At 58.9% G+C, this 57,671-nt stretch carries 42 protein-coding genes, 6 tRNA genes and 3 rRNA genes (1 of these 51 cut by a window edge); 17 read left to right on the forward strand and 34 right to left on the reverse strand.

What is annotated here, in order from left to right; genetic code table 11:
- Positions 1-4: 4 nt before the first annotated feature.
- Positions 5-592 (reverse strand): flavodoxin reductase, encoded by a 588-nt coding sequence (locus tag IPP95_06095; GenBank protein QQS73789.1) that lies wholly within the window; start codon positions 590-592, stop codon positions 5-7.
- A gap of 2 nt (positions 593-594) precedes the next feature.
- On the opposite strand from IPP95_06095, the gene IPP95_06100 reads away from it, so the two are divergent.
- The 3 genes from IPP95_06100 (at position 595) to IPP95_06110 (ending at position 1,777) form a co-directional block, all read left to right on the forward strand.
- Entirely contained in the window at positions 595-768 is a 174-nt protein-coding gene (locus tag IPP95_06100; protein ID QQS73790.1) for a hypothetical protein, read from the forward strand.
- A gap of 110 nt (positions 769-878) precedes the next feature.
- Complete coding sequence (locus IPP95_06105; protein ID QQS73791.1) at positions 879-1,424, forward strand: IS3 family transposase; 546 nt, start codon at positions 879-881, stop codon at positions 1,422-1,424.
- Positions 1,361-1,777, forward strand: coding sequence for a transposase (locus IPP95_06110; GenBank protein ID QQS73792.1), 417 nt, complete (start codon positions 1,361-1,363; stop codon positions 1,775-1,777). Before IPP95_06105 ends, IPP95_06110 begins: the two co-directional genes overlap by 64 nt.
- Here the strand turns inward: IPP95_06110 and IPP95_06115 are convergent.
- The 8 genes from IPP95_06115 to IPP95_06150 all read right to left on the reverse strand — a co-directional run bounded on the left by IPP95_06115 (position 1,758) and on the right by IPP95_06150 (position 6,818).
- On the reverse strand, positions 1,758-1,943 hold the full coding sequence (locus tag IPP95_06115; protein ID QQS73793.1) for a hypothetical protein: 186 nt from the start codon (positions 1,941-1,943) through the stop codon (positions 1,758-1,760). The two genes, IPP95_06110 and IPP95_06115, sit on opposite strands and share 20 nt — an antisense overlap.
- A 94-nt stretch (positions 1,944-2,037) precedes the next feature.
- A complete protein-coding gene (locus tag IPP95_06120) occupies positions 2,038-2,529 on the reverse strand; it encodes a YajQ family cyclic di-GMP-binding protein (GenBank protein ID QQS73794.1) in 492 nt (163 codons plus the stop codon).
- A gap of 121 nt (positions 2,530-2,650) precedes the next feature.
- Complete coding sequence (locus tag IPP95_06125; GenBank protein ID QQS73795.1) at positions 2,651-2,812, reverse strand: hypothetical protein; 162 nt, start codon at positions 2,810-2,812, stop codon at positions 2,651-2,653.
- A gap of 172 nt (positions 2,813-2,984) precedes the next feature.
- Positions 2,985-4,760 (reverse strand): ABC transporter ATP-binding protein, encoded by a 1,776-nt coding sequence (locus IPP95_06130; GenBank protein ID QQS73796.1) that lies wholly within the window; start codon positions 4,758-4,760, stop codon positions 2,985-2,987.
- Positions 4,761-4,885: 125 nt separating this feature from the next.
- The gene (locus tag IPP95_06135) at positions 4,886-5,047 is read right to left on the reverse strand and encodes a hypothetical protein (protein ID QQS73797.1); all 162 of its coding nucleotides are present in this window, start codon (positions 5,045-5,047) and stop codon (positions 4,886-4,888) included.
- A gap of 152 nt (positions 5,048-5,199) precedes the next feature.
- Positions 5,200-5,853 carry a YdcF family protein gene (locus IPP95_06140; protein QQS73798.1) on the reverse strand — a complete coding sequence of 218 codons (654 nt, stop codon included), beginning with the start codon at positions 5,851-5,853 and terminating at the stop codon, positions 5,200-5,202.
- A 147-nt stretch (positions 5,854-6,000) separates the two neighbouring features.
- Complete coding sequence (locus IPP95_06145; GenBank protein ID QQS73799.1) at positions 6,001-6,402, reverse strand: hypothetical protein; 402 nt, start codon at positions 6,400-6,402, stop codon at positions 6,001-6,003.
- Between the two features lie 161 nt (positions 6,403-6,563).
- Positions 6,564-6,818 carry a Smr/MutS family protein gene (locus IPP95_06150; protein QQS73800.1) on the reverse strand — a complete coding sequence of 85 codons (255 nt, stop codon included), beginning with the start codon at positions 6,816-6,818 and terminating at the stop codon, positions 6,564-6,566.
- A 169-nt stretch (positions 6,819-6,987) separates the two neighbouring features.
- Here IPP95_06150 and IPP95_06155 point away from each other — a divergent pair, with 169 nt between their 5' ends.
- The 9 genes from IPP95_06155 (at position 6,988) to IPP95_06195 (ending at position 24,219) form a co-directional block, all read left to right on the forward strand.
- Positions 6,988-7,206, forward strand: coding sequence for a hypothetical protein (locus IPP95_06155; GenBank protein QQS74304.1), 219 nt, complete (start codon positions 6,988-6,990; stop codon positions 7,204-7,206).
- Positions 7,149-7,703 carry a transposase gene (locus IPP95_06160; protein QQS73801.1) on the forward strand — a complete coding sequence of 185 codons (555 nt, stop codon included), beginning with the start codon at positions 7,149-7,151 and terminating at the stop codon, positions 7,701-7,703. The genes IPP95_06155 and IPP95_06160 overlap by 58 nt, the downstream gene beginning before the upstream one ends.
- The gene (locus IPP95_06165) at positions 7,691-7,849 is read left to right on the forward strand and encodes a transposase (GenBank protein ID QQS73802.1); all 159 of its coding nucleotides are present in this window, start codon (positions 7,691-7,693) and stop codon (positions 7,847-7,849) included. The genes IPP95_06160 and IPP95_06165 overlap by 13 nt, the downstream gene beginning before the upstream one ends.
- Before the next feature lie 84 nt (positions 7,850-7,933).
- Complete coding sequence (locus tag IPP95_06170) at positions 7,934-8,200, forward strand: transposase (protein QQS73803.1); 267 nt, start codon at positions 7,934-7,936, stop codon at positions 8,198-8,200.
- A gap of 205 nt (positions 8,201-8,405) precedes the next feature.
- The gene (locus IPP95_06175) at positions 8,406-9,407 is read left to right on the forward strand and encodes a DUF4249 family protein (protein ID QQS73804.1); all 1,002 of its coding nucleotides are present in this window, start codon (positions 8,406-8,408) and stop codon (positions 9,405-9,407) included.
- Positions 9,408-9,589: 182 nt separating this feature from the next.
- Positions 9,590-11,500 (forward strand): molecular chaperone DnaK, encoded by a 1,911-nt coding sequence (gene dnaK / locus IPP95_06180; GenBank protein ID QQS73805.1) that lies wholly within the window; start codon positions 9,590-9,592, stop codon positions 11,498-11,500.
- A 537-nt stretch (positions 11,501-12,037) separates the two neighbouring features.
- Positions 12,038-23,014: a choice-of-anchor J domain-containing protein gene (locus IPP95_06185; GenBank protein ID QQS73806.1), complete on the forward strand. Its 10,977-nt coding sequence runs from the start codon at positions 12,038-12,040 to the stop codon at positions 23,012-23,014.
- Positions 22,974-23,549, forward strand: a complete 576-nt coding sequence (locus IPP95_06190) for a hypothetical protein (GenBank protein QQS73807.1) — start codon at positions 22,974-22,976, stop codon at positions 23,547-23,549. The genes IPP95_06185 and IPP95_06190 overlap by 41 nt, the downstream gene beginning before the upstream one ends.
- Before the next feature lie 43 nt (positions 23,550-23,592).
- Positions 23,593-24,219: a T9SS type A sorting domain-containing protein gene (locus tag IPP95_06195; protein ID QQS73808.1), complete on the forward strand. Its 627-nt coding sequence runs from the start codon at positions 23,593-23,595 to the stop codon at positions 24,217-24,219.
- A 588-nt stretch (positions 24,220-24,807) separates the two neighbouring features.
- Here the strand turns inward: IPP95_06195 and IPP95_06200 are convergent.
- From IPP95_06200 to IPP95_06240, 9 genes are all read right to left on the reverse strand, one after another.
- The gene (locus tag IPP95_06200; GenBank protein QQS73809.1) at positions 24,808-26,145 is read right to left on the reverse strand and encodes a TlpA family protein disulfide reductase; all 1,338 of its coding nucleotides are present in this window, start codon (positions 26,143-26,145) and stop codon (positions 24,808-24,810) included.
- A gap of 82 nt (positions 26,146-26,227) precedes the next feature.
- Positions 26,228-26,340: ribosomal RNA gene (gene rrf / locus IPP95_06205) — 5S ribosomal RNA — on the reverse strand.
- 79 nt (positions 26,341-26,419) lie between these two features.
- Positions 26,420-29,316 (reverse strand): 23S ribosomal RNA (locus IPP95_06210).
- Between the two features lie 124 nt (positions 29,317-29,440).
- Positions 29,441-29,514, reverse strand: a tRNA-Ala gene (locus IPP95_06215).
- Positions 29,515-29,526: 12 nt separating this feature from the next.
- Positions 29,527-29,603, reverse strand: a tRNA-Ile gene (locus IPP95_06220).
- Between the two features lie 105 nt (positions 29,604-29,708).
- Positions 29,709-31,230 (reverse strand): 16S ribosomal RNA (locus tag IPP95_06225).
- The 16S, 23S and 5S rRNA genes sit together here with 2 tRNA genes alongside, the layout of an rRNA operon.
- Positions 31,231-31,603: 373 nt before the next feature.
- Complete coding sequence (locus IPP95_06230; protein QQS73810.1) at positions 31,604-32,338, reverse strand: SDR family NAD(P)-dependent oxidoreductase; 735 nt, start codon at positions 32,336-32,338, stop codon at positions 31,604-31,606.
- Positions 32,339-32,390: 52 nt separating this feature from the next.
- Positions 32,391-33,113 (reverse strand): monofunctional biosynthetic peptidoglycan transglycosylase, encoded by a 723-nt coding sequence (gene mtgA / locus IPP95_06235; protein QQS73811.1) that lies wholly within the window; start codon positions 33,111-33,113, stop codon positions 32,391-32,393.
- A gap of 67 nt (positions 33,114-33,180) precedes the next feature.
- Positions 33,181-33,549, reverse strand: a complete 369-nt coding sequence (locus IPP95_06240; GenBank protein QQS73812.1) for a hypothetical protein — start codon at positions 33,547-33,549, stop codon at positions 33,181-33,183.
- Positions 33,550-33,716: 167 nt separating this feature from the next.
- On the opposite strand from IPP95_06240, the gene IPP95_06245 reads away from it, so the two are divergent.
- Positions 33,717-34,280 (forward strand): sigma-70 family RNA polymerase sigma factor, encoded by a 564-nt coding sequence (locus tag IPP95_06245; GenBank protein ID QQS73813.1) that lies wholly within the window; start codon positions 33,717-33,719, stop codon positions 34,278-34,280.
- Between the two features lie 77 nt (positions 34,281-34,357).
- Positions 34,358-34,651 carry a hypothetical protein gene (locus tag IPP95_06250; GenBank protein ID QQS73814.1) on the forward strand — a complete coding sequence of 98 codons (294 nt, stop codon included), beginning with the start codon at positions 34,358-34,360 and terminating at the stop codon, positions 34,649-34,651.
- Between the two features lie 138 nt (positions 34,652-34,789).
- On the opposite strand, the gene purL is transcribed toward IPP95_06250, so the two are convergent.
- Both purL and IPP95_06260 read right to left on the reverse strand, forming a co-directional pair.
- Complete coding sequence (gene purL / locus IPP95_06255) at positions 34,790-37,054, reverse strand: phosphoribosylformylglycinamidine synthase subunit PurL (protein QQS73815.1); 2,265 nt, start codon at positions 37,052-37,054, stop codon at positions 34,790-34,792.
- Positions 37,055-37,302: 248 nt separating this feature from the next.
- Positions 37,303-38,550, reverse strand: coding sequence for a DUF1343 domain-containing protein (locus IPP95_06260; GenBank protein ID QQS73816.1), 1,248 nt, complete (start codon positions 38,548-38,550; stop codon positions 37,303-37,305).
- Here IPP95_06260 and IPP95_06265 point away from each other — a divergent pair.
- From IPP95_06265 to IPP95_06275, 3 genes are all read left to right on the forward strand, one after another.
- The gene (locus tag IPP95_06265) at positions 38,519-40,051 is read left to right on the forward strand and encodes an ABC transporter permease (protein ID QQS73817.1); all 1,533 of its coding nucleotides are present in this window, start codon (positions 38,519-38,521) and stop codon (positions 40,049-40,051) included. The two genes, IPP95_06260 and IPP95_06265, sit on opposite strands and share 32 nt — an antisense overlap.
- 114 nt (positions 40,052-40,165) lie before the next feature.
- Positions 40,166-41,521 carry a pyridoxal-phosphate dependent enzyme gene (locus tag IPP95_06270; protein QQS73818.1) on the forward strand — a complete coding sequence of 452 codons (1,356 nt, stop codon included), beginning with the start codon at positions 40,166-40,168 and terminating at the stop codon, positions 41,519-41,521.
- A gap of 102 nt (positions 41,522-41,623) precedes the next feature.
- On the forward strand, positions 41,624-43,903 hold the full coding sequence (locus IPP95_06275) for a patatin-like phospholipase family protein (protein ID QQS73819.1): 2,280 nt from the start codon (positions 41,624-41,626) through the stop codon (positions 43,901-43,903).
- A 65-nt stretch (positions 43,904-43,968) separates the two neighbouring features.
- On the opposite strand, the gene IPP95_06280 is transcribed toward IPP95_06275, so the two are convergent.
- The 14 genes from IPP95_06280 to IPP95_06345 form a co-directional block, all read right to left on the reverse strand.
- Positions 43,969-44,289, reverse strand: coding sequence for a DUF3467 domain-containing protein (locus tag IPP95_06280; GenBank protein ID QQS73820.1), 321 nt, complete (start codon positions 44,287-44,289; stop codon positions 43,969-43,971).
- A gap of 92 nt (positions 44,290-44,381) precedes the next feature.
- Positions 44,382-48,680, reverse strand: a complete 4,299-nt coding sequence (rpoC, locus tag IPP95_06285) for a DNA-directed RNA polymerase subunit beta' (protein ID QQS74208.1) — start codon at positions 48,678-48,680, stop codon at positions 44,382-44,384.
- Positions 48,681-48,691: 11 nt separating this feature from the next.
- Positions 48,692-52,546, reverse strand: coding sequence for a DNA-directed RNA polymerase subunit beta (gene rpoB, locus IPP95_06290; protein QQS73821.1), 3,855 nt, complete (start codon positions 52,544-52,546; stop codon positions 48,692-48,694).
- A 170-nt stretch (positions 52,547-52,716) separates the two neighbouring features.
- Complete coding sequence (rplL, locus tag IPP95_06295; GenBank protein QQS73822.1) at positions 52,717-53,094, reverse strand: 50S ribosomal protein L7/L12; 378 nt, start codon at positions 53,092-53,094, stop codon at positions 52,717-52,719.
- A 116-nt stretch (positions 53,095-53,210) separates the two neighbouring features.
- Positions 53,211-53,744, reverse strand: coding sequence for a 50S ribosomal protein L10 (locus tag IPP95_06300; protein ID QQS73823.1), 534 nt, complete (start codon positions 53,742-53,744; stop codon positions 53,211-53,213).
- Between the two features lie 61 nt (positions 53,745-53,805).
- Entirely contained in the window at positions 53,806-54,498 is a 693-nt protein-coding gene (locus IPP95_06305; GenBank protein ID QQS73824.1) for a 50S ribosomal protein L1, read from the reverse strand.
- A 9-nt stretch (positions 54,499-54,507) separates the two neighbouring features.
- On the reverse strand, positions 54,508-54,951 hold the full coding sequence (gene rplK, locus IPP95_06310) for a 50S ribosomal protein L11 (GenBank protein QQS73825.1): 444 nt from the start codon (positions 54,949-54,951) through the stop codon (positions 54,508-54,510).
- A gap of 105 nt (positions 54,952-55,056) precedes the next feature.
- Positions 55,057-55,611 carry a transcription termination/antitermination factor NusG gene (gene nusG / locus IPP95_06315; GenBank protein ID QQS73826.1) on the reverse strand — a complete coding sequence of 185 codons (555 nt, stop codon included), beginning with the start codon at positions 55,609-55,611 and terminating at the stop codon, positions 55,057-55,059.
- A 1-nt stretch (position 55,612) separates the two neighbouring features.
- Positions 55,613-55,843: a preprotein translocase subunit SecE gene (secE, locus tag IPP95_06320; GenBank protein ID QQS73827.1), complete on the reverse strand. Its 231-nt coding sequence runs from the start codon at positions 55,841-55,843 to the stop codon at positions 55,613-55,615.
- Between the two features lie 51 nt (positions 55,844-55,894).
- Positions 55,895-55,970 (reverse strand) — tRNA-Trp (locus IPP95_06325).
- Positions 55,971-56,057: 87 nt separating this feature from the next.
- Positions 56,058-57,245: an elongation factor Tu gene (tuf, locus tag IPP95_06330; GenBank protein QQS73828.1), complete on the reverse strand. Its 1,188-nt coding sequence runs from the start codon at positions 57,243-57,245 to the stop codon at positions 56,058-56,060.
- A 109-nt stretch (positions 57,246-57,354) separates the two neighbouring features.
- Positions 57,355-57,429, reverse strand: a tRNA-Thr gene (locus IPP95_06335).
- Positions 57,430-57,478: 49 nt separating this feature from the next.
- Positions 57,479-57,551 (reverse strand) — tRNA-Gly (locus tag IPP95_06340).
- A 55-nt stretch (positions 57,552-57,606) separates the two neighbouring features.
- Positions 57,607-57,671, reverse strand: a tRNA-Tyr gene (locus IPP95_06345); it runs 18 nt beyond the window's last position.

A 57,671-nucleotide genomic window follows, 5' to 3' on the forward strand; every position in this document is an offset into this window, starting at 1 on the left:
CTGTTCAATGCTCGATCACGATCGACTCTGCCGAGGCCCCGAGACCGGAAAGTATCTCGCTCAGGTGTTTGACGAAATCCGCCGGACCGCAGATGTAGAAGTGCTGATCAAAGTCCTGCACCAATGCGACCATGGTATCCCTGTCGATACGCCGCTCTTGGAACCCGATGACATGTTGCCTGGTGAAGATGTTGAGGAATTTTTTCCCCAGCATCTTGGTCAGTTCATCATCCAAGATCACGTCCGAGGCCGTCTGGTTGGAGCAGACCAGCGTATTGACGCCGAGCTTCTTCTTTTTCTTCAGGTCCCGCAGGATGGCGATGAACGGTGTAACACCCGCCCCTCCGGCAAAGAAATAGCCGGGACCTTGATAACTGATCGCTCCGAAGGGTTCCCCTAGGAACAGTTCATCGCCTTTGCGTGCCAGCCCTATCTGATGGGTAACACCTTGTCGGTCATCATAGATCTTGATGATGAACTCCAAGGTCCGTGAAGTGGTCAGCGAGGTGAAGCTGAAGGGGCGTGGCTTCCCCTCCCAATGTAGTACTCCCCAAAAACTGGACAGGTAGCTAAGGTGGCTAAACTTGTCCAAGGATGACCCGCAAAAGCAGAAGGAAGTTCACTCCCGCATTCAAGGCGCAAGTTGCGCTTGAGGCCGTGAAGGAGAACCATACGATGGCAGAGCTGGCGATGCGCTTTGGAGATCGCACCAGCACAGATCGGCCAATGGAAGAAGCAGTTGGCGGAGAACGCCGCTGGGGTCTTTGAAGGGACCCCGACGGCGTCCTCCGCCATGCCAGGTGGTCACGACCCCGAAAAATTGTTCGCCGAGATCGGCAGGTTGAAAATGGAGAACGACTTGCTAAAAAAACGGTCCGATGAGCGTGGCACAAAAGCGGCATGCCATTGCCACCGTTCAGGAAGGCAGCATCATGGAGCGCTGCCGGGCGCTGGACCTTGCACGCAGCAGCTTCTACTATCAGCCCAAAGGAGAAAGCGCGTTGAACTTGGAATTGATGCGTTTGATGGATGAAGAGTACACCAAGCATTGCTTCCATGGAGTGATCGGCATGCGCGACTTTCTGAGGCTTGAAAAGGGCTATTGGGTGAACGAAAAGCGGGTGCGCAGGCTCCTTCGGCTAATGGGCTTGGAGGCCGTTGCGCCCAAGCCTGACCTGAGCAAACCCGCCAACGGGCATAGGGTCTATCCCTACTTGTTGAGAGGTGTGCAGATTGAAGCTCCGGGGCATGTTTGGAGCACCGACATCACCTACATCGCCATGGGCAAAGGGTTCCTGTATCTCACCGCCGTGATGGACTGGCACAGCCGCTACGTGCTCTCTTGGCGATCAGCAACACCTTGGACACCTCCTTCTGTCTGGAAGCTTTGCATGGTGCGCTGTTGCAATATCCTGCACCAATGATCTTCAATACCGACCAAGGCAGCCAATACACCAGCGACCTCTTTACCGGGGCGTTGATCCAGGAAGGCATCAAGGTGAGCATGGATGGCAAGGGCCGGGCTACGGACAATGCGTTCATCGAACGACTTTGGAGAAGCGTGAAGCAGCAATGCGTCTATCGCCATAGCCCCGCCGATGGGAATGAGCTGCGCAGCCTTCTGGCCGAGTACTTCGCCTATTACAACCACCAACGACCACACCAGCACCTGGATGGACTGACCCCGGCACACCTTTACTTTGGTCTGCCCGATACCCGGAACCGTACCCTGACACCAAACCTTGTTGAACCCCAATTCACACTAACAACCGCCTGAAACCTGTCCAGTAAATCGGGAGTACCTCACAAGCCTCCTTCTTCAAGGCGAGCATAGCGGCTTGGCCCGGGGTGAAGGAGTAGCCTTCCGGCCTTTCCACCTTGAAACGCTTCACATTGTGGGTGATGAACGCCGTATCCAAGATCTTAACGCTATGCTTCGACATCAGGGACTCTTACAATAGACGGAGGTAAAAGGGGAACAGGGGTCAACTCAAGGACCTCTACCGAGAGGCTTGGTCCTACGCACAAGCCTGTGGCTTAGCTTTTCATATTATCGAACTGGAGGGGCACATCGAATTCCTCCCCTTGAACACTGTTCATCACGCCCTGCAGGTCGTCGATCTTCTTTCCGGTCACCCGTACCATGTCGTCCATGATCTGGGCTTGCACCTTCAACCCGGTCTCCTTGATGAACTTGACGATCTTCTTGGCGGTTTCGCGATCGATCCCCTGCTTCACCTTCACGGTGCGGTAGAGCAGTTTCCCGCTGGGCATTGGCTGATCGGAAAGATCATAGCTCTTCACATCGACCTTCTGCTTGGTACTGCGCTCCAGCAGGATGCTCAGGATGGAGTCCAGCTTAAGGTGATCCTCCGTGGACAGCTTTATGGAAAGTGCTTTCTTGTCGAACTCCACATTGCTGTTGCTGCCCCGCAGGTCGTACCGGGTTTCCAGCTCCCGCTTCACAGTATTGATGGCATTGTCCAAGGTTTGGGGATCCACCTTTGAAAGGATGTCGAAACTGGGCATGGCGCTAGGTTTGTCCGGAGTTTTGTTGTTGCGGACAGGTCCAAAGATAGTCGGGACATGCCGCTTGGGCAGGGCGTTGGACCCATTGGGCCACTACCCGCCAACGACTCTGACGACCGGATTAACCGATCACTTCCGCCTTCGGATAACGCTCCTTCCAGAACGCCAACTTCTTCAGGTCGGACAGGGTAATGATCGTGCGCTGGTCCAGCCTGACCTTGATCGCTTTGATCCCTTTCCGGACCGGCTGGGTAAGGATGAGCTTCTTTTTCTTGCGTGCCATTGTTCCGTGTTTTGCCAGATACATACGGAATAGCGTGCCAAAAGGCTCGCTATTCCGCTTCATTGGGATTTACTAACAAAATGTCGGTCCGGGCAGGGGCCCCACCGTCAATTTGGCGCGGATCCGGGGGAATTCTGGACGAGGGCCCGCATGGAAAGGAACGTTCGATCGATCAGATCCGCGCTTGATAACGGTGCAGTTCACTATACCGCCCGTTCAATGCGAGGAGTGTCTCATGATCTCCGCGTTCCACGATCAGCCCGCGCTCCACCACCAGGATCTGCGTTGCCCCGCGGATGGTGCTCAACCGGTGCGCGATGACAAAGGTGGTGCGGTCCTTCACCAGCTCCCGCAGGCTTTTCTGCACCAAGGCCTCGCTTTCCGTGTCCAAGTTGGAAGTGGCCTCGTCGAGGATCAGTATCACCGGATCGGCCAGCATCGCTCGGGCGATGGCCACACGCTGCCGTTGGCCACCGCTCAACTTCACGCCGCGCTCGCCGATCACCGTTTCCAGCCCCAGCTCGAACCGGTCGGAAAATTCATCCACATAGGCCCCACGCACCGCACGTTCCAACTCCTCCACCGTTGCTCCCGGACGGGGATAGAGGATGTTCTCCCGGATCGTTCCCTCGAACAGGAAATCATCCTGCAGCACCACGCCTAAGCGGCTTCTGTAACTGGCCAATGAGACTTTGGACAGGTCCTTCCCATCGATCGTGACCATACCGGAAGTCGGGGTGAGAAAGCTGGCCGCCAAACCGGCGATAGTGGTCTTTCCCGAACCGGAGCTCCCCACCAATGCCGTTACCGAACCGGGCGGGGCATCGAAGCTGATGCCATGCAGAACGTCCTTCCCCTCTTCGTAGGCGAATCGGACCTCCTTGAAGCGGATGTGGCCTTGAACATCCTCCAGTCGGACCGGGCGCTTCATGGGGTCGTCCTCCTCCGCCATCCCCATGATCTCCTCGGTACGGTCCAGCCCGGCGAAGGCCTCGGTCAATTGACTGCCGATGTTGCTCATTTGCACGATGGGTGCGATCATGAACCCGAGATAGAGGGTGAAGGAGAGAAACTCACCCAAGGTCAGCGTATCCTGGATCATGAAATAACCACCGATCCCCATGATCCCCGCAGAGGCCAGGCCAAGCAACAGCGTGGAGGAGCTGGTGATGAGCGCGGTGGTGGTGAGGCTCTTCCGGACGTTCTCGAACAAACGCCGCACCCCTTCCTCAAAAACGGCATGTTCATGCCCTTCCGCATTGAACCCCTTGATGATGCGCACACCATTGAGCGATTCGGTGAGGCGGCCCGTCACCTCGGCATTGATCACCCCGCGGGTGCGGAAGATCGGGCGCATCCGCCCGAAGGCCTTTCTGGCGATCAACGCGAAGAGCCCCACGGGGATCAAGGTCCAGAGGGTCATCACCGGACTGATGCGGATCAACAGGAACAAGGATGCCACGGCGGTGACCGTACCCCCAACGAGCTGCACCAGCCCTGTGCCGACCAGGTTCCGCACGCCTTCCACATCGCTCATGATGCGGGAGACCAATGCCCCGCTCTTCGTGCTGTCGAAAAAGTCCACGGGCAGAGAAAGGACTTTGCGTTGCACTTCCGCACGCAGGTCGCTGATCATCCGTTGCGCTTCCACGCTCAGCAAGCGGGTCAATAGGAAGGAGGTGATGCTCTGCACGACGATGGCGCCCACCACGGCCGCGATCACTACGCGCAACATGGCCAAGTCCTTGTGCATCACCACATCATCGATGAGGTATTTGGTGGCTCCAGGCAACACCAAGCTCGCCCCCCTGCTGATCAGGATCAACAAAAGCCCTGTAAGCACTTGTTTTCGACGTGGCCAGATGAACTTGCCGAACGCTTTGCGCCAGCCCATGGAAGGGCGGGATGTTCCAGCGGAACCGTTGGCCCCACCTTCGCGTGGCCGCATGCCGCGGGTCCGCTCAACACGGCCCGCCCGAACAACGTTCCTAAACACGGGTTCCTGAAAAAACGGGGGTCATATCACAAACGTCTTCCTTGCTTGACGTCGGCACTTGTCCCGATGTCCGCCGCTCAATCTTTGATCACCTCCGCCTTCGGGTAGCGCTCTTTCCAAAAGGCCAATGCCTTGGGATTCTTTACCATGACGACCGTGCGGGAGTCCAAGCGCACCTTGATGGCCTTGCCTTCACGGACAGGGGGAGTGAGTATGAGGTGCTTTCTTCGAGTGGCCATGACTTGCTGCTTAGGTCGGAGGAACACACGAGAGGCTTAATTGCCGCGCAGTGCGCCGGTTTTTTCATTGACCGGCTTCCCCAATAGTCGTGCAAAATAGAGCAATTTTCAGTATTTCCAAGCCCTCCGGAAGAAACACGGTCCAATGCCCCTCAGATCCAGCCGTTCAACTTGTAATAGGCAAGGGCGGCATATTCCCGGAGGCAGGTGATCTCCAGCTTCAGCTGGTTCCAGAAGTTGTACCGCAGATCGAGGTTGCCGGAAACATCGGGCACGTAATTCCTTCCACCGATCTTCCCGTGTGCATATCGGAGGTCGTCGAAGAGGGCATGGTCGAAAGCCGGGCTACCGCATGCCAGTGAAAAACCGGCCTTCCGAAACGTGAGAAGCGTACGGTACATGTTCTCCGGTGCCGTGACCAGCGCGATCCGGAGCGGCACCAGCCCGGGCCCGGAACGCAGCAGGTCCAGCGCCTGCTCGCGCGTGTTTCGGCCATGAAGCACCAAGGTGATGCGCTCCGGGGGTATGCCCTTCAAGCCGAGTTCGTGTACCATGGCATCCGCCAAAGCGGTGTCGTTCGGTAAAAGCAGGACAACGGGAGCGGACACGGTCTTTCGGGCCAACGCGGCGGCGGCGTTGCAGCGCATGAGCTCCGGGCCGGAAGGCATGCCACTTCCACCCAGAAGTACGATGGCCGCAGGATCGCCCGTACACGATCCACCGGCGGTGCCCAACCAACGGTGCGCATCGAACGGCAAACGGGTAAAGGCCAGCACCAGCATGGCCCCGGCGACCACACCAAGCACTATGCACGATGTTCTACAAACCGACTTCACCCGGCTCCAAGACCGGGCGGCCCAAGTGTCTGAAGAGGTAAGGCTATTGAATTTTGGCATCCTATACACCTTGGCCTACCGGCATGGCAGGACGGAATAGTACGCTCAACTGACCACCTACCCTGGCAATGGGCTGCCAACAGGAACGGCGCAGTCATGTCCCGGCTCACCATGGGCGGGATTCAGCTTGCCCGAACCAGCCCCGGGGGAAGTAACCGGTGAAGCGACGGGACTGACGGCTGGCGGCATGGTCACCGTTGCGGGGGTGGGACCGCTACCGTCCAACGGTGCACCGACGGGGATCTCACAACGGTGCCCGGGATCGCCGTGCGCGGGGTTCAGTTGGGCGCCCAGTGGGGCTTGCGTCTCCGCGGCCACGTCATTCACAGGTGCCGGCATTTCCACTTCCGTAGTGAGGGGTGGAACAACCGACTGCGGCGCAGGGTCATTGGCACAAGCGGCCATGATCAGGGCAGTAACTATCGCAATGCCCGAGAGGGTGGATGTGGTCGTTGTCATGAACGGTCAAGTAGATGATCTCGCGGTGAAAAACCACGGCAAGTGTTGCAAAGATACCCTTCAGAGGCCCGGCGGACCGGGCCGAAACGCAACACCATGCAGCAAGGCCCTGAGTCCTTGTCCATGGCCTCTTTCCAATGATCGCAACTGCTCCTGCCCGGTCAGTGCTTGAAGCGCACGAACAACCTGCCGAAGTTGTCGCTGTCCTTGTCGATGCGATGGTACAGCTTCTTCACCCGGGGCTGCTGCAAATAGCGGATGACCTTCTTCTTCAATTGCCCGCTCCCTTTTCCCGGGATGATCTCCAGCAAGGGAATCCTCCTGTCCACACAGTATTCCATGGCCTCGTCCAGGGCTTGGTCGATCTCCTTGCCCTTGTTGAAGATGTCATGGAGATCGAGCTTATGCTTAGCCATTGAAGGTGGAATGAGCGGGTGATGATACGCATGCAGTCGAATTCCTTGCGGGTCCGATATGCATCGGACCACGCTCCATTCCCTTCTTTAAGCGGGGGAGCCAGTTCCGGGAGAGTATTCTGAAAAGTGTGTCAAGGATAGTTTGACAAACCATTCAGAAACTTGCCCCATGAAAAAGAGAAAAGTTGAAAAAGAGAAGGCGTTCGACTACGCCAAGTTCGAGCAAGAAGCCATCCAAGGATTGACAGAAGGCAAGGGCCCGATCGGAGAACACGGTGTGCCACACCGGCCGCCTGCTTTCCGCCGCCTTCGAAGGGGAGATGGACGCATTTGGACCAGGAGAAGAAGCGGAGCAATAGGCGCAACGGCTACACCGACAAGACCGTGAGAACGGCACTGGGTCCCGTTTCGGTCAGGCCTCCGCGAGACCGCAACGGCAGTTTTGAGCCGACGATCATCAAGAAGTGGGACCGGTCGCTGGCCCCCGAACTGGAGAACCAGATCCTGCATCTGTACGGCAAGGGCACCAGCTACGAGGACATTGGGGACCATCTAAAGAAGATGTACGGGGTGAGCTACTCCCCATCGTTCATCAGCTCGATCACCGACCGGGTGTTCGAGGAGACCGAGACATGGCGCAACCGCCCGCTGGAAGAGGTGTACGTGGTCATTTATCTCGATGCGGTCCACTACAAGGTCCGGGAGAATAGAAAGGTGTTGACCAAAGCCGTTTACTCGGTATACGGGGTGAGGATGGACGGGGAACGTGATGTTCTCGGCTTGTTCATCGGCGATGCGGAAGGAGCACGCCATTGGGCGCGCGTTCTGGAGAACATCAAGGACCGCGGGGTAAAGGACTGCTGTTCTTCAGCGTGGACGGCCTGAACGGCTTCAGCGAGGCGATCCAAGGCGTATTCACGCGAGCGGTCGTGCGCTGCATCGTCCATATGGTGCGCACCAGCTTGAAGTTCGTCTCTGGAAGGACTACAAGACAGTTTGCCAAGGACTGCGTTCGACTACCAGCAGGATAGTCCCGAAGCGGCCTGGGAAAAGCTCCAGGAGTTCAAGGGAATGGGTAGGGAGATATCCGGAGCGGCCAAGTGGGAGAAAGACTGGTGCGAGCTAGCCCGTTCTTCGATCATCCCGATGCCATACGCAGGGTGATCTACACCACGAACCCGGTGGAGGCCCTGCACCGCATTCTTCGCAAGGCCACCAAGACCAAGGGTGCGTTCATCAGCGAAAGTGCCTTGGAGAAGCAATTATATTTGACACTTAAGCACAACGAGAAAAGCTGGAAGAGAAAGGTCCGCAGCTGGCCGCAGATCCTTCAGTCGTTGAGCAACATGTACCCCGAAAGATTGGCCCATGTGCTGGTCTGAGGATCCGGCACGGAGACATTCTCCTTTGGCTTGGGGCCAGGAGAATGTCACCGTGCCTCAGTGCAGATTGACACACATTTCGGAATACTCCCGTTCCGGTAGCTGGTTGACTTTGACCGTTCCCATAGGCTTCCATACCTCTACCCTTCCTTGGCGTGTCCCCACGGCACCGCGTCTTATCTTCGCCGCCCATCTTCCCCCGAACATGTCCTTACGCCCCTTTCTCCTTGCCGGTATCGCGGTCGTTGTGCTGTCCTCCTGCAACCAGGACCTCGACATCACCGCACCTTACAAGGAGAACACCATCGTCTATGCCTTGTTGGACAAGGACAGCGCCATCCAGTACGTGAAGATCAACAAGGCATTCCTAGGGCCGGACAATGCGTTCATCTATGCCCAAGTGCCCGATTCCACGGAATACCAGGACGGCCAGCTTCAGGCGGAGATCCAGGAGGTGATGAACGGCACCGTGGTGAACACCTATGCGCTGCGTGACACGTTGCTGCCGCACGACCCCGGAACGTTTGCAGGCCCCATGCACAAGCTGTACTATTTCAATGCGGTGCTGGACGCCTCGGCCACCTATCGCCTTGAGGCCACGGCCAAGGGAAACCACGTCTCCGCCGAAACACCCATCGTTGGGGAGATCCAACCTTCGGGGACCATCATCAGCCCGGCACAGCCCTTAAACTTCCGCTCCGTGTTCAACACCTACGCCAACCAGACCATCAAATGGACCTCCTCGGTGAACGGCAAGCGCTACGAGATCTCCTACCGTTTCAATTGGGATGACGTTGTGGGCACGGATACGATCCCGCGCAGCTTCACCCGGTCCATCGGCACCTATGTGGCCAACGGCACCGGAGGCGGGGAGAACATGGAGGCCCCGTTCCAAGGAGAGTCCTTTTTCGAAACGGTGGGCCAGCTGACAGGCGATAACCCCGCTGCCACCAGCAGGATCTACAGGGGTGTGGACATCATCTGGGCCGTCGCCGGGCCTGACCTTCACCTCTACTTGCAACTGAACAGCCCCATCTCCGGCCTGGTGGAAGATCGCCCGTCCTACACCAATGTGGCCAATGGCTTCGGCCTCTTCACCACGCGGCGTTTCCGGGAGATACACAAAGCCTACCTCGGCTCCACCACCGTCCCCGAGCTGCTGGAGGGTCAATACACCGTAGGGCTGGGCTTCGTGTACGTGTACTGAGCCGTTGGCATCGCCAACAAATACGACATTCTGTCCTTTTGGCAGTGGCAAATCCGCCATGGAGCGACAGGAACTGCCGATCCGTGCGCCGATCCTTCCACTGGCATGATCGTTGAGCGCGGCGACGGCGAAACTGAAAAATACACGGGGCCGGACCAGAAGCCCCAAACGATAAACCAACAATGAGCAAGATCATCGGTATCGACCTGGGCACCACGAACAGTTGTGTTGCCGTGATGGAAGGCAGTGAACCTGTCGTCATCTCCAACAGCGAAGGCAAGCGCACCACCCCCAGCATTGTCGCCTTCGTTGAGAACGGCGAGCGGAAGGTGGGCGACCCGGCCAAGCGCCAGTCGATCACCAACCCGAAGAACACCATCTACTCCATCAAGCGCTTCATGGGCAACACCTATGAAGAGGATGCCAAGGAGATCGCCCGCGTGCCCTACGAAGTGGTGCGCGGCGACGGCGGCATGCCACGCGTGAAAGTGGGCGATCGCCAATACACCCCGCAGGAGATCAGCGCGATGGTGCTGCAGAAGATGAAGAAAACCGCCGAGGATTACCTCGGCACCACGGTAACCGAGGCGGTGATCACCGTGCCCGCCTACTTCAACGACGCACAGCGCCAAGCCACCAAGGAGGCCGGCGAGATCGCCGGCTTGAAAGTGCGCCGCATCATCAACGAGCCTACTGCTGCCGCATTGGCCTACGGTCTCGATAAGAAGCACAAAGACCAGAAGATCGTCGTGTTCGACTGCGGCGGCGGCACCCACGACGTGAGCGTACTGGAACTGGGTGACGGCGTGTTCGAGGTGAAGAGTACCGACGGCGATACGCACCTCGGCGGCGACGACTTCGACCATGTACTGATCGACTGGCTGGCCGACGAGTTCAAGAAGGACGAGAACATCGACCTGCGCAAGGACCCCATGGCACTGCAACGCCTGAAGGACGCCGCTGAGAAGGCAAAGATCGAGCTGAGCAGCACCACCAGCACGGAGATCAACCTGCCCTACATCATGCCGGTGGACGGCATCCCGAAGCACTTGGTGCGCACCCTCAGCCGTGCCAAGTTCGAGCAGCTCGTGGACCCTTTGATCAAGCGCACGATCGCACCCTGTACAAGCGCGTTGAAAAACGCGGGCCTGAAGGCGAGTGACATCGACGAGATCATCCTCGTTGGCGGAAGCACCCGCATCCCCGCCATTCAGGAGGCCGTGAAGAAATTCTTCGGCAAGGAGCCGAGCAAGGGCGTGAACCCCGATGAAGTGGTGGCCGTGGGCGCGGCGATCCAAGGCGGCGTGCTCACCGGCGAGGTGAAGGACGTGCTGCTGCTGGACGTCACCCCCCTCAGCCTCGGCATCGAGACCATGGGCGGCGTGATGACCAAGCTCATTGAGGCCAATACCACCATCCCCACCAAGAAGAGCGAGACTTTCAGCACCGCCAGCGACAACCAGCCCAGCGTGGAGATCCACGTGCTGCAAGGGGAACGGCCCATGGCGAGCGGCAACCGCACCATCGGACGCTTCCACTTGGACGGCCTCCCGCCTGCACGCCGCGGAACCCCGCAGATCGAGGTCACCTTCGACATTGATGCCAACGGGATCATGCACGCGAGCGCCAAGGACAAGGCCACGAGCAAGGAGCAGAGCATCCGCATCGAGGCCAGCAGCGGCCTGAGCAAGGAGGAGATCGAGAAGATGAAGAAAGAGGCTGAGGCCAACGCCGACTCCGACAATGCCGCCCGCGAAAAAGCCGACAAGCTCAACCAAGCGGACAGCCTGATCTTCCAGACCGAGAAGCAGCTCTCCGAATTCGGTGACAAACTGCCGGCCGACAAGAAAGGCCCGATCGAAGAGGCCGTGGCCAAACTGAAGAAGGCGCACGAGGCACAGGACATCCCGGCCATTGACACCGCGATGAACGAGCTCAACACCATCTTCTCCCAGGCCAGCGAGGAGATGTACAAGGCCGCTCAGGAAGCCCAGACGAACGGCACTACCGGTGGTGCCGCCGACCAAGGCGCGCCTGCCGATCAGGAAGTGACCGACGTGGACTTCGAGGAGGTAAAGGACGAGAAGAAGTAAGCGAACACCGCAAAATTAAAGCCGCCCCCGGTATTCCGGTCGGGCGGCTTTTTGCGTTGAAGCCTGGCCTGATACCAATTCGCATTCACTGGCGTTCGGAACAAGTGCGGCCAAACACTTTCGCGATCCCGTCCCGGCTCGGGGGCCGGGATGACCGCGCGGAATGACATTCGCTCATGGAGCTGGTGCTTGGCCTGAGCCACTTCACCGATGCTTGAAGATCGGCCACCGGACCACTTGGACCTTCACGAGGGATCGCCGACGGGCGCGTGGACGCACGGCCGGGTTATGGGTTGCCTCCTGTTGAAAACATTTTATTCCTTGGTTGCTGTTGAATTGTGTTATTCCTTAGACGCCGAAAACCCCGATGCAGGTTTTATTAACAGCATGCACGAGAGCTCCCTCATCCTGCACCTGATCATTACCGCTGCCAATGCACACCGGGCCTCCTCCTACATGAGAGAGGCTTGACCAAGAAACCCGTTGCCCAAGACGATCCATACCCACTATACCCCACGAACCCCAAACCCCGCTGCCATGACCTCTTTCAACACCGCCCCGACCGCCACGTCCCTCCGCACTTGGTGGCAAAAGTTCTTACTGTTGACCCTGCTGGTGGCAGGAGCCTTCGCCACAGGTGCGAGCGCGCAGACCGTGACCATCGGTTCGGGCACGAGCACTAGTAGTTACTTGCCGATGTACAACTACTACGGCTACAACTATACCCAGCAGATCTACACGGCGGCCCAGATCGGCCAAGCGGGCAAGATCGACAAGATCCGCTTCATGGTGAACGCGGGCGGCCTGGTCAACGGTAATAGCTGGGTGGTCTATATGGGCAACACCACGAAGACCACCTTCGCCACCACGACCGATTGGGTGCCTTTGGCGAGCATGACCCAGGTGTACAGTGGCACACTGTCTACAGCCCCACCAATAACCCCGTTGTGGATGGAGATCACGTTGACCACGCCGTTCGTGTATAACGGCACGGACAACTTGGTGATCGCCGTGGATGAGAACACCTCCGGTTATACCAGCGGAACAACGTGGAGGGCCTTCGCCAGCGGAACGAACACGGGGATCTATTACTACAACGACACGAACAACCCCGACCCGGCAAGCCCTCCCACCGCCAGTTCACGCTCGGGCACCATCGCCCAGCTCCAGTTGAACTTCCTTCCTCCTTGCGTAGGAGTTCCTACCGCCGGGTCCATCCCCGCCTCTACCCCGGCCTGCATCGGTTCCACGGTATTGCTGACGGCCACCGGGGGTACGGTGGCGGACGGCCTTACCTACCAGTGGATAGAATCCCCCAACGGTCTCAGCCCCTGGGTCCCGGTATCCGGCGGCAGCGGTGCCACCACCCAGAGCTATACCACCCCCGCTTTCAGCAGCACGGCCTATTACCGCATGGTGGTGACCTGCACGGCCAGCGGCCTTACCGACAGCACGAACGTGGCCACGCTCTTCGATGGCACCATCCCCCCTTATGTCCCGTTCGACGGCGTCTCTTTGGTCCAGAACTTTGAAGCATGGGTGAACGGCTGTGCCACCTCGGACAAACCCTCGGTGAACTGGGTCAACACCCCCTCAACCGGCTTCAGTAGCTGGCGCCGTAACGACCAAGGAACAAGTGCCGGGTGGACCTCCACCTCCGGCAACTATACCCCGGCCTCCACCTCGGGTACGTATTCTGCACGTTTTCACTCCGTGGAAGCACCGCTCGCTTCCACCGGCACCATGGACCTTTACGTGGACATGTCCGCCGCGTTGGGCACCACGAAGTTGAAATTCGCCTACATCAACGTGGACGGGTCGGATGCTCTGAACGTATCGGTCTCCACCAACGGAGGGAGCAGCTTCACCGCGCTGACCTCCCCTGCTCTGGGCCAAGCCGCCACGTGGACGGAGTATGAATATACCGTCACCAGCACCTCGGCCACTACGGTCCTCCGCTTCCGGGCCACCTCCGATCTGGGCCTTTCGGACATCGGTTTGGACAATATACGCTTGGTGACCCCGTGCAACGGCACGCCCGTGGCCGCCTCCGCATCCGCCATCCCGGCCACGGTCTGCGTGGGCGGTACCACTGTGGTCACGGCCACCGGCATCGACCCCTTGGCCGGCATCTCCGTGCAATGGCAGCAATCCGATGACGGCATTAACGCCTGGGCGCCCGTCACCGGCGGCAGCGGTGCCACCACTACCGTGTACACCACACCGGCCCTCAGCATCCCGCGCTACTACCGCTTGGTACAGACCTGCTTCTACAGCGGCCTGCTCAGTTACTCCAATACGGTGCCCGTGCTGATGAACGACCCCGTGTATGCCACGTACAACAACGTTTCGTATGCTGAGGATTTCGAGGCTTGGCAGAACGTCTGTGGCACCACCGATGTCCCCTCCACCTCTTGGCGCAACACGCCCGTCACCGGTAACACGAGCTGGCGCAGGAACGACCAAGCTGCATCCGCCGCTTGGACCAGTCCCACCTTGGGCGGCTACACCCCTGTCTACAGCACCGGTGCCTATTCCGCCCGCTTCCATAGCTACACCGCCGGAGCCGGCCAAGGCAGCTTGGACCTCTATTTGGACATGAGCGCGGCCACGGGCGACAGCCGCCTGAGCTTTGACCACATCAACACCAGCGGGACGGACATCCTCCAAGTGATGGTCTCCACCAACGGCGGTGCCAACTTCACCCAGGTGGGCAACACCCTCGGCTTGAGCGCCACGTGGACCAACCGCTTCTTCGACTTCGCCAGCAATACGGCCACCACGGTGATCCGCCTGATCGCCACCGGCAGCGGCACCACGGACATCGGCGTGGACAACCTGCTCTTGGCCCCGGCACCTACCTGCATCACCCCGCTGAACTTGACTGCCGTGGCCACCTCGCTCACCAGCGCGAACATTTCCTGGAATGCCAGCCTCTCCAACCCGACCAATGGCTACCAGTGGGAGGTGCGCACCTCCGGTGCCGCCGGCAGCGGTGCCACCGGCCTTGAGGCCAGCGGTACCGTGGGCGCGGGCATCACCACCGCCTCCGCCACCCCGCTCACCACGGGCCTCACCTACAGCATCTACGTACGCGGGGATTGCGGCGGCAGCGATTACAGCGCATGGACCAGCGCTTTCAGCCTTTTCCTCGGCTATTGCACCCCGGCCCCCACTACCATCAACGGGACCGGCATCACCAACGTGGCCTTCGGTACGCTGAACAATCCTTCCGGGGACGAGGCGGGCCATTATGGCAACTACACGGCCCTCACCGGAGGCGATGTAAAGCAGACCCTCAATGCCAATGTGGCCATAACGTACAGCACCGGCGTCACTTACGGCACCAAGATCTGGGTGGACTGGAACAACAACTTGCTCTTTACCGATCCGGGCGAGCTGATGTACACCGGGCTTTCCTTGGCAACGAATCCCACCACGCTCAATGCCTCCTTCAATGTGGGCACACAAGCGATCGGCACCTACCGCATGCGCATCGGCGGCACCGACACGGACGCCGGCCCCTCCAGCCCCTGCTACACCGGCACATTGGGCACCTTCGAGGACTATACCTTGAACATCACCGCACCGCCGACCTGCATCGCACCGACCGCGCTGATCGCCACCCCCCAGCCCACCTCGGTGGACATGAGCTGGACCGCCAGCATCAGCATCCCCTCCATCGGTTACCAATGGGAGGTGCGTGCCAGCGGTGCCGGAGGCAGCGGTGCAACGGGTCGTGAGGCCACCGGCACCACCGGTCCGGGCATCACCACCGCCAACTCCGGGACCATCCCCACGGACTTGACCCACTATGTCTACGTCCGGGCGATCTGTGCCGTGGGCGACAGCAGCGTGTGGATCGGACCCGTGAGCTTCTACAATGGGTACTGTGCCGTTTCGGGGACGAACTCGACCTACTATTTCTCGAATTTCTCCACGACTGGCGGGTACACGAACATCTCGAACCTCAGTTCAGGTTACTCAGCGGGAGGTTATGGGAACTTTACAGCCCAAACCGTTTCTGCCAGCGCCGGGAATAGCTTCACCTTCATCGCCACTTGGCCGTCCTCAACCTACACCTTGGCCATCTGGGTGGACTGGAACGGTGACTTTGACTTCGCCGATGCAGGTGAGGCCGTCTATTCCTCCGGCGGGACCTACCTTCCGACACCCGCATCGAGCACGATCACGGTTCCACCCGGAACTCCTCTTGGTTCTTACCGCATGCGTATCCGGAACGGCTACTTGGGCGGGGCTCCATCCTCATGCGGTTCTTCAGCCTATGGAGAGGTTGAGGACTACACCCTATCCGTGGTCACACCGCCTGCCTGCTTGGCCCCGACCGGGCCGGCCGCCAGCAACGTCACGGCCACCTCGGCCGATCTGGCTTGGACTGCCAGCACCTCCCTGCCGGCCAACGGCTACCAGTGGGAAGTGCGCACCAGCGGCGCGGGCGGCAGCGGTGCCACCGGCCTCACCGATAGCGGGAACACCGGTGCCGGTATCGTCACGGCCAGCACGGCTGCCTTGGCGGCCAGCACCACCTACAACCTGTATGTGCGCAGCGATTGCGGCAGCGGCTTCAGCGCATGGGCGGCCTCGTCCGGCTTCACCACGCCCTGCACCTCTTTCTTGGCGCCATACACCCAAAACTTCGATGCCGCAGTGAGCCTGCCCAACTGCTGGGCGAACATCGGTGCGGAGCAATGGCTCTTCCATGTCAGTGGCCCCCCCGTCGGCCCGGATTACGGCCTGAACAGTGCAGTGGACCACACGTCCGGTTCGGGCAACTTCGCTTGGATCGACGGCTCCGGGGATATCCAAGCCAACAGCTTGGAGACCCCGATGATCGACATGAGCGCCCTGACCACCCCGCAAGTGGGCTTCTGGATGCTGTCCAACAACACCAATGACGTGGCGCAGAACCAGATCCAGTTGGATGTGTGGGACGGTGCCGTATGGATCACCCTGCTCACCTATGGCGGGAATTCACCGGCATGGCAGGAGCATACCGCCACCGTTCCCGGAAGCGTGCCCACCACGACCAAGTTCCGCTTGGTTGCACTACCGTCCATTGTTGGAGGCAGCCAGTTCTACAACGACCTGTTGATCGACGACTTGAACGTGATCGAGACCCCGAGCTGCTTGATCCCCACGGCCTTGGCCGCCTCGAACGTCACCGCCACCAGCGCCGATCTCTCGTGGACGGCAAGCACCTCCCTGCCGGCTAACGGCTACCAGTGGGAAGTGCGCACCAGCGGTGCGGGCGGCAGCGGTGCCACCGGCCTGACCGACAACGGGAACACCGGGGCCGGCATCACCACGGCCAGCACGGCTGCTTTGGCGTCCAACACCACCTACAACTTGTATGTACGCAGCGATTGCGGCAGCGGCTTCAGCCTGTGGGCGGCATCGTCCAGCTTCCATACCCCCTGCGATGCATTCCCCGTACCCTTCCAAGAAGGCTTCAATTCCGCATCCACCACCGAGGCCTGCTGGAGCGTGCTCAATGTGAACGCGGACGGCGATGCTTGGGACATGAACTATGCTACGAGCCCCTACGAAGGGGACCAAGTAGCCACGATCTACACGGACTACAATGCCGGGGCCAATAATGACTGGTTGATCTCCCCTGCCATCACCCTCACCGGGGCGGAGCAGCTCCGGTACTGGTACCGCGTGCAGTCCGCCGGTGAACCGAACGACTTTGAGGTGCTCTTGTCCACTACGGGGAACAGCCCCGGGGACTTCACCAACACCCTGATAGCGACCACCTCCTATAGCAACATCACCTATGCGGAGCAGATCACCAGCCTGACCTCCTATTCCGGCAATGTGTACATCGCATGGCACGTCCCCAGCGGCGGCCTTGATGGCTGGCGCTTGTATATCGACGACGTGAACGTGGAAGTCATACCGGTATGCTTCCCGCCCACCGGCATCGCGGTGAACCTGCTTTCCACCACCAGCGGGGAGCTGACCTGGACGGACAATGCTTCGGGTAGCTACAACTGGGAGCTGCGCACCAGCGGTGCGGGCGGCAGCGGTGCCACCGGTCTGGTCAACAATGGATCGGCAACCTCGGGTACGCCCGTCATCAACCTCGGCACATTGACCGCCAGCACTAACTATCAAGTCTACGTGCAAGGTTCGTGCAATGGCGGAGCTGACCTGAGCATCTGGGGCGGCCCGATCAACTTCTATTCGGGTTACTGCATCTCCACCGCCACCGGTGGAAGCACCTACTTCACGAATTTCACCACCACGGGCGGTTCAGCCACCATCTCCAATGCGACCGGCTATTCGGCCGGCGGCTATGGCGACTTCACGGGCCAGGCCGCAGCGACCTACGCCGGGGCCAGCGTGGGCTTCGCCACCACCATCGCGGGCGGCTCGGCTGGCACGACCATCTGGGTGGATTGGAACAACGACCTGGACTTCGCCGATGTGGGTGAAGTGGCGTACAACTTAAACGGCTACGGTTACAACCAAAGCGGTACGATCACGGTCCCCGGGGGCACTCCCTTGGGCAACTACCGGATGCGCATCCGTTGCGATTGGAACGCGACCAACCCCGTCGCCTGCGGTAACATCTCCAACGGGGAGACCGAGGACTACACCTTCACGGTGACGGCCCCTCCCGCATGCCTTGCCCCCACCGCACTCTTAGCTGTTCCCACGAGCACGACCGCAGCCAACCTGTCGTGGACGGCGAGCACCTCCCTCCCGGCTGACGGGTACAATTGGGAAGTGCGGACCAGCGGAGCTGGCGGCAGCGGCGCCACCGGCCTTGTGGCCAGCGGAAGCACCCTCGCCGGTGTGACCACGGCATCCGCCTCGGGCATTCCCGCCAGCACCACCATGGTGCTCTATGTGCAAAGCAATTGCGGCGTGGCCAACACAAGTTCATGGGCGGCATCGTCCAGCTTCTACACAGGCTATTGCACCCCTGCGCCAACCTCGGTGGACAATAGCGGTATCACCAACGTCACCTTCAGCGGGATCAACAACACCACGGGTGCCGAAGCGGGCAATTATGCTGACTACACCGGCCTGACCGGAGGTGACGTGCAACAGACCACGACGGCCTCGGTGAGCATCACCCTCGCCACGAGCTACACGTACGGCACGAAGGTCTGGGTGGACTGGAACAACAACCTGAACTTCAACGACGCCGGGGAACAGGTGTTCTACGTCCTGTCCAGCAATGCGAACCCCACCACGGTGGTGGCCAACTTCAGCGTGGGCAGCAACCCCTTGGGCAGCTACCGCATGCGCATCGGCGGTACGGACAACGACCTTGGCGGTGATCCCTGCTACACGGGTTCCTACGGCACCTATGAGGACTACACCCTCAACATTACCGCCCCACCTGCCTGCCCGACCCCTACCAACGCGGCCATCACGGCGATCACGGCCACCAGTGCCAGCTTCTCTTGGACCAACAGCGCCTCCGCTTTGACCTACGACTATGAGATCCGCACCAGCGGCGCGGCCGGCAGCGGAGCAACAGGTTTGGCCTACAGCGGCAACGTGGGCAGCAGCCCGGTGGCGCTCACGCTCATCTCGAACACCAGCTATACGGCTTACGTGAGGGGCATCTGCACCGTGCCCGACGTGAGCGCATGGAGCACCGGGGTGAGCTTCACCACGCCCTGCCTCCCTGCCAACATCCCCTACACGGAGGACTTCAACGCTGTGACCACACCGGCCATTCCAAGCTGCATGTCCATCCAGACCGTGAACGGCGCGGCATGGACCACCTCCGCCTTCCCTCCTGCAGGGATGACCGGAAATGCCGGATACAACTATGGCTATGCGACCAGTACCTCCAACACCAGCTCTTGGCTTTACACGGCGGGGTTGAACCTCACTGGTGGCGTCGCATACCGAGTTTCGTACAAGTACTCTAACCAGTACAACTTCTATACGGATGCACTGAAGGTGGCCTATGGCACCTCTGCACAGGAATCGGCCATGACCACGCAATTGGCCAACTATCCGGCGATCAACGACGGCCTCGTGCATCCTGCCACGGTGGATTTCACCCCCGCAACGACCGGTGTCTATTACATCGGGTTCCAGAAAAAGTCACCGACGACGGCATCTGGTTACTACATGTACGTGGATGACATTTCGGTGATCTTGGTTCCAAGTTGTGAGGCCCCCACTGCATTGGCCACCACGAGCGTTACCAGCACCTCGGCCTCCTTCTCCTGGACGGCCAGCACCTCCAACCCGGCCAATGGCTACCAGTGGGAGGTCCGCACCAGCGGCCTCGGCGGCAGCGGGGCCACGGGCCTGATCGATCTTGGGAACACCTTGACCACGACCGCGTCGACGGGCGTGGCACTCACGGCCAATACCACCTACCAACTGTATGTGCGCAGCGATTGTGGCGGTAGTAGCTTCAGTTCATGGGCGGGTCCTATGGCTTTCTACACCGGCTATTGCCTGCCCGCACCCAGCTCGGTGGACAACAGTGGTATCACGAACGTCAACTTCGGCGGGGTGAACAACACCACGGGAACCGAGCCCAACAACTATGGCGACTACAGCGCCATGGTGGGTTCGCTGATCGAGAACACCACGGCCACGGTGAACATCACCTTCCAGACCAGCTACACCTATGACACGAAGATCTGGGTGGATTGGAACCATGACCTGGACTTCGTTGATGTCGGGGAGAACGTCTATACCGGCGTCTCTTCGAGCAGCAGCCCCACCACGTTGGTCGCCACCTTCCCCATAGGCGCTAACCCTGTGGGCCAGTACCGGATGCGCATCGGTGGCGTGGATGTGGGACCTCCCACACCTTGTTACACCGGCACCTACGGGACCTATGAGGATTACACCTTGAGCGTGATCGCGACCCCGAGCTGCTTCGCGCCGACAGCGATAACGATCAGCAACGTGACGAGCACGTCCGCAGGACTGAGCTGGACGGACAACACCTCCGGCAGCTACAACTGGGAGGTACGCACCAGCGGCGCGGGCGGCAGCGGCGCCACCGGTCTGGTGCTCAGTGGCACGGCCGCATCAGGAATGCCGGCCACCGCCATAACCCCACTTACGGCCAACACCACCTACTATGCCTATGTGCAGGGTGTGTGCGGCGGTGGTAGCAGTGTTAGCATATGGGGAAGTTCAAGCAGCTTCTTCACCGGCTACTGCACACCGGTGGGAACGGGTACCACACACTACCTGAACTCATTCTCCACCACGAACGGCTTCACCAACATCAGCAACGTCAATTCCGGCTTATCTGCCGGGGGCTACGGTAATTTCACCGCCCAATCCGTGAGCAACATTGCCGGCGGCTCGGTGAACTTCTCCGCAAGCACCGCCGACGGGGATGATTACGTTTACATCTGGGTGGACTGGAACCACAACTTGGTCTTCGACGACCCCAGTGAACGCGTCTTCGGCACCACGGGCTACACGCCCAACCCCGTCACGGGTTCCATTGCCGTACCCGGTGGTACGCCCAACGGGAACTACACGATGCGGGTCCGCAACAGCTGGATCGGAGCGCCCACGACATGCGCCTCCAGTGCCTACGGTGAAGCGGAGGACTACACCTTTACGGTGAGCCCTCCCCCCACCTGCTTAGCCCCCACGGCCCTACTGGCGGCCCCTGGGCTGAGCACGGCCACGCTGAACTGGACGGCCAGCACCTCCGGCCCGTCGAACGGCTACCAATGGGAAGTACGCACTAGCGGTGCGGGTGGCAGCGGAGCCACGGGCCGAGTGGACAACGGCAACACTGCAGCCGGCATCACCACCGCGAACGCGACCGGACTCTCCAGCAGCACCACCTACTTCATGTACGTACGGGCCAACTGCGGCGGCGGCGACTTCAGCACATGGGCCAGTGGTGCGGCCTTCACCACGGGCGCGGCCTGCGGTGATGGCTTCACCGACACCGGTGGACCCACGCTCGACTATGCGAACAACGAGAACTGGGTGAAAACCTACTGCCGCTCCACCCCCGGCGATCAGGTGCGCGTGCTCTTCAGCAGCTTCAACACCGAGGCCAGCTATGACAAGCTGTTCATCTTCAACGGCAACAGCACCGCCGCACCGAAGTTCGCCAGCGCCAATGCTGCCGGATCTGGCAACACCACCTACGGTGCCGGTGGCTGGTGGGGTGATCTGACGACCGCCCTCCCCGGCCCCTTCACCTCCAGCAACGCCAGCGGCTGCCTCACCTTCGCCTTTGTAAGCGACGGCAGCGGCATCGCCCCCGGCTGGGCGGCCACCACCCAATGCGTAACGCCGAACAACACCTGTGCTGCGTCCACTCCGGTGCTCTGCGGCAACACGTACAACGGTGTTACCACGGGCGTTGCCCACAGCATGCCTGCCAGTGCCTGCCCATACAACGGCGCTGCGAGCACCGGTGGCCAGAACTGGTGGCTTTATACGGCCGCAGCTGACGAAGCGGTCACCGTGAGCACTTGTGGACTGTCCGACTTTGACACCCGGATCTCTGTGTTCTCCGGAACGGCCTGCAACAACTTGAGCTGCGTGGCCATGGTGGACAATAGCCCCGGATGCGCCAACGGCAGCGGTACTGTGACCTTCAACGCCACCACCAGCACGTCCTACTGGATCGCCGTGCATGGCGCCGGAGCGGCGGAGGGCACTTACCAGATGACCGTGAACTGTGCGACTGTCTGCACCCCGCCCGCCAATGACCAATGCGGCGATGTATTCCCTGCGTTGACCAACACAGTGGCTGACGGAACGGGTACACCTGCCCAGTACACCAACGTCTGCGCCACGGTGGACGCCCCGACAACTTGCTCCGGTGCTCTGCCCGTGCAAGGCGTCTGGTTCACCTTCAACACCGGCAACTTCGATCATACCCTGATCACGCTGCTGGACAATGGTGAGGACAACCAGTACTCGGCCAGCACGTTGAATTACGCCGTCTATTCGGGCCTATGTGACGGGCTCGGTGCCACCATCAGCGAAGGCTGCACGGTCGACGCCGGCGGGATCAATGTAGAGAGCCTGACCCCGAACACCGGGTACCGTTTGCTGGTGTACAATACCGGCGGTGCAGGTGTGGAGGGCACCTTCGGCCTGATGGTGGAACACCCGGCGCATAACGACGCGTCGATCAGCGCCATCCTCGATCCGGCCCCGGGCCTGCTCTGCGGCTCCACGATGGCCCCGCAAGTGACCCTGCTGAACAATGGGGACAACAACCTCACCAGCGTACAGATCACCTATGGGCTCTCCCTCGGGATCCCGTACGTCCACAACTGGACGGGCAACCTCGCCTACGGGGCATCCGCGACCATCACCCTGCCCACGGTCCCGGCCCAAGCGGGTCTGAACCAGACGCTCTCCATTTCCACCAGCCTCCCCAACGGTGTGGCGGATGACATTCCGGCCAACGATGGCCAGAACGTTGCTGTCGACGTGGGCGGTGAGGCCTTGGTAGTGGTCATTCAGAACGATGCCAATGATGGGAGCGGGCTGTACTGGGGAGATCTTTGACGATGGTTACAACACCGTCGCGAGCGGTCCCTCCTCAGTACCAGGGACCAATGAGCTGGTCAGTGAGTACCACTGCCTGCCCGTCGATTTCGGCTTCTGCTTCTACTTCCACTTGTACGACAGCTTCGGGGACGGCCTGTGCTGCTCCAACGGGAACGGGTACTGGGAGCTGCAACGACCGGACGGCAAGGTCCTCCTTCGTGACCTCTTCGACGGAGCCGTGGACGGGTCGTCTTCACCCACCTATTCCCCGGCCTACTCCGCCTACTTCGACCATGTCGTCTGCCTGCCTCCCGGCCCGGCCCAGATCGCGAACAAGTCCTGCGACATCTTCAACTTCACCATGAACAGCAAGGTGTATTGCCGCGAGGTGGTGGGAGCGACGAGCTACCAGTTCGAGTTCTCCAACCCCGATGCGGGCTACATCCGCCGGATCGCGGTGAGCACCAACTGGGTGCGCTTCAGCCAGATGCACACCAGCCCGCTGTCGCCAGGCGTGAAGTACTTCGTCCGGGCACGTACCAACGACGCTTAGCCCCGTTGCCAGCGCACACTTCGGCACAGGTTGCGAGGTGGGCATGACGCCGACGGTGCCTTGCACGGAGCTGATCAGCGCGCCCACCTACGGGCACTCTTGCGGCGAGGAACGCGCCTTCAACACCAACAACAGCTTCATCTATGCCACGCCGGTGGTGGGTGCGACGGAGTACCAGTTCCGCATCTTCATCCCCAGCGAAGGCTACGATGAGACCTTCATCCGCAGCACCTACATCCTGCAGTTGAAGTGGAACAACCGTCCGCCGATGGTCAACGGCTCCACCTACAGCGTGCAAGTGAACGTGAAAGTGGGCACGGAATACAGCGGCTTCTGCGGCCAGACCTGTACGATCACCATCAACAACGGCAACCCCCGCCCCGAGGCCAGCATGGCACAAGCCACTGGAACGGCGACGATGTGGCCGAACCCGGTGCGTGAAAGTCAGGTCAATCTGAGCATCGATGGTATCCAGGACGCGGACCAGAACATCACGGTGGACATCCAGGACATCTACGGCAAGCAGGTCTTCGCCAAGGAGTTCGGGAACAGCGGTGAGCGCTTCACCACCATCCTCGACCTGCCGAGCGACATCGCCAGCGGAGTGTACATGGTGAACATCACCGTCAACGGACAGAAGACCGTCCAGCGGTTGAGCATCATCAAGTAACCGATATAGCACCAAACGCCGAAGGGCCGCCTCAAATGAGGCGGCCCTTCGTGCTTTACGGACGGCGGCGAGCAACTACGTAACACGGCTGTGGCCGTACCTGCGGTAAATACCGTAGCACAATTCAGAAAACACTTGAACTTCCGGCCAGCTTCAACTCTCGCCGACCACTGTTTCCATCATTGGGGAGACCCGGCCGATCGGATCGCGTACTTCTTGCCCCGCATGGGACCACAATGGGGACCACTGCCATCTTCGAGCTTTGAATTACCGCGTTCCGATAGGCGTCGGACCGGGAACCGGCACTTCGAAGAATAATCTCGAACGGTCGTCACACGGATCCGATCTTCAGCCGGACGACCTACTTCTGGCAGACCGTGGTGCGATGAAGGAGGATGTTGGCACGATGTATCCAAAAGAAAACCTGGGTACGGTGCGACCGGCATGGGTCGAAGTCACGATGATACCGGAACGTGAAGTGGCCGCCGCACACCAGAGTGCGATGGCAGCGCTCTCCAGAACCATCCAGCCCATTATTGTAGGAGGGGGGGTGCCCCTTCCGGGAACCCTGACGATCAGCCCGAACTACTAATAGCGGTTTTGCAGGACCCGGCTCAACTCCTCCGCATCCACCGGCTTTGCCACGATCCGCATCTTATCATCCAGCAGGAAGAAACTGGGGGTCGCCTTTATCATGAAGGCTTGGGCCGCTTTGGAACCCCATCCGTTGAACTCACTGTAGCACTTCCAAGGAATGGCATTCTCTTCGATGCTCTTCAGGAAATCCACGCTGTCCACATCCAGTGCGATGCCAATGACGCGGAAGCCCTTGGCCAAGAATCGGGCCCGGTCCTTTTTCAACATGGGCATTTGGGCATGGCAATGCTCGCAAGTACTGGAGTAAAAGAATAGCGCGGTATAGGTATTGGCCTTGACCAATTTCGACAATGGCGTGATCACACCGCGATCGTTGAGATCGACATCCGGTGCGGTGCTTCCCACGGAAACCTGCATGAGGGCCTTCACCTTGGCACGCAATTCCGGTGCGACTGAACCGCTGTCCCCATCAGGCACCACATATCGATCGACCAAATGTTGCAAGGCGGTCTCCGGGCCATAGGTGGAGAACAGGTCGATGAGGTGATCGAGCATGTAGGACCGGCATTCGGGGTTGCGTTCCGCAAGGTGCATGAGCGTGTCGGCGCCCACAATGAACTGGTCCTCGATGACCACGTTGAGATTTTGCAGGAACACCATCACGGCCTTGTCATAGACGGAGGAGCGCATCAGCTCAGGGTCACTGAAGTCACAGGTGGCGGCCACTGCCATAGGTCCATTCCCCCTAACACCCCGTATGGCGTCATCCACTGTGAGCACCTTGGCAAAATAGCCTCCATTCCCATTGTGGACGAGTTGGTGGACATACTGTTCCTCCATGTGCATGGCCCGTTGCTCCACGGCATTCAACAGATCCAATTGCGCCGTATCCGTCGGGAGCAGCGTCAGTCTCTGCTGGGCCACAGCGGTACGCACGGCCTTGGTCTCTTTGGAAATGTACTTGAATTCCCACAATCGCTTGTTCTCGTCCGAGGTGCGGACCTGAACATGGTCCACGAGGGGGATGCCGTCAAAGCTGAGGTCCACCACCGGCTCGCGGCCATCCAGGATGAGATCCATCCGGTCCGTGTCGTTCAATGCCAAGCGATAAAAGCCGGCTGCTTTGAAGTCTTCCGGGAAACTGAAATCACCGGCATCATCCGTCCGGACGGAATCAACGGGCCTGAAGTCGTTGCCCCGGGCCACGGAAAGTACGACCTGCAAGCCCCCTGCGGCCTCTGCGATATGGCCTTGCAGGCGCTGCGCGCAAAGGTTGCCCCCCGCCAGCCCCGCGATCAGTGTGATGGAGAATACGAACGAATGCTTCATGTGCGGATGCAAAGGAAACATCATGCCGGACCATTCCGGTATGGGTAAAAAAAGAACCCCGCCTTTTGAGGGGCGGGGTTCAGATCGGCGACGACATACTCTCCCAGGACATCATCCTAGTACCATCTGCGCTGGTGAGCTTAACTTCTCTGTTCGGAATGGGAAGAGGTGGACCTCACCGCAATAGTCACCTAAAATCGTAACACGATCTTAAGAAATACTGCTAGACTGAACCAAAACAGACGATCGATAAATCCACCGTGAAGACCTTTTCAGGTCAAAGTCTACGGGTAATTAGTACTACTCGGCTTTGCCATTGCTGGCTTTACACCTGTAGCCTATCAACGTGGTGATCTTCCACGACCCTTAAAAGAAGTCTCATCTTGAGGTGGGCTTCGTGCTTAGATGCTTTCAGCGCTTATCCCATCCGAACATAGCTACCCAGCTATGCCACTGGCGTGACAACTGGTACACTAGCGGTTCGTCCACCACGGTCCTCTCGTACTAATGGTAGCTCCCCTCAAACTTCTAACGCCCGCAACAGATAGAGACCGAACTGTCTCACGACGTTCTGAACCCAGTTCACGTGCCACTTTAATCGGCGAACAGCCGAACCCTTGGGACCTTCTCCAGCCCCAGGATGTGACGAACCGACATCGAGGTGCCAAACCATTCCGTCGATATGAGCTCTTGGGAATGATCAGCCTGTTATCCCCGGCGTACCTTTTATCCTATGAGCGATGGCCCTTCCATACGGAACCACCGGATCACTTTGCCCTACTTTCGTACCTGTTCGACTTGTCGGTCTCACAGTCAAGCACCCTTATGCCAATATACTCGTCGCACGGTTACCAAGCGTGCTGAGGGTACCTTTGGAAGCCTCCGATACTTTTTTGGAGGCGACCACCCCAGTCAAACTACCCACCACACACTGTGTCCCTGTTTCGCAGGGATTAGACATCAGATGACAGAAGGGTGGTATTTCAACGATGACTCCATCACGCCTAGCGACGCAACTTCAAAGTCTCCCACCTATCCTACACATCGGGCAGCCGATGTCAATGTGAAGCTATAGTAAAGGTGCACGGGGTCTTTTCGTCCCGTTGCGGGTATCCGGCATCTTCACCGAAACTACAATTTCACCGAGCTCGTGGCCGAGACAGTGTCCAGATCGTTACACCATTCGTGCAGGTCGGAACTTACCCGACAAGGAATTTCGCTACCTTAGGACCGTTATAGTTACGGCCGCCGTTTACTGGGGCTTCGATTCAAAGCTTCGCCTTGCGGCTGACCTCTCCTCTTAACCTTCCAGCACCGGGCAGGTGTCAGGCCTTATACGTCATCTTTCGATTTCGCAAAGCCATGTGTTTTTGTTAAACAGTCGCCTGGACCTTTTCATTGAAACCCACTTGCGTGGGTAGCGCTTATCCCGAAGTTACGCGCTTAATTTGCCTAGTTCCTTAGCCACGGATCACTCGAGCGCCTCAGGATACTCTCCTTGACCACCTGTGTCGGTTTGAGGTACGGGCGGCCCATATCTGAAGCTTAGAGGTTTTTCTCGGAAGTCTGATTAGGGTCAATGCATTCTGCCGAAGCTTCCTGCTACTGTCGGGTTTCAGCAACACCGGTGGATTTTCCTGCCAGCGTTATACCTACGTCCTTCACCGTGCTATTCCGTCAGCACGGAGACCTTTCACTCCTTCGTCACCCCATCGCAATATGGGTCGGTACCGGAATATTGACCGGTTGTCCATCGGCTTCGCCTGTCGGCTATACCTTAGGTCCCGACTAACCCTGATCCGATTAACGTTGATCAGGAAACCTTGGTCTATCGGCGGGCATGTTTTTCACATGCCTTATCGTTACTTATGCCTACATTTTCTTTTCCGGACGCTCCAGCATAGCTCACACTACACCTTCTACGCAGACCGGAATGCTCTTCTACCACTGCGTATTGCTACGCAGTCCACAGCTTCGGTGGTGTGTTTGATGCCCGATCATTATCCATGCCGGATCGCTCGACTAGTGAGCTGTTACGCACTCTTTAAATGAATGGCTGCTTCCAAGCCAACATCCTAGCTGTCAGTGCAATCCGACCTCGTTAGATTCAACTTAACACACACTTGGGGACCTTTAGCCGATGGTCTGGGTTATTTCCCTTTCGCGCACGGACCTTAGCACCCGTGCGCTCACTCCCGGATATTGAGTTATGGCATTCGGAGTTTGTCCGGGTTTGGTAGGCGGTGAAGCCCCCTAGCCCGATCAGTAGCTCTACCTCCATAACTGTACGTCCGAGGCTGCACCTAAATGCATTTCGAAGAGTACGAGCTATCTCCCAGTTTGATTAGCCTTTCACCCCTAATCACAGCTCATCCGAAGACTTTTCAACGTCTACCAGTTCGGTCCTCCATTCCGTGTTACCGGAACTTCAACCTGGCCATGAATAGATCACTCAGGTTTCGCGTCTGCCGCCACTGACTACACGCCCTGTTAAGACTTGCTTTCGCTTCGGCTGCGGGACTTAATCCCTTAACCTTGCCAGTGACGAGCAACTCGTAGGCTCATTATGCAAAAGGCACGCCGTCATTCCGTCGAAACGGAACTCCGACCGCTTGTAGGCGTACGGTTTCAGGGTCTATTTCACTCCTCTGTTCGAGGTTCTTTTCACCTTTCCTTCACAGTACTGGTTCGCTATCGGTCTCTCAGTAGTATTTAGCCTTGGCGGATGGTTCCGCCGGATTCAGACAGGATCTCACGTGTCCCGCCCTACTCAGGATACCACTAGGTATCGCATACATGCCGTGTACGGGACTGTCACCCGCTATGGTCCAACTTTCCAGAAGGGTTCCACTATGTATACGAAGTCCACGTTGTGGTCCTACAACCCCGGTCCCGCCGAAACGGTACCGGTTTGGGCTGTCCCCTGTTCGCTCGCCACTACTAGGGGGATCACTATTTGTTTTCTTTTCCTCCGGGTACTTAGATGTTTCAGTTCCCCGGGTTAGCTTCCTTTTCAGGATAACCGGTCTTCAACCGGCTGGGTTGCCCCATTCGGAGATCCACGGATCACAGGTCATTATGCACCTCCCCATGGCTTATCGCAGCCTATCGCGTCCTTCATCGCCTCTGAGAGCCAAGGCATCCACCATACGCCCTTAGTAACTTTTCGACCTCTTATGGTCTTGCTCGGTGGACCGATCTCTCGGTCTGTCTTGGTCAGTCTAACAATACGTCAAAGAACAGTGCGCTCTTTCGAGCTTTGTCCGCCGTCGCCTTCGCAAAAGCGGACATTGAGTGGAGAATATCGGAGTCGAACCGATGACCTCCTGCTTGCAAAGCAGGCGCTCTAGCCAGCTGAGCTAATTCCCCGTTCCCTATCCCTGGTAGTCCTGCGCAGATTTGAACTGCGGACCTCTACATTATCAGTGTAGCGCTCTAACCAACTGAGCTACAGGACTAGGAGACGGCAACGGTGGCACCGTTTGAAAATATTATCCATCTGAGAGAAAGTAAGTGTCAACCAACTTGCGTTGGCCGGAAGCTCCAAAAGAGCAGTCCTCTAAAAAGGAGATGTTCCAGCCGCACCTTCCGGTACGGCTACCTTGTTACGACTTAGCCCCAGTCACCGACTTTGCCCTAGGTAGCTCCTTGCGGTCACCAACTTCAGGCACTTTCGGCTTCCATGGCTTGACGGGCGGTGTGTACAAGGCCCGGGAACGTATTCACCGCATCATGGCTGATATGCGATTACTAGCGATTCCAGCTTCACGGAGTCGGGTTGCAGACTCCGATCCGAACTGAGACGAGTTTTAGAGATCAGCATCCGGTCACCCGGTAGCTTCCCATTGTTCCTCGCCATTGTAGCACGTGTGTAGCCCAGGACGTAAGGGCCGTGATGACTTGACGTCGTCCCCACCTTCCTCACCGCTTACGCGGGCAGTTCCGTTAGAGTCCCCGGCATTATCCGCTGGCAACTAACAGTAGGGGTTGCGCTCGTTATGGGACTTAACCCGACACCTCACGGCACGAGCTGACGACAGCCATGCAGCACCTCGCACGTTGTCCGAAGAAGAGGACGTTTCCGCCCCTGTCAACGTACGTTCAAGCCCTGGTAAGGTTCCTCGCGTATCATCGAATTAAACCACATGCTCCACCGCTTGTGCGGGCCCCCGTCAATTCCTTTGAGTTTCAATCTTGCGATCGTACTCCCCAGGTGGATCACTTAACGCTTTCGCTAGGTGACTGACAGTGTATCGCCAATCACGAGTGATCATCGTTTACGGCGTGGACTACCAGGGTATCTAATCCTGTTCGCTCCCCACGCTTTCGTGCCTCAGCGTCAGTTTCGTCTTCGTGAGCTGTCTTCACTATCGGTGTTCTGTGCCATATCTAAGCATTTCACCGCTACACGGCACATTCCGCCCACGTCAAACGTACTCAAGAACAACAGTATCAACGGCAGTTCTGCAGTTAAGCTGCAGGCTTTCACCGCTGACTTATTGTTCCGCCTACGCACCCTTTAAACCCAATGAATCCGGATAACGCTTGCACCCTTCGTATTACCGCGGCTGCTGGCACGAAGTTAGCCGGTGCTTATTCCATCGGTACCGTCAACCCGGGACACGTCCCGGGGTTTCTTCCCGATTAAAAGCAGTTTACAACGCGTAGCGCCTTCTTCCTGCACGCGGCATGGCTGCGTCAGAGTTGCCTCCATTGCGCAATATTCCTCACTGCTGCCTCCCGTAGGAGTCTGGTCCGTGTCTCAGTACCAGTGTGGGGGATAACCCTCTCAGGCCCCCTAACGATCGTAGTCTTGGTGAGCCGTTACCTCACCAACAAACTAATCGTGCGCATGGTCATCCTTTACCGCCGGAGCTTTCAAGACAAGATGATGCCATCTCGTCTAGTATGGGGCATTAATCCGGATTTCTCCGGGCTATTCCCCAGTAAAGGGCAGATTCCATACGTGTTACGCACCCGTGCGCCGGTCGTCAGCGGAAGCAAGCTTCCCTGTTACCCCTCGACTTGCATGTGTTAAGCCTGCCGCTAGCGTTCATCCTGAGCCAGGATCAAACTCTCCATTGTAAGTTTGTTTGATCTGGCTCTTCTTAGTGCCCCCCATGTGAAACCTTACAGTACACAGGGACACTCACTTTTCTCAGAATGGACAATAAGTCAAAGAACGTTTCAAGTCTCCGGGACCGTCCCGGGCTTGAGGAAATTCATTTTGTGCGCCTTCCGTCCCACGAACGTGTTTCGGAAGGGGGTGCAAATGTAGGCTGATCTTCCGATCCACCAAACAGTGTTGAAAATATAATTCTCAACCTCTACTTGGCCACCCCTACATGTCATCCCCGATCCGGGGCGCTCAAAGAACGTTTTTGCTGAAAGCGGCTGCAAAGGTAGATAGAATTCCTTTCCGTCCTAATTCACACAAGAAAAAAATTCAAAGACCCCGTTATGGGGTACTCACGGCCAAGGGCAACACCTTGCCGTTGAAGAGATTATGGCCCTCCACCACGAACCTGGAAATGTACCGTCCCACCTCTTCCGCACCGACCGGAGCGGTGTATCCGGGGAAGGCGGTACGCAACATTGCGGTGTCCACGGCGCCCAAGCAGATGCAATTGCACCGTACCCCGCGGTCCTTCAACTCCTCGGCCATGCACTCGGTGGTGTTGGCCAGTGCGGCCTTGCTGGCGCTGTATGCGGCCAGGCCAGGGAACTTCACACTGCCTTGAAAGCCGCCCATGCTGCCGATGTTCACGATGTGCCCGGGAGGATCCCCTTCCAGTAAGGAACTAAGCGCTTGGGATAGCAAAAGAGGCACGGAAGCATTGAGCAGGTAGAGCCTTTGCAGGTCGTCCTCCGTCCACTCCCCCCATTCCCGCTTGATCAGCAGGCCGGCGTTGTTCACCAAGCCGTGCAGCCTTCTCCCGGCCAGATGCCGCCTCACATCTTCAATACCGCTCGTGGAGACCAGGTCCACTTGCAGCGCCTCCAGCAGCCCTGCCCTATCGCCGCATTCCGTTTTTAAGGACGCCAGACAGTCCTCATCTCGCGAAACGGCAACGACCGTGCAACCATGCAGTTCCACTAATGCCTTTGCTGTCGCCCGCCCTACACCGCGGCTGGCACCGGTGACCAAAACTAATCGTGCAGTTCCGGGCATACTGTCCTTCTGTTCCGTCATGATCAATTGCGATCGAGGTCTTCTTGCGGACCAAGGTAACGGTGCCCTGTTGTCAACGCTTGTGCCTTTTCTCGCGACGATCGCGGAGGTCGTTCAAGCGCTCGCGCTCCAGGGGATCCATCTGGTTCCCGAGCTGCCTCATCTGGCGCAGTATCCACGCCTGCCTGCGTTGCACGAAAGCCGAGGGAGAACAGGCATTGAACCTGCGCGGTGACGGCAACACAGCTGCGATAAGCGCGGCCTGTGAATCCGTGAGCTTGGACGCCGAACGCTTAAAACAGTGCTGCGCGGTAGCCTCCGCGCCAAAGCGGCCCTTCCCGGTCTCGGCCACGTTGAGGTACATCTCCAGAATGCGGTCCTTCGACCAAAAGGTCTCCATCAACAGCGTGAACCAGGCCTCCAGGCCTTTGCGCACAAAATTCCTACCCGGCCAGAGGAAGACGTTCTTGGCGGTCTGCTGGCTGATGGTGCTCGCACCACGCACGCGCTTGCTGCGGTCGTTATGCGCCATTGCCTTCCGCATGGCCTCCATATCGAATCCGAAGTGGTCGAAGAACTTCTGGTCTTCCGCAGCGATGACGGCCAATGGCATGGCCGGGGAGATCTTTGACAGCGGCACCCACGTGCGCTCAACACCACCTTGGGCCTTGGCCTGCGCGACCATCTCCCACGTTACCGGTGGAGGAACGATAAGCAATAGCAGGACCCAGAGCACGCACACGAGCAAAGCCCAAAATGCAGTGGCGGCAAATACGGTGAAAAAGCGTCGCAGCATTGTTTACCAAGTGCGGCGAAATTAGGGTCGGGCAAGATCCGAATGCCTGCGGCACCCTACATCGGAGCTACTTTCCCCTGCTCCGCACCACGATCATGTGATGTCCCACCAGAGCCGCGCCGCCGCATATGGCCACCATCACGAAGTAGGGCAACGGGTTGTCCTCCCCATTCACCATGGCGTAGGTTTGGAAGAGGTAGCCCAGCAACAGGCCAAAGCCTACGCCAATACCAAGCAGACCGAATTTCAAGCTGCTGAACCGGTCCACTTCAGAGGCGGGTTCAGCCGTCGCAAGACCTTTCTCGATCATGGCCATGCGCTGGCGGTGGCGGGCTGTCACCCATATGTAGAACATGCCAAAGGCGGCGGAGAAGACGATCAAAGGGACCAAAACTTCAGATGCGGGGGTATCCATGCTTTTCAGGGGTTTGGGCATGTGACGAGCTTGCTGCCCTTCGCGGTTACGATCCACTTATCCAGCCCATGTATCCGTCATCCTTCACCGGAATCACCGTTCATCGAAAAACCTTGAGGAACGAGGCTTGAAAGTTGATCTTCGTGTAACCGTGGGCTGAAGGAACCGCGTCCCATGGCCGAGATCTTTTGGACGACACCAGCACCATATCCTTGGTCCTTGCGGGCGACCGCAGCGCCTTTGTCTCCCTGATGGAGCGCTATATGCACATGGTGCATACAGTGGCCTTCCGGGTGCTCAGGAATGAGCTGGATGCGGAAGAGGCTACGCAGGACACGTTCTTGAAGGCCTACCAGCGGCTGGCGGAATTCAAGGGCGAAGGGAAATTCTCAACGTGGCTCTACAGCATCGCATACCGCACGGCGATCACGGCGTTGCGGCGGCGAAAGGAGGTCCCCAATTCACTCGATGAGCTTTCCGAAGTTGGAAAAGAGCCGACCACCGCATGGGTGGAACCGATGGATGAACGGGCCGCGATCCTTGACAAGGCGTTGCGGACCTTGTCCCCGGAGGACGCCGCGGTGATGACGATGTTCTACTTGGAGGAGCTGAGCGTGGAGGAGATCGTAACCGTTACCGGGATGAGCGCGTCCAATGTGAAGGTGAAACTGCACCGGTGCCGGAAGCGCTTATATGACGTGCTGCACCTGCAATTGAAGAATGAGACATGGACTTTGGTGACGAGCGCGTAAGCCGAGAAGACCCGCTGAGGGGGCTATTCCAAGAGTTGGGAAGGCACCCTGCACCTTCCGGCTTGAAAGACCGGGTCATGGCGCGCATTGATGCCAGCCCGGTCCCTTCCGTTCAATCGCTCCCGTTGATCGGAAGATCGGGTTGGTGGGCCCTCGCTGCACTGGTGTTCACGATGGCGATCGTTGCCTTCACCCTGCCCACAGGCCCCCTGCCCACGGATACGGCGGGAACGTGGTTCACCACCACAATGCACGGATCATTGGATCTGCTATCCTCGCGCTGGGCCATGGGCAGCCTTTTATGCGCGGCGGGGTTGTTGTTGCTGGATAATTGGGTATCCGCGAGACCTCTTGTGGAACCCTCGAATTGAACGGCCACAGCCGTTCTTCCCCTCTTGATAGCAAGGAATCGCCGTCCGGCCGATCAACGTTTCCTGCCCACCTTATGCACGTCGTGGTATTGTGCAAGCTGGAAAAGCAGTTCGCCAGATCCAAGGACTTGGACGGACCTATTGTTCGTCCATGATCTGCGGAATGGCCCCCTCGTACACGGCACTGGCATCCAGAACGTTGCCGAAGGATTCATCGTCCACCATGAACTTGCCCTTGGTAACGTGGCCAAGCAGCAAGAACGGCACTTTGCTCAGGCGCATCAGGTCAAGGAAGCCGTCCTCTTGGGCTTGGGTGATGGTAACGACCACGCGGCCTTGGCCTTCACCGAAGAGGAAGGCATCCGGGCGGACCTCGCTATCGGTGACAATGTCGAATCCAAGCCCGTTCGGCATGCCCATTTCCACCAGAGCGGTCCATAGGCCACCGTCGCTGACGTCATGCACGGCCGTGACCAGCCCGCGTTTGATGAGGTGTGAGGTGATCACATGGACCAAGTGCTCCTGGGCCAGATCGAAGTAGGGGGCAGGTGAGCGGTGGATGTTGTGGTGGCGCACCAAGTATTCGCTACAAGCGATGTCGTCGGTGATCTTTCCGATGATGAAGATGAGGTCGCCCTTCTGCTGAAAGGCCAAGGTCATGCGGTTCTTGATGTCCGGCACCACGCCGACCATGCCGATGGTGGGCGTGGGGAACACGGCGACCTCGTTGCCTTCGATCACGGATTGGTTGTAGAAGCTGACGTTCCCGCCGGTAACGGGCGTCTTGAATTCGATGCAGGCCTCGCTCATGCCATTGATGGCCTGTTCGAACTGCCAATAAACCTCGGGGTCGTACGGATTCCCGAAGTTGAGGCAGTTGGTGACGCCGGCCGGTTCCCCTCCGCTGCATACGATGTTGCGAGCGGCCTCGCTCACAGCGATCATGGTGCCCACGTACGGGTCGGCCTGCACGTAGCGGGCATTGCAATCCACCGTGACCGCAAGGGCTTTGTTCCCACCGGCCTCTTTCAACAGCACCAGTCCCGCATCGCTGGGTGCGTTGGTGCTCATGTTTCCGGTGCGCACCATGGTATCGTACTGCTCGCTCACCCAGCGCTTGCTGGCGATGTTGGGGCTGGCCAAAAGTTCATAGGCTACCTGTTCCAGGTCCTGCGGCACCGGCACCATGTCGGTCTTGAACTTCTTGTTCTCGGCGATGTACGCCGGTTCTTTGCTCTGCCGCTTGTACACCGGAGCCCCGCCGCCCAGGACGAGGCTTTCCGCTGGCACCTCGGCCACGAGCTCCTTCTGCCAGAAGAAGCGTAGTGTATCGCCTTCAGTCACGGTACCGATCTTCACGCAGTGCAGGTCCCACTTCTCAAAAATGTCCTTCACCTCCTGATCGCGTCCCTTCTTCACCACCACGAGCATGCGCTCCTGGCTTTCGCTGAGAAGGATCTCCCACGGACGCATGTCTTCCTGGCGCAGGGGCACCTTGTCCAAATAGACGTCCATGCCGCAACCGCCCTTCGCGCTCATCTCACTGGTGCTACAGGTGATACCCGCAGCGCCCATGTCCTGCATGCCGATGATGGCATCGGTCTGTGCCAATTCCAAGGAAGCTTCCAACAGCAGTTTCTCCATGAAAGGGTCGCCCACCTGCACGGCAGGGAGGTCGTCCATGCTGGTGCCGGTAATGTCCTTGCTGGCGAACGAGGCACCGTGTATGCCGTCCTTCCCGGTGGCGCTGCCCACGATATAGACCGGGTTGCCCACGCCATGGGAGGTCGCACTGATCAACTTGTCCGCGCGCATGATGCCCACGCTCATTGCGTTCACCAGCGGATTGGTGGTGTAGCAGGGATCGAAGTAGACCTCGCCCCCGAGCACGGGCACCCCGAAGGCATTGCCGTAGTCACCGATGCCCTTCACCACGCCGCGCATGTGCCAACGGCTGCTGGCCTGATTGGCGATGTCTCCGAAGCGGAGCGAGTTGAGCTGCGCGATGGGCCGGGCACCCATGGTGAAGATGTCGCGGTTGATGCCGCCCACGCCGGTTGCGGCACCCTGGTAAGGTTCGATGGCACTGGGGTGGTTGTGGCTTTCGATCTTGAAGGCACAGGCCCAACCATCGCCGATATCGATGAGCCCAGCGTTCTCCTCGCCCGCCTCTACCAACAGCTTGGGACCTTTCCGTGGAAGGGTCTTCAGCAGTGCGATGGAATTCTTATAGGAGCAGTGTTCGCTCCACATCGCGCTGTAGATGCCGAGCTCGGTGAAGTTGGGCACGCGGCCGAGGATCTCCTGAATGCGCGTGTATTCCTCTTCGATCAGGCCCAATTTCTTGGCTGTTTCGAGGGTTGCCGCCTGATCGGCGGGCGCGAGTTTGGTCTTTGTTGGCATGGGGCACAAAGAAACGGCTTTGCGGGGGGATGATCGTAGATCCTCAATAAAGGAACCACGGATGCACACGGATGGACACTGATGATTTCCCAGAGGTAGCGGCTTCGGATTCTACCGCAACGGGCGCGACGAACGCCACGAAATGCGGTTTTCCGGAGGTTTCGGCTTCGGTCTTTTAACAGTAGAACATGCTGGGAGGACGTTGGGGCCCGGGGCTACTCATGGTTGCTGGGCACTTCTCTCCCACCCTACTCCTCCGAATACAGCAAATAGGGCTTGCGCATCCGCTTGAAATCCTCCAGATCGGCCTGCCAGGTGGCGCGGATGTCCTCCTCGGAACGGTCGGCGATGATAGCCTTGCGCAGCGCCGTTCCTCCTGCGAGCTTGTCGAAGAAGGCATTGAAGAACTTGCCCTTGTCCGTGCTGGCGTTGTACATGCCGATGAGCCACTCCAGGTTCAGCCTTGGGTCCATCCGGCTGTAGAACTCGCCGAACGAACTGAGATCCATGCCGGTGCAGGCCTCATCCTTGTATGGCGGGTTCCTTGCCCCGGGGACGGAGCGCGGGGTGAACGCGAACGTTCCGAGCGGGCAACCCGGATAGCCAATGCACTGGAAAGGCCGATCAGTACCGCGTCCAACGCTTACTACCGTCCCTTCGAACAGGCCCAGCGCGGGATAGAGGTACACGGCTGCCATGTTCGGCAGGTTCGGTGAAGGTTTTTCCGGAAGCTCGTAGTAGCTGGAATGATCGTATCCCGTGCAGGGGATCAAGGTGAGGTCGCACTTCACACCACCCTTCAGCCAGCCTTCGCCATTGACCATTCGTGCATACTCTCCAACCGTCATGCCATGGACCAGCGGCACGGGGTCCATGCCGACGAAGGACTCGAACGCGGTGTCCAGCACAGGGCCGTCCACATAGAAACCGTTGGGGTTGGGCCGGTCCAGTACGATCATCTGCTTGTGCTGCTCGGCGACCGCTTCCATCACATAATGCACAGTGCTGATGTAGGTGAAGAAGCGAACACCCACATCTTGAATGTCGAAGAGCACCACATCCACATCAGCGAGTTGCGTGGGTTGCGGCTTCTTGTTCTTGCCATAGAGCGAGATCACCGGAAGACCGGTTTGCTTGTCCTGCTCATCGGCCACATGCTCGCCCGCATCGGCCTCGCCGCGAAAGCCGTGTTCGGGCGCGAAGACCTTCACCACGTTCATGCCGATGGAGACCAGTGAATCCACCAGATGTACCGGGCCGATCATGCCGGTCTGGTTGGTGACCACGGCGACGCGTTTTCCGCGCAGCAAGGGGATGTATTCAGCGGTCCGCTCCGCTCCTACTTTGATCTTCGCATTGGCGTAAGGAGCTGCTTCGATCACCGCGGCACCGGCTTCCTGCGCCGGCACCGGGCCATTACATCCGAAGAGCGCCACGAGCACGGCTATCTTCGCCGCGATCCCCATGGGCTTCGCACATTTCATCGCCCGCCGCATCCTTAGCGACAGGGACCGGCAAGACCGGCTCTCACGGCCTATCGTGCTCATTGCGATACTTGGCATTGTCATCGGCATGGCGGTGATGCTCCTCACCGTGGGGATCAGTACGGGCTTCCAAGGCGAAGTCCGGGCCAAAGTAACAGGCGCCGGGGCGCACATCGAGATCCTCCCTTTGACGCAGAGCGATCCGAAGGAGTCGTCCCGGGTGAATATCCACCAGTCCTTTTACCCCTTTCTTGACAACGTGCCCGGTATCGAGCACATCCAGGTCTTCGCCTTGAAGCCGGGCATCGTGGAGACGGACAAGGAGATCCAGGGCGTGGTGGTGAAGGGTGTTGGTGCGGACCATGACTGGAGTTTTATGCGCGCCCACCTGCTGAAAGGGACCGTGCTGAACATCGGCGACAGCGTGCGCAACGAGGTATTGATCAGCAACTGGATGGCCAAGCGGTTGCGGCTGGACGTCGGCGATCAACTTGTGGTATATCTGATCAAGGGCCGTGAGGACATCCGCCCGCGCAAGTTCCGGGTGACGGGGATCTATGAGACCGGCTTGGAGAAGATCGATCATCAGGTGGTGTATGTGGACATCGCACATATCCAGCGCTTCGCGCAATGGGGCCTGCAGGCGGAGATCAGCGTTTCGGACATCGATCATGCGGACGGAGTGCAGATCGAAGGGCTGGCGTTCGGCGGCGACCTGTCCTACAGCTACGATTGGCCGGGAACGAAGCTGCACGGAAAGGGGCCGCACACGATCTGCACCGCGACAGACACGACATTGATGCTTGTGGTGAACGACAACAACGGCACCTTGCCCGATACGGCCTGGGTCACGCTTCATCCCAAGGAGAAGCTTCCATCCGCGGCCTGCCTGCCCGCGAGCGCGCTGGCGATCACGCGGCGTTCCACCGGTGGAAGTTCCAAGGACTACTGCGGTGGCTTTGAGGTGGCCCTGAAGGATTTCCGGGACCTGACCACGATGGACGACCTGATCTACCGCGACTATCTGGGCGCCGGCCTCCGCACGGTGACGGTGCGGGAGCGCTTCCCGGAGATCTTCTCCTGGCTGGAGTTGCTGGATACCAACGTGATCGTGGTGATCGTGCTGATGGTGCTGGTGGCGATCATCAACATGACCTCGGCGTTGCTGATCATCATACTGGAGCGCACGAACATGATCGGCGTCCTGAAAGCGCTGGGCACGAGCAACGGCACCATCCGTCGCATCTTCCTGATCGATGCGGCCTACATCCTCGGCATCGGCATCGTGCTGGGCGATCTGTTAGGCATCGGGCTTGCGCTGTTGCAAAAGCAGTTCGGGCTGGCCCGGCTTCCGATCGAGAGCTACTACGTGGACAAAGTACCGGTGGACCTCTCCCTCGGCCCCATCGTGGCGCTGAATGTCGGCGTGCTGTTGGTCTGCGTGCTGGCGTTGGTGATCCCCAGCATGTATGTGTCGCGCATCGCTCCGGCGAAGGCGATACGGTTCACATAGAGAGGTACCACGTAGAGCGCGAAGGGCACATAGAGGGTCCACGAAAACCTTCGTGTCCTTCGCGTTCTTCGTGTTAGAAACCAGACCAAACGCACGACCGTACCTTCGCGGCGCATGAAGATCCACGAGAACATCCTGAGCACCGTCGGCAATACGCCCATGGTGAAATTGAACCGCTTGGTGGCGGACCTGCCCTGCACCGTATTGGCGAAGGTTGAAACGTTCAACCCCGGCAACAGCATCAAGGACCGCATGGCGCTGAAGATGATCGCCGATGCGGAAAAAAGCGGCCTGTTGAAGCCCGGCGGCACCATCATCGAGGGCACCAGTGGCAACACCGGCATGGGCTTGGCGATGGCAGCGATCATCAAGGGCTACAAGTGCATCTTCACCACCACCGACAAGCAGAGCAAGGAGAAAGTGGATGCCCTGCGCGCCTTCGGGGCCGAGGTGATCGTCTGCCCCACCAATGTGGAGCCCGAAGATCCCCGCTCCTATTATTCCGTGAGCTCACGGCTGGAAAAGGAAACGCCGAACAGCTGGAAGGCCAACCAGTACGACAACCCGAGCAACAGCAAGGCGCACTATGAAAGCACCGGTCCGGAGATCTGGGACCAGACCGACGGCAAGATCACCCACTTGGTGGTGGGCGTGGGTACAGGCGGTACCATCAGTGGAACGGGGCGCTACCTGAAAGAGAAAAACCCTGCGATCCAGGTGTGGGGCATTGACACGTACGGGTCTGTCTTCACGAAGTACAAAGAGACGGGCATCCTGGACCCCAATGAGATCTATCCGTACATCACTGAGGGCATCGGCGAGGACATGCTTCCGCAGAACGTGGACTTCAGCCTGATCGACCACTTCGAGAAGGTGACGGATCGCGACGCGGCGATCTATACGCGCAAGATCACCCGCGACGAGGGCATCTTCGTGGGCAACAGCGCGGGCGCGGCCATGGCGGGGCTGATGCAGATGAAGCACATGCTGAAGGCGGGCGACGTGGTGGTGGTGATCTTCCACGACCACGGAACGCGCTACCTCGGCAAGATGTTCAACGACGATTGGATGCGCGAGCGTGGTTTCTTGGTGGAGGAAAAGCCAACTGCCGGCGACCTGCTGAAAGGGAGGGACACCGAACTCGTGAGCGTGGAAGCTGATGAGCCCGTACTGCTTGCGATCGACCGGATGCGTGCGCACAACATCGACCAATTGCCGGTGATGGAGAACGGGAAGCCGGTCGGCACCATCACGGATGCGCGCCTCTTCGACGCCATCCTCGAAGACACGGATGTGCGCCACCAAAAAGCACGCGTGGTGATGGATAAGCCCTTGCCGATCGTAGGGCCGGAAGCCACCTTGGCGGAGATCGCTAAGCAGTTGGGCAACGGCAGCCAAGCCGTGCTAGTGAAGATGCAGGAGCGCTACGGCATCATTACAAAGCAGGACATCATTGGGAAGTTGAAGTAGCGTCCCAACGAGGGTGCCTACAGTGGTGCGATGCTTATCGGACCCGCGAGGACTTCAGAGGCCACCCTACCTTTGCGGCCCGCCGCAAAAGCGGACACCTTGATGTCCCGCCAAGTTCTCCTCCTTTCCCTTCTTCTGCTTGCCACGGGCATGCGGGCGCAGCGGATCGGTGTGGTGCTGAGCGGAGGGGGCGCGGTTGGTCTCACGCACATCGGTGTACTGATGGCCTTGGAGGACAATGACATCCCCATCGATTACATCACCGGGAGCAGCATGGGCGCGCTCGTCGGTGCCCTCTACGCTTCGGGTATTTCTCCGGAGGAAATGGATTCCCTCTTCCAAAGTGACCTCTACCAACAAATGTCGCGCGGTGGTGTGGAGCCACAGTACACGTACTACTTCAAGCAGGACATGCCGGATGCTTCAATGATCACCTTAGGGGTGAACGTGGACACCACCCTGCAGATGTCCCTACCCACCAACCTGCGTTCTCCGGTCCTTATCGATTTCGAGCAGATGCGGAGCTTCGCCGGTGCCTCTGCCGCTGCCGACTACAATATGGACAGCCTGTTCGTGCCCTTCCGGTGCGTGGCCTCGGACATCACTGCACGCCAGGAAGTGGTGTTCTCCAAGGGTGACCTGGCGGTGGCGGTGCGGGCCAGCATGAGCTATCCGTTCTACTTCAAGCCGATCCTGGTGGAGGGCCACTTGATGATGGACGGGGGGATGTACAACAACTTCCCGAGCGACGTCATGTTCAATGCCTTCCTGCCTGATTACATCATCGGCAGCAACGTGGCCTACAACGCGCCCGAACCAAGCGCTGACGACCTGATGAGCCAGCTGAAGGCCATCATGACCCAGCCCACCAATTATGTTCTTCCGTGCGACCCCGGCATCATCATCGAGCCCAAGACCAGCACGACAATATTTGATTTTGCCAGCGCCAAACAAGCGGTCCTTGATGGCTATGCCTCGGCGATGGAACGGATGCCGGAGATCAAGGTGGAGGTTAAAAAACGGCGGGCCAAGGCCGAAGTGGAACAGGCACGTACCCGGTTCAAAGCCAAGTGCCCCCCGGTGGTCTTTGGCGACATCCAGTTCAAGGAGCTGAACAAAGGGCAGGCCCTGTACTGCGAGCGGCTCGTGAACAAGCGGAACGAACCGCTCACGGCCGATGCCCTGAAACCACGCTATTTCCGGCTCTATGCGGACTACAACATCGGCGGGCTTTTCCCACAAGCCACCTATAACAAAACACGGGGAAATTTCGACCTCGATATCCAAGTGAAGCGGGAAAGGAAATTGGAGGTGCGGTTCGGGGGTCTGGTCAGCTCCCGCCCGGTCAATACCGGCATGTTATCCGCACGGTACAACTTGTTCGGGCGCACGAGTAGCCGTGTGGAGGCCGTTGGCTACTTCGGCAAATTCTATACGGCGGCACAATTGCGCTGGCGCACGGACCTCAGTTCGCGCAAGCCGGTCTATATCGAACCCCTCATTACCTTGAACCGGTGGGACCATTTCAACGGTTTCACCTCGTTCTTCCAGGAAGTGCGGCCCTCCTACATCGTCCAGAAGGAATTCTGGGGAGGGGCGAACGCGGGCATGGCCATGGGCACGAAAGGGCTGCTCCGGTTAGACGCCAAATACGTGCAGACCAAGGACAGCTACTACCAGAACGGAGATTTTGACGCACGCGACACCTCCGACGTGACCGAGTTCAAGTACGCCACAACGGGCCTGACCCTGGAACGCAACAGTTTGAACCGGAAGCAGCAACCGAACAGGGGCGAACTGCTCCGGGTGAGCCTACGCTATATCGGCGGGAACGAGAACACGCTTCCCGGTTCACAATGGACCGACCGGCAAGCCTTCAACGCCCGGCATGACTGGCTATCACTCAAGGCCACATTGGACAAGTACTTCCTGCCGAAAGGGATCTTCAAATTCGGCATGCTCGCCGAAGGCGTATACAGTACACAGCCCTTCTTCCAGAACTACACGGCAACCACCATCCAAACGCCGGTGTTCCAGCCCACGCCCGAGAGCAAGACCTATTTCCTGCAGAACTACAGAGCAACACACTACGTGGCAGGTGGCGTGCGGACCATCGTGGCCGTGGCCCGGAACAAGTTCGACCTGCGGCTCGAAGCGTATGTCTTCCAGCCCTACAAGGCGCTGAAGCGTGCGGACGACAACTCTGTGACCGAGGGCAGCGCCATCAGTACACGCCATTACATCGGCAGCGGCTCGTTGATCTACCAAAGCCCGCTCGGTCCGCTCTGGTTCAACAGCAGTTACATCGACGGGCTGAGCGAGGCTTGGGTCTGGAGCTTGAACTTCGGGTATGTGATCTTCGCACAGGGGGCGAGGGAATAGTCAACAAACCCAGAACATGAAAAAGCCCCGATCGCTCGGGGCCTTTCAATTCAGTTCGGCAGGGTTCACGCCTGTGCCGGCGGTCCACCAAAGTTCATCGGGATCTCCGGCATGTCGGTCTCCCGGATCGGCCCATGCACGGCCTCGTACTTCTGCACATTGTCCGCCAGTGCGCGCATCAGGCGCTTGGCATGCTGCGGGGTGAGCAGGACACGGGCCTTCACCTTCGCTTTGGGCACTCCGGGCATCACGCGTACGAAGTCCAGCACGAACTCCGAGTTACTGTGGGTGATGATCGCCAGATTGCTATAGATGCCGTCGGCCACTTCCTCGCTGATCTCGATGTTCAGCTGGTTCGGCTTGGCTTGGTCCTTTTCGTCCGCCATTTTACTTTTCATAAGCCCTTCACCGTTCACGGAGAGGGATCGGGTTAAGAAAGCCCCCTCTCCGGAAGGGAGAGGGGGCTTGGAAGTGAGGCTTACTCTTCGATCTCCTGGGCGGTAAGTTTCGCCGCCATCAATCGGGTATACTCGTCCTTGCCATAGACCAGTTCCTTCTGGAAGGCCCTGGTGCCTGTGCCCGCAGGGATCAAGTGGCCCACGATCACGTTCTCCTTCAGGCCCTTCAGGTTGTCCTCCTTCGCAGCCACGGCAGCCTCGTTGAGGACTTTGGTGGTCTCCTGGAAGGAAGCCGCGCTGATGAAGCTCTCGGTCTGCAAGGATGCGCGGGTGATCCCCATGAGCAACTGGCGGCTGGTGGCCGGAGTGGCGGAACGTGTCTCCACGAGCTTACCGTCCTTGCGCTTCAGCACACTGTTCTCATCACGCAGCTTCCGCAACGTGATGATCTGGCCTTCCTTCACCGAGGCGCTTTCCCCGGCGCTGGTCACCACGAGCTTGTCGAACATGTCGTCGTTCTCCTCCATGAACTCGGCCTTCATCACGGCCTGGCGCTCCAGGAAACGGGTATCGCCCGGATCCTCGATCTCCACCTTCCGCATCATCTGGCGTACGATCACTTCGAAGTGCTTGTCGTTGATCTTCACGCCCTGCATACGGTACACGTCCTGCACCTCGTCTACAAGATACTCCTGAACGCGTGTGGGGCCTTGGATATTGAGAATGTCACCCGGGGCGATCGATCCATCGCTGAGGGACTGACCGGCCTTCACGAAGTCGTTCTCCTGCACGAGGATGTGCTTGCTCAGCGGCACGAGGTAGAACTTGTGCTCGCCAGTGCGGCTTTCCACGATGATCTCACGGTTGCCCCGCTTGATCTTGCCATAGGAAACGATACCATCGATCTCGCTGACCACTGCAGGGTTGCTGGGGTTACGGGCCTCGAAGAGTTCCGTAACACGGGGCAGACCACCGGTGATGTCACCGCCTTTGCCGGAGCTGCGTGGGATCTTCACGAGGATATCGCCTGCCTCCACTTTGTCGCCTTCGCTTACCACGATGTGTGCACCCACGGGCAGGGAGTAGCTCTTGATCTCCTCCTTGCTCTTGGCGTCGATGATCTTGATGGTGGGGTTCTTGCGCTTGTCGCGGCTTTCCACGATGACCTTCTCGGTGAATCCGGTCTGTTCGTCGATCTCCTGACGATAGGTCACGCTTTCCTCGATGCTCTCGAAGCCCAATTTACCGGAAAGCTCGGAGATGATGACGGCGTTGTACGGATCCCACTGGCAGATCATCTCGCCTTTCTTCACCTGCTTCCCGGCCTTGCCATAGAACATGGCCCCATAAGGGATGTTGCTGGTGGTAAGCACGATGCCGGTGTTGTTGTCCACGATGCGCATTTCGGCGCTGCGGCTGATGACCACTTCGGCGTCCTCGCCCTTGCGGTCCTTCTTCTTCACCGTACGCAGCTCGTCGATCTCCAGTTTACCGTCATACTTGGCCACGATCTGGCTGTCCTCGGTGATCTTGCCCGCCACACCACCGACGTGGAATGTGCGAAGGGTAAGCTGCGTACCAGGTTCTCCGATGGACTGTGCGGCGATCACGCCGACGGCCTCACCGATCTGGACCATGCGGCCCGTGGCAAGGTTGCGGCCGTAGCACTTCGCACAAACGCCATGGCGCTGTTCGCAGGTCAGTACGCTGCGCACCTCCACCTCTTCGATAGGGCTACTGCCGATAATGTTCGCGACCTCCTCACCGATGGTATCACCGCTGGCGATGATCAGCTCACCGGTCTGGGGATGCAGCACATCATGCACGACGGTGCGGCCCAGGATCCTGTCGCGCAGGCTTTCCACTACTTCCTCGTTCTTCAACAGGTCGGTCGCCACCAAGCCGCGAAGAGTACCGCAGTCGTCGTTGGTGATCACTACGTCCTGCGCCACGTCCACCAATCGGCGGGTGAGGTAACCGGCGTCAGCGGTCTTCAGCGCGGTATCGGCCAGGCCTTTACGCGCACCGTGGGTGGAGATGAAATACTCCAAGATGGACAGTCCTTCCTTGAAGTTCGAAAGGATGGGGTTCTCGATGATGTCCTGTCCGCCGCCGCTCTTCTGAGGCTTGGCCATCAGGCCGCGCATGCCGCTGAGCTGACGGATCTGCTCTTTTGAACCACGTGCGCCGGAGTCCATCATCATGTAGATGGAGTTGAAGCCCTGGTTATCGTTCTTCAGGCGCTCCATCAGCGTATAGGTGAGCTTGCTGTTGGTGTGTGTCCAGATGTCGATGGTCTGGTTGTAGCGCTCATTGTTGGTGATGAGGCCCATGTTGTAGTTGCCGGTCACCTCATCCGCCTCTCCCTGTGCGGCCTTGATCAGCTTGTCCTTTTCGGCGGGGATCACCACGTCGGCCAGGTTAAAGCTCAATCCGCCACGGAAGGCGTTCATGAAGCCGAGTTCCTTGATATCGTCCAGGAACTTGGCGGCTTTCGCGGTACCGCTTTCGCGCACCACACGGCCAATGATGTCACGCAGCGAACGCTTGGTGAGCACTTCGTTGATGTAGCCCACTTCCTCGGGGACCATTTCATTGAAGAGCACTCGGCCCACAGTGGTCTCGATAAGGCTGGTCTCGCCTTTGGCGTCCATCCAGCGCACTTTGATCCAGGCGTGCAGGTCCAGCCTGCCCTCGTTGTAGGCGATGTTCACTTCCTCGGAGCTGTAGAAGATGGACCCTTCCCCTTTGATGGGATGGTCCTTCTCGCTCTTGCGACCTTTGGTGATGTAATAAAGGCCGAGCACCATGTCCTGACTGGGCACCGCGATGGGCGCTCCGTTGGCCGGGTTGAGGATGTTGTGGCTGGCCAGCATCAACAGTTGTGCTTCCAAGATGGCGGCGTGGCCCAGTGGCAGGTGAACGGCCATCTGGTCACCGTCAAAGTCAGCGTTGAAGGCGGTGGTCACCAGCGGGTGCAGCTGGATGGCCTTGCCCTCGATCAGTTTCGGTTGGAAGGCCTGGATGCCTAAGCGGTGCAGCGTCGGTGCCCGGTTGAGGAGCACGGGGTGGCTCTTCAGCACGTTCTCCAGGATGTCCCAGATCACCGGCTCTTTCTTGTCCACGATCTTCTTGGCGCTCTTCACCGTCTTCACGATGCCGCGCTCGATGAGCTTGCGGATGATGAACGGCTTGTAGAGCTCGGCCGCCATGTCCTTCGGCAGCCCGCACTCGTGCAGCTTCAGGTCAGGGCCCACCACGATAACGGAACGTGCGCTATAGTCCACGCGCTTACCGAGCAGGTTCTGGCGGAAGCGGCCCTGCTTGCCTTTGAGCGAATCGCTCAGGGACTTCAGCGGGCGGTTGCTCTCGCTCTTTACGGCGCTGCTCTTGCGGCTGTTGTCGAAGAGGCTGTCCACGGCCTCCTGCAGCATGCGCTTCTCGTTTCGCAGGATCACCTCCGGCGCCTTGATCTCCACCAAACGCTTGAGGCGGTTGTTGCGGATGATCACACGGCGGTAGAGGTCGTTCAGGTCGCTGGTAGCGAAGCGGCCGCCGTCCAAGGGCACTAACGGGCGCAGCTCAGGCGGGATCACCGGTACCACCTTCACGATCATCCACTCGGGCTTGTTCTCGCGACGGCTGTTGGCACTGCGGAAGGCCTCCACCACGTTGAGGCGCTTGAGGGCCTCGTTTTTGCGCTGCTGGCTGGTCTCGGTGTTGGCCTTGTGGCGCAGGTCGTAGCTGAGAGTGTCCAGGTCGAGGCGGCGCAGCAGGTCGTACAGGCCCTCCGCACCCATCTTCGCGATGAACTTGTTGGGGTCGGTTTCCTCCAGATGCTGGTTCTCCTTTCCTAATCCCTCCAGGATGTCCAAGTATTCCTCTTCCGTAAGGAAATCCAGGTACTGTACGGCCTCACCCTCCTTGTTCATGATGCTTCCATCACCGGCCTGGATCACCACATAACGCTCGTAATAGATGATCTGGTCGAGCTTCTTGGTGGGCAGGCCCAGCAGGTAGCCGATCTTGTTCGGCAGGCTGCGGAAATACCAGATGTGTGCCACCGGCACGGTCAGCTGGATGTGGCCCATGCGCTCGCGGCGCACTTTCTTCTCGGTGACCTCCACGCCGCAACGGTCGCACACGATCCCTTTGTAGCGGATGCGCTTGTACTTGCCACAATGGCATTCGAAGTCCTTCACAGGGCCGAAGATGCGCTCGCAGAAAAGGCCGTCACGCTCGGGCTTGTAGGTGCGGTAGTTGATCGTTTCCGGCTTGATCACCTCACCGTGGCTGCGCTCGAGGATCTTCTCGGGGCTCGCCAAGCTGATGACGATCTTGTCGAATTGGCTCGTCAGCTTCACCTCCTTCTTGATCATAGTCATGGTGCTCAGGAGTTCGACTTGTTGTTGTTATCGCCCTCGTTCTCCAGGCTCACTTCCAAGGTGAGGCCGCGGAGTTCGTGCAGGAGGACATTGAATGATTCGGGGATGCCCGGCACCGGCATCGGATCGCCTTTCACGATCGCCTCGTAGGCCTTGGCGCGGCCCATCACGTCATCGCTCTTCACGGTGAGTATCTCCTGCAGGATGTTGGCGGCACCGAAGGCCTCCAACGCCCACACTTCCATCTCGCCGAAACGCTGTCCGCCGAACTGTGCTTTACCGCCCAACGGCTGCTGGGTGATGAGGCTGTACGGCCCGATGGAACGTGCGTGCATCTTGTCGTCCACCATGTGGGCGAGTTTCAGCATGTAGATCACACCTACGGTCGCAGGTTGGTGGAAGCGTTCGCCGGTACCGCCGTCGTAGAGGTAGGCCTTGCCGTAGCGGGGGATGCCCGCCTCATCGGTCTCGGCATTGATCTCATCGATGGTAGCGCCGTCGAAGATCGGGGTAGCGTACTTGCGGTCCAGCTTCAGACCGGCCCAACCGAGCACGGTCTCATAGATCTGGCCCAGGTTCATGCGGGAAGGCACGCCCAAGGGGTTCAACACGATGTCCACCGGTGTGCCGTCCTCGAGGAAGGGCATGTCGGCGTCGCGGACGATCTTGGACACGATGCCCTTGTTCCCGTGGCGGCCGGCCATCTTATCCCCCACCGTGAGCTTGCGCTTGTTGGCGAGGTACACCTTGGCCATCTTCATGATGCCCGTGGGCAGTTCATCACCGATGCTGACCTGGAAATTTTTGCGCTTGAACGCTCCGCTGATGTCGCCGTAGCGGATGGTGTAGTTGTGGATCAACTGACGGACGAGCTCGTTTGTCTTCTTGTCCGCGGTCCAGTCCGTGGGGTCCGCGGTGATGTAGTCCACACCGCCCAGCACTTTCGCGCTGAATTTCACGCCCTTGCGGATCTGCTCTTCCTTGTACTTGTTGAAGACGCCGTTGGAGTTGACGCCGCCGATCAGCGCCATCAACTTGTCCACCAGCAGATTCTTCAGTTCGGCCAGTTCCTTCGCCTCTTCCTTCGCGATCTGCTCCAGTACGGCCTTCTCGCTGCCTTTGGTCTTCTTGTCCTTCACCGCGCGGGCGAAGAGTTTCTTGTTGATCACCACGCCTTTGGTGCTGGGCGGGGCCTTCATGGAAGCGTCCTTCACATCTCCGGCCTTGTCGCCGAAGATGGCACGGAGCAGCTTCTCCTCCGGGCTGGGGTCAGTCTCCCCTTTCGGGGTGATCTTGCCAATAAGGATGTCACCTTCCTTCACCTCGGCACCGATGCGGATCAGGCCGTTCTCATCAAGGTCCTTTGTGGCCTCCTCGCTCACGTTCGGGATGTCCGCCGTGAGTTCCTCTTGACCGCGTTTGGTGTCGCGGACCTCCATGCTGTACTCGTCGATGTGGATGGAGGTGAACATGTCCTCGCGGGCCACCCGCTCGCTGATCACGATGGCATCCTCGAAGTTGTATCCCTTCCATGGCATGAAGGCCACCACGAGATTGCGGCCGATGGCCAGCTCTCCGTCCTCGGTACTGTAGCCTTCGCAGAGCGTCTGCCCCGTGGTCACCTTTTCGCCCTTGCGGACGATGGGGCGCAGGTTCATGCAGGTGCTCTGGTTGGTCTTCATGAACTTGGTGAGCTTGTACTCCTTCTCGTCACCATCAAAGCTCACGGAGCGTTCGTCATCGGAGCGCTTGTACTCGATCACGATCTTCTCGCTGTCCACGTATTTCACCGTGCCGTCGCCTTCTGCGGCAAGCAGTACACGGCTGTCGTGCGCCACTAATTCCTCCAGGCCCGTACCCACGATGGGGGCTTCCGGAAGCAACAGGGGAACCGCTTGGCGCATCATGTTGGAACCCATCAGCGCACGGTTGGCGTCGTTGTGCTCCAAGAAGGGGATCAAGCTGGCGGCAATGGAGGCGATCTGGTTCGGGGCCACGTCCATCAGCTCCAGTTCCTTCGGTTCCACTACGGGGAAGTCGCCCATCTGGCGGGCCTTCACGCGCTTGCCGGTGAATTCGCCGGTCTCCGCCACCTGGGCGTTGGCCTGGGCGATCATCTTCATGTCCTCCTCCTCGGCGCTGAGGTAGGTGGGCGTGCCCTTCAGGTCCACCTTGCCGTCCTTCACCTCACGGTAGGGCGTTTCGATGAAGCCCAGGCTGTTGATCTTGCTGTACACGCAAAGCGAACTGATCAGACCGATGTTCGGTCCTTCCGGCGTCTCGATGGTGCAGAGGCGGCCATAGTGCGTGTAATGCACGTCGCGCACCTCGAAACCGGCGCGCTCGCGGCTGAGACCTCCTGGCCCGAGTGCCGAGAGGCGGCGTTTGTGGGTGATCTCCGCCAGCGGGTTGGTCTGATCCATGAACTGGCTCAATTGGTTCGTTCCGAAGAACGAATTGATCACCGAGCTCAGGGTCTTGGCATTGATGAGGTCCGTGGGAGTGAACACCTCGTTATCACGCACGTTCATGCGCTCTCGGATGGTGCGGGCCATACGCGCCAGACCCACGCCGAACTGGCTGAACAACTGCTCGCCCACGGTGCGGACGCGGCGGTTGCTCAAGTGGTCGATGTCGTCCACATCGGCCTTGGAGTTCACCAGTTCGATAAGGTAACGGATGATGGCGATGATGTCCTCCTTGGTGAGCACCCGCACGCTGAGCTCACTTTCGAGGCCCAGTTTTTTGTTGATGCGGTAGCGGCCCACCTCACCGAGGTCGTAGCGCTGCTCGCTGAAGAACAGCTTGTCGATCACGCTGCGAGCCGTCTCCAGATCGGGGGGCTCAGCGTTGCGCAATTGGCGGTAGATCACCTCCACGGCCTCCTTCTCGGAGTTCGAGGTGTCTTTTTGCAGGGTGTTGTAGATCAAGGCATAGTCGGCCGCGTTCACGCCCAACTTGTGCAGGATGATCGTCTTGGCGCCGCTCTCGAGGATCTGCTCCACGTGCTGCTCCTCCAAGATCGTCTCGCGGTCGATCAGCACCTCGTTCCGTTCGATCGAGACCACCTCACCGGTATCCTCGTCCACGAAATCCTCCACCCAGCTCTTCAGCACACGGGCGGCGAGCTTGCGGCCCACGGCATCCTTCAGGGAGGCCTTGGTCACCTTGATCTCATCGGCCAGGCCGAAGATCTCCAGGATCTGCTTGTCACTTTCGAAACCGATGGAACGCAGCAGGGTTGTCACCGGCAATTTTTTCTTACGGTCGATGTAGGCGTACATCACGCCGTTGATGTCCGTCGCGAATTCGATCCAGGATCCTTTGAAGGGGATCACGCGGGCGCTGTACAACTTGGTGCCGTTGGCGTGGCGGCTTTGGCCGAAGAACACGCCCGGGCTGCGGTGCAGCTGGCTCACGATCACGCGCTCGGCGCCGTTCACCACGAACGAGCCTTTGGGGGTCATGTAGGGGATCTGGCCCAGGTATACGTCCTGTACAATGGTCTCGAAATCCTCGTGCTCCGGATCGGTGCAATAAAGCTTCAGCTTGGCCTTCAGCGGAACACTGTAGGTGAGGCCGCGCTCGACGCACTCGTCGATGCTGTAGCGCGGGGGATCGATGAAGTAGTCAAGAAATTCGAGCACGAACTGGTTCCGGGTGTCCGTGATGGGGAAATTCTCCATGAACACCTTGTAGAGACCCTCGGTCTCCCGGTTCTCGGGGAGGGTCTCGATCTGAAAGAACTCCTCGAAGCTCTTCAGTTGGATGTCAAGGAAATCCGGATACTGCGCCGGAAGGAACGTGGAACCGAAATCGATGCGCTTGTGCTTGCGCTGGAGGGACTTCGTCTGGGCCATGATGGGAATGCTGGGGAATTATCGAACGACCGACGACCTACTGGTACCTGAAAAGCCCCCGGTACATGGGGTTATTGATGGCCCTTTAACGGGCACAAAGACCCGATCGGCCGGGTGCTCCCGCTTGTGGCGGGGCACCCGGCCTTCGCTGTCCTTCGGACCGGGTGAGCTTATTTGACCTCAACTTCGGCCCCGGCTTCCGTCAGTTGCTGTTTCAGGTTCTCGGCGTCCTCTTTGGACACCCCTTCCTTCACAGGCTTCGGGGCACCGTCCACGAGGTCCTTTGCCTCCTTCAGTCCGAGACCGGTGAGTTCTTTCACCAGTTTCACCACGGCGAGCTTGCTCTGTCCACCGGACTTGAGGATCACGTCGAAGCTGGTCTGTGCCTCGGCGGCATCAGCGCCACCACCGGCGACGGGGGCGGCCATTGCTACTGCGGCAGCTGCCGGTTCGATCTTGTATTCGTCTTTCAGGTACTGGGCCAATTCGTTCACCTCTTTCACGGTGAGCCCTACGAGCTGGTCGCCCAGGTTCTTGATGTCTGCCATCTTTTGTTTTTGTTACTTACGGTTGTTGGGAAGCTGTCGTGTGCGTAACGCGTTTAGTCTTGTTGTCGGGGCGTTTATGGGCGACGCCTGCATCGCCCATATACGCCCTTACCGCTTTAGGCGGCTTTTTCTTGTAATGCCTTTACCAGGCCGGCGATCTTGTGCCCGCCGCTGCCTTGGAGGGCGCTGATGACGTTCTTCATCGGGCTTTGCAGCAGGCCGATGATCTCGCCGATGAGCTCTTCGCGGCCCTTCAGCTCGCTGAGCATCACCAACTGGTCGTCACCGATGAACACCGCCTCGTCGATCCAGGCGCTCTTCAACGCCGGGCGTGTACCCTTCTTTTGGCGGAAATCCTTGATGAGCTTGGCCGGAGCGTTGCCCTTCTCGGCGAAGAGGACGGCCGTTTGGCCGACGATGGTGGGATACAGCTCGCTGTAGTCCTTCCCTTCCACGCCCTCCATCGCTTTGCGAAGGAGGGTGTTCTTCACCACCTTCATCCGGATGCCGCCCTTATGGCAGGCACGACGGAGTTTGCTGGTGCTCTCGGCGTCCATGGAACTGGCGTCGGTGAGGTAGAGCACGTTGGTGCTTTCGATCTCACCGATCAGCTCGGTGATGGCTTGGTCTTTTTCTGCGCGGGTTGCCATTTTCTTTTTCCTTTTGGGGACGTGATCACGGGGGCGCGAAGTCTCGCGCCCGTACGATCTCTTATCCCACTACGCGAGTGTCTACTTTAATACCTGGGCCCATCGTGCTGCTGATGAAGATGCTCTCGACATAAGCACCTTTTGCGGTGCTCGGCTTGAGCTTCATCAACGTCTGCAGCAGTTCATTGGCGTTCTCGGTCAGCTTGGCCGCATCGAAGGAGACCTTGCCGATCACCGCGTGGATGATGCCGGCCTTGTCCACCTTGAAGTCGATCTTACCGGCCTTCACCTCCTGGGTGGCTTTGGCCACGTCCATGGTCACGGTGCCCGTCTTGGGGTTCGGCATCAGGCCGCGGGGGCCGAGGATACGTCCCAGTGCACCCACTTTGGCCATCACGTTGGGGGTGCAGATGATCACATCCACGTCCGTCCAACCGTTCTTGATCTTTTCCACGTACTCGTCCAGCCCGGCCATGTCGGCACCGGCGGCGACGGCCTCCTCGCACTTGGCGGGGTCGGCCAGCACCAGAACGCGCACGGTCCGGCCGGTACCATGAGGCAGGCTCACGGTTCCGCGCACCATCTCGGTGCTCTTCTTGGGGTCCACTCCGAGGCGCACGGCGATGTCCACCGTGGCGTCAAACTTGGTGGTGCTGGTTTCCTTTACAAGGGCGGTGGCCTCTTGCAGGTCGTAAGCCTTGGTCGCGTCGATCTTACCGGCGGCAACCTTTCTTTTCTTGGTCAGTTGTGGCATGGCTTCCGGTTATTTGCTGATCGGGCTTTCGCCGGATACGGTGATGCCCATGGAACGGGCGGTGCCGGCCACCATGCTCATGGCGCTCTCTACGGAGAAGCAGTTGAGGTCGGCCATCTTGTCCTCGGCGATCAACTTCACCTGCTCCCAAGTGACGCTGCCCACCTTGTTGGTCTGGGGCACGCCGCTGCCCTTCTTGGCCTTGGCGTGGTCCATCAGTTGCACCGCTGCGGGCGGGGTCTTGATGATGAAGTCGAAGCTCTTATCAGCGTAGACCGTGATCACCACCGGTAGCACCTTGCCAGCCTTGTCCTGCGTGCGCCCGTTGAACTGCTTGCAGAACTCCATGATGTTCACGCCCTTCGCGCCGAGCGCGGGACCGATCGGGGGGGCCGGGTTCGCCGCCCCTCCTTTTACTTGGAGCTTCACCAGCCCCGTTATTTCCTTGGCCATTTTTTGGTTGTTGTGTCCTGTTTGGCGTCCGCCTTGCGGCGGACTTGGACTGGTTTTTCTTCGTTGGGGCGGTGTATGGGCGATGCATGCATCGCCGCTACACCGTTACACCTCTTTCTCTACCTGCATGAAGCTCAGTTCCAGCGGCGTCCTTCTTCCGAAGATCTTCACCATCACTTTCAGCTTCTTTTTCTCTTCATTGATCTCTTCGATGATGCCGTTGAAGCCATTGAACGGCCCGTCGATCACCTTCACGCCCTCACCCACGTGGTAAGGATTGTAAGGGGACTCATCGGCATCAGCCAGTTCATCCACCGTACCAAGGATGCGGTTCACCTCGCTCTGGCGCAAGGGCACTGGGTCACCTCCTTTCTCCGCACCGAGAAAACCGATCACGTTCGTCATCTGCTTCAACGTGTGTGCTGTCTCACCTGTGAGGTCTGCCTCCAACAGGACATAGCCCGGGAAGAAGTTCCTTTCCTTGCTGACCTTTTTGCCATCACGGATCTGGTAAAACTTCTCCATGGGGATGAGCACTTGGGCGATGTAGCTGCCCAAGTTGGAACGGCGGATCTCCGTATCGATGAGTTCCTTCACCTTCTTCTCCTTCCCGCTGATGGCGCGGAGCACGTACCATTTCTTGGTGGTGGTGACGGCCATCTTACTGTCCGATGAATTTGTAGATGAACCCTAAAATGCCTTTCCAGAAGTTGCTGTTGCCCATGTTGTGCACCCCGAAGAGGAAGTCCATCAGGAAGACGATCAGGGAAACGATGAGCGCGGAGACCAGCACGAGGATGGAGCTGCTCTGCAGATCCTTCCAAGTGGGCCAACTGACCTTATGGACGAGCTCGTTGTAGCTCTCGCTCAGGTATGTCTTGAAGCTTGCCACTGTATTTGGTCTTTTTGTTTGGGGCGCGGGACCCCGCGCCTTGGTTTGCTTTGGCACGGGAGGCAGGAATCGAACCCGCAGCCTACGGTTTTGGAGACCGTCGCTCTACCAATTGAGCTACTCCCGTTCGTTCCTCTATGCTTCCCGTTCATTTCGGCGGCAAAGGCCGCCCGCCCTTCGGCGGACGGCCCCGTCGCTTCTTGTTCCGGTCGGATTACTTGATGATCTCGGTCACCTGGCCGGCACCCACGGTACGTCCACCCTCACGGATGGCGAAACGCAGGCCCTTGGTCATGGCGATCGGCACGATCAGTTTCACATGGATGGTAACGTTGTCACCGGGCATGATCATTTCACGACCTTCCTCCATGGTGATCTCCCCGGTAACGTCCGTCGTGCGGAAGTAGAACTGGGGGCGGTACTTGTTGTGGAACGGGGTATGGCGTCCGCCTTCCTCCTTCTTCAACACGTAGATCTCACCTTTGAATTCGGTGTGCGGGGTGATGCTGCCGGGCTTGGCGATGACCATTCCACGACGGATCTGGTCCTTTTCAATGCCACGCAGGAGCATGCCCACGTTGTCGCCGGCCTCGCCGCGATCGAGGAGTTTCTTGAACATCTCCACACCCGTGCAGGTGCTGGTCATCTTCTCCTCCTGCATCCCGATGATCTCGAGGGGATCGCCGGTCTTCACGATGCCGGTCTCGATACGGCCAGTGGCCACAGTACCGCGTCCGGTGATGGAGAACACGTCCTCCACGCTCATCAGCAAGGGCTTCTCGGTGTCGCGGGGCGGGATGGGGATCCAGGTGTCCACGGCATTCATCAGCTCCATCACGCTCTCCACCCACTTGGCTTCGCCGTTCAGGGCGCCGAGGGCGCTGCCACGGATCACCGGGGTGTTGTCACCGTCATACTCATAGAAGGAAAGCAGCTCGCGCACTTCCATCTCAACGAGGTCAAGCAGTTCGGCGTCGTCGACGAGGTCGACCTTGTTCATGAAGACCACGATCTTGGGCACGCCCACCTGACGACCGAGCAGGATATGCTCGCGGGTCTGGGGCATGGGGCCATCGGTAGCGGCCACCACGAGGATGGCACCGTCCATCTGGGCGGCACCCGTCACCATGTTCTTCACATAGTCGGCGTGGCCCGGACAATCCACGTGTGCGTAGTGACGGCTCTCGGTAGAATACTCCACGTGTGAAGTATTGATGGTGATGCCGCGCTCCTTCTCCTCCGGCGCATTGTCGATGGAGTCGAAACTGCGGGCTTCGGAAAAGCCTTTATCGGCCAGCACCTTGGTGATGGCTGCTGTCAGCGTGGTCTTGCCGTGGTCAACGTGTCCGATCGTACCGATGTTCACGTGCGGCTTGGTCCGTTGGTAGGTCTCCTTTGCCATGGTCCTTTAAATGATTGTGGTCGTTTGGTGTTGTTCGTTCGTTCGTTCCGGGCTGATCCCTTCTCGTGTGCATGCCACCCCTTGCGGGGCAATTCCGTCGGCCTTGTCGTGGAGCCTTTGGCGGGAATTGAACCCGCGACCTCTTCCTTACCAAGGAAGTGCTCTACCTCTGAGCTACAAAGGCCGTTGTATCGTTGTTGCGCCGCGCCCCTGGAAGCAGGGCTTGGCGGTAGAGCGGGAGACGAGATTCGAACCCGCGACATTCAGCTTGGAAGGCTGATGCTCTACCAACTGAGCTACTCCCGCTTGGTGCCGGTCGACCCCACCTGTTGGGGGCTTCCGGAATTTGGCTCCGTTGTTGTGGGGAGAGCAGGATTCGAACCTACGAAGTCGTAAGACAGCAGATTTACAGTCTGCCCCCGTTGG

This window comes from Flavobacteriales bacterium (assembly GCA_016700415.1).
Classification (GTDB): domain Bacteria; phylum Bacteroidota; class Bacteroidia; order Flavobacteriales_F; family PHOS-HE28; genus PHOS-HE28.

Coding starts and splice junctions, on each gene's coding strand:
- IPP95_06100 (QQS73790.1), top strand. CDS start 595: ATGACCCGCAAAAGCAGAAGGAAGTTCACTCCCGCATTCAAGGCGCAA.
- IPP95_06105 (QQS73791.1), top strand. CDS start 879: ATGAGCGTGGCACAAAAGCGGCATGCCATTGCCACCGTTCAGGAAGGC.
- IPP95_06115 (QQS73793.1), bottom strand. CDS start 1,943: ATGTCGAAGCATAGCGTTAAGATCTTGGATACGGCGTTCATCACCCAC.
- IPP95_06120 (QQS73794.1), bottom strand. CDS start 2,529: ATGCCCAGTTTCGACATCCTTTCAAAGGTGGATCCCCAAACCTTGGAC.
- IPP95_06125 (QQS73795.1), bottom strand. CDS start 2,812: ATGGCACGCAAGAAAAAGAAGCTCATCCTTACCCAGCCGGTCCGGAAA.
- IPP95_06130 (QQS73796.1), bottom strand. CDS start 4,760: ATGCGGCCACGCGAAGGTGGGGCCAACGGTTCCGCTGGAACATCCCGC.
- IPP95_06135 (QQS73797.1), bottom strand. CDS start 5,047: ATGGCCACTCGAAGAAAGCACCTCATACTCACTCCCCCTGTCCGTGAA.
- IPP95_06145 (QQS73799.1), bottom strand. CDS start 6,402: ATGACAACGACCACATCCACCCTCTCGGGCATTGCGATAGTTACTGCC.
- IPP95_06150 (QQS73800.1), bottom strand. CDS start 6,818: ATGGCTAAGCATAAGCTCGATCTCCATGACATCTTCAACAAGGGCAAG.
- IPP95_06155 (QQS74304.1), top strand. CDS start 6,988: ATGAAAAAGAGAAAAGTTGAAAAAGAGAAGGCGTTCGACTACGCCAAG.
- IPP95_06175 (QQS73804.1), top strand. CDS start 8,406: ATGTCCTTACGCCCCTTTCTCCTTGCCGGTATCGCGGTCGTTGTGCTG.
- dnaK (QQS73805.1), top strand. CDS start 9,590: ATGAGCAAGATCATCGGTATCGACCTGGGCACCACGAACAGTTGTGTT.
- IPP95_06185 (QQS73806.1), top strand. CDS start 12,038: ATGACCTCTTTCAACACCGCCCCGACCGCCACGTCCCTCCGCACTTGG.
- IPP95_06190 (QQS73807.1), top strand. CDS start 22,974: ATGCCAATGATGGGAGCGGGCTGTACTGGGGAGATCTTTGACGATGGT.
- IPP95_06195 (QQS73808.1), top strand. CDS start 23,593: ATGACGCCGACGGTGCCTTGCACGGAGCTGATCAGCGCGCCCACCTAC.
- IPP95_06200 (QQS73809.1), bottom strand. CDS start 26,145: ATGAAGCATTCGTTCGTATTCTCCATCACACTGATCGCGGGGCTGGCG.
- IPP95_06230 (QQS73810.1), bottom strand. CDS start 32,338: ATGACGGAACAGAAGGACAGTATGCCCGGAACTGCACGATTAGTTTTG.
- mtgA (QQS73811.1), bottom strand. CDS start 33,113: ATGCTGCGACGCTTTTTCACCGTATTTGCCGCCACTGCATTTTGGGCT.
- IPP95_06240 (QQS73812.1), bottom strand. CDS start 33,549: ATGCCCAAACCCCTGAAAAGCATGGATACCCCCGCATCTGAAGTTTTG.
- IPP95_06250 (QQS73814.1), top strand. CDS start 34,358: ATGGCGCGCATTGATGCCAGCCCGGTCCCTTCCGTTCAATCGCTCCCG.
- purL (QQS73815.1), bottom strand. CDS start 37,054: ATGCCAACAAAGACCAAACTCGCGCCCGCCGATCAGGCGGCAACCCTC.
- IPP95_06265 (QQS73817.1), top strand. CDS start 38,519: ATGGGCTTCGCACATTTCATCGCCCGCCGCATCCTTAGCGACAGGGAC.
- IPP95_06260 (QQS73816.1), bottom strand. CDS start 38,550: ATGCGGCGGGCGATGAAATGTGCGAAGCCCATGGGGATCGCGGCGAAG.
- IPP95_06270 (QQS73818.1), top strand. CDS start 40,166: ATGAAGATCCACGAGAACATCCTGAGCACCGTCGGCAATACGCCCATG.
- IPP95_06275 (QQS73819.1), top strand. CDS start 41,624: ATGTCCCGCCAAGTTCTCCTCCTTTCCCTTCTTCTGCTTGCCACGGGC.
- IPP95_06280 (QQS73820.1), bottom strand. CDS start 44,289: ATGGCGGACGAAAAGGACCAAGCCAAGCCGAACCAGCTGAACATCGAG.
- rpoC (QQS74208.1), bottom strand. CDS start 48,680: ATGATCAAGAAGGAGGTGAAGCTGACGAGCCAATTCGACAAGATCGTC.
- rpoB (QQS73821.1), bottom strand. CDS start 52,546: ATGGCCCAGACGAAGTCCCTCCAGCGCAAGCACAAGCGCATCGATTTC.
- rplL (QQS73822.1), bottom strand. CDS start 53,094: ATGGCAGACATCAAGAACCTGGGCGACCAGCTCGTAGGGCTCACCGTG.
- IPP95_06300 (QQS73823.1), bottom strand. CDS start 53,744: ATGGCAACCCGCGCAGAAAAAGACCAAGCCATCACCGAGCTGATCGGT.
- IPP95_06305 (QQS73824.1), bottom strand. CDS start 54,498: ATGCCACAACTGACCAAGAAAAGAAAGGTTGCCGCCGGTAAGATCGAC.
- rplK (QQS73825.1), bottom strand. CDS start 54,951: ATGGCCAAGGAAATAACGGGGCTGGTGAAGCTCCAAGTAAAAGGAGGG.
- nusG (QQS73826.1), bottom strand. CDS start 55,611: ATGGCCGTCACCACCACCAAGAAATGGTACGTGCTCCGCGCCATCAGC.
- tuf (QQS73828.1), bottom strand. CDS start 57,245: ATGGCAAAGGAGACCTACCAACGGACCAAGCCGCACGTGAACATCGGT.